Origin of the sequence: Gorillibacterium massiliense (assembly GCF_000455485.1) — a bacterium.
Lineage (GTDB): Bacteria > Bacillota > Bacilli > Paenibacillales > NBRC-103111 > Gorillibacterium > Gorillibacterium massiliense.
In genome coordinates, this window is the sequence record NZ_CBQR020000101.1 from 1 (window position 1) to 57,671 (window position 57,671).

Here is a 57,671-nt window from a genome sequence, read left to right on the forward strand (position 1 = left end):
TCTTTTTGGGCGGAGCAAACTACTGCTTCGCCCCCCATGAAGGAGTGAGTATACCATTCAACGCCTCAGCTCGATGGTCATCCCCTTCTCCGCCATCGCCGTTTGCGCCGGCAGCGGGTAATCTGCCCGGATGTCCACTCCATGAGACATGTGCGTGTACAGCGTCCGCCCCGGGCGGATTTCCGCGAGAAGCTCCGCGGCTTCCGTCATATCATAGACGGATCGGGTATGGAAGTCCGCCGCTTCATGATAGTAGCTCGTCCCGAGAATAAGCAGATCGAGCCCGCTCAAGAAAGCCTTCTCCTCCTGCTGGAGATTGATGGAGTCCGGGCAATAAGCCCAAACAAAATCCGGCTTCTCCAGGCGATAGGCGTAAGAAAAACCGTTTTTTCCATGACACATCTTGTGTTTGGTGATGCGCCATTCTCCAAAGACCCATTCGTCTCCGATGGCGTGATAATCGAGATTCCGCTCCAGCCACGGATACCGTTCCCGAACGGTATCGAGCACATCCTCCGGTGCGTACAAATTGCCCTTGCGGCCTGTCCAGCGGCAGGCGTCTGCCCATTCTGGAAGCCCGGCCATATGATCGAAGTGGGCGTGGGTAAGAAGCGCCTGCTCCATTTCCCGCTGTTCAGCCGCTTCCATCTGCTCGGCCCAATCCGGACCGCAATCGATCCATAGATACCCCGCCGCCGAAGTAAGCCGGACCGCCGAACGGAGCCTGCGATTGCTTCCACCCGTCCGCGCCTCATCGCATATTTCGCACTCGCAATATACCCGGGGGACCCCCATGGAATCCCCTGTTCCCAAGATTAGCAACTGATCGGTCATCCTGCTCCACAGCCTTTCCCCGCGCTTCAAATATTGCGCCTTATGTCTTTCAAGGAAGATAGTCCATATTCAACCTCTGTGACCTATGTTATAATGAATCCCACATATTGAAAAGTTTTCTTGATTCGTGCATGGAGGAAGAAGCCCTATGACTCCACAGGATTCTGTCAATGGCAAAACCGCTGCCGACGAATTCCCGCCCTCGGATTTGCGTATTCTTGTGGCGGAAGATAATGAAATCAACCGCAAGGTCATTCAAATTGTTTTGGAGCGCATGGGCCATCCCGCCGATTATGTCGAAACAGGACAAGAAGTGCTCGAAGCCCTTAAATACAATCACTACGACCTTATTTTAATGGACATGCTTATGCCGGTTATGGACGGAATCGAAGCAACCCGGCAGATTCATCGCGATTTTGCGGACGGCGGCCGACCCATCATCATTGCCATGACCGCCAGTGCCATGCCCGAGGACGAGCGTAAATGTCTGGAAGCCGGGATGGACGATTACATCAGCAAGCCCTTCAAAATCGAAACCGTCCAAAGCAAAATCGAGGGTTTTTTCCCCGGCTTTGCTCGGCCAACCGAATAATCAAAAAGCGCAACTCCGCATCGAAGCGGGCTTGCGCTTTTTTTCTACGTTAGACACGGTTAGCACGCCCTTACACCCGCTTATTATAAACCCTCATCGCAAAGAGATAAGCCACGATCAATATCCCGACACACCATGCAAGAGCGACCCATATATCGTTGCCTACCGGCTGGCTTGACAGCAGCGCGCGGATGGCTTCCACGATGGAGGTCACCGGCTGGTTTTCGGCAAAGACGCGAACGGCAGTCGGCATCGACTCCGTCGGCACAAACGCCGAGCTGATAAACGGCAGGAAAATAAGCGGATAAGAAAACGCGCTTGCCCCTTCCACCGAATTTGCGGACAATCCGGCAATCGTCGCAACCCAAGTCAAAGCCAGAGTAAACAGTAGGAGTATTCCGGCTACGGCAAGCCATGGCAGCACCCCCGCCGACGAACGGAAGCCCATAATGAGCGCTACAAGAATGATGACGAGAATAGAAATGAAGTTGGATACGACTGAGGTCAGCACATGCCCCCACAGCACGGCGGAACGCGCAATCGGCATGGAGTGAAACCGCTCAATGATGCCCCGTTGCTTATCCAGAAACAGGCGGTAAGCCGTATAGGATATACCACTTGCAATCGCAATCAGTAGGATACCGGGCAACAGGTAGTTCACATAGTTATCTGAACCGGCCTGAATAGAGCCACCGAGCACATAGACGAACAACAGCATCATGGCAATCGGAGTGATGCAAACCGTGATGATCGTGTCCATGCTGCGGAAAATATGGCGCATGGAACGTCCAAGCATAACGGTCATGTCGCTGAAAAAATAGGTGCTCATGGTTACATCTCCTCCTTTTTACCGATGATTGCGAGGAAGATCTCTTCCAATGTCGGTTGTTTTTCCACATACTCTACCTTTGCGGGTGGAAACAGCTTTTTCAGTTCCTCAAGCGTGCCACTCGCAATAATCCTACCCTCATGCAAAATGGCAATTTGATCGGCAAGCTGTTCGGCCTCATCCAAATACTGAGTGGTCAGGAATACCGTCGTTCCACCATCGGCAAGCTCCTTGACAGTCTTCCAAGTCTCAATGCGCGCCTCAGGGTCAAGTCCGGTGGTCGGCTCGTCGAGAAAAATGAGCTGCGGTTTTCCGATCAGGCTCATGGCGATGTCAAGCCTGCGGCGCATACCACCCGAATAAGAAGATGCCTTACGGTCGGCGGCGTCCGTTAAGCCGAAGCGTTTCAACAAATCGTCCGCAACTTGACTCGGATGAGGAAGATGCCGCAGTTTGGCAATCATGATCAGATTTTCCCGGCCGGTCAACATTTCATCCACGGCGGCAAACTGCCCCGTCAGGCTAATCGACTGCCGTACAGAGTCCGGCTTTGACGAAACATCGAATCCGCCTACGGTGGCGATTCCGCCGTCATGCTTGAGCAGCGTAGAGAGAATTTTGACAATTGTCGTCTTGCCTGCGCCGTTGGAACCCAGCAGGGCGAAAATCTCACCTCGCTTCACTTCAAAATCTACGCCCTTTAAGACTTCTGTGTCCTTAAAAGACTTACGCAGACCTTTCACTTCAATTGCTTTTTCCATCCCGTCCCCCCTTTTTACTTAGTTTTATCCGTAACCTTTTTCATGGCCTTGTTTACTTTTTGGTCAATGGATTCTTGATAGATGTCCGCATACGTTTTTGAATCTTTGATTAGATCGTCACAGAAAGCCGCTACGTCACTGCCCGTCACTTCGAGCACGCCTTTCCCCAAAACCGCGCCTTCTTCAAAAAGATCGATAATCCCCGAAAGCAGTTCCGTCCCTTCCGTTAGCTCAACAGGGCCCACCTTAAAGAGATATTTTTGAATCTCTTTATAGACAATCTGATAATCCCTCGGGAGCGATTTTACACGCGCCACATGCGCTCGCCACTCTTTTTTGCCTTCGATGATATCTCGTATTTTCATTTTATCCTCCTAGTTACCTAATTTTTTAGCAACATTATGATTAAGCTGCTCGCGCCACTTATCGCGATAATTCTTTGCCCCTTCTTCGCCGGCCAGCGCTGAACAGAAGCCTATAATATCGTCGCCCAAAACCTCTTGGACACTCTGGCCGTCCGCCGCCGTCTCTTCGAGCAGGCCGAGCACGCCGTCAAGAATGGGCATAAGGTTTCGACCGGTGAAATCAGAGTGCGGCCAAAGATTGGCTTTAATGTTCTCCCATGCCGCTTGATAATCATCCGGCAGCTTTTTGGCTCGCGCTTCAAAAGTTTTCAATTCTTTCGTCATGTCATTTCCCGTGATTTTATCCCAAAAATTCATTTCTTTTCTCCTTTAACTCGTTTATTTTTGATGATACGAACTCCCATTTTCCCCAGAACCTCCGCAGTTCCTCACGCCCCGCTTCGTTGAGCGCAAAAAACTTTCTTGGCGGCCCCATGTCCGAGGGCTTTTTGGTGATCTCTACCAGCTTGCTTTTTTCGAGCCGAATCAGAATGGTGTACACCGTTCCCTCCACAACCTCCGTGAATCCGAGGGCGTTCAGCTGCCGCGTGATTTCGTAGCCGTAGGTTTCTTTGCGGCTTATAATTTCAAGAACGCAGCCCTCAAGCACGCCTTTGAGCATTTCCGTCAAGTTATCCATTTCAAACAACTCCTCTAATTAGCAACACAGATATGCAGTAATACTTACTACTGCTATATAGTATCACGGAATAGTGGATTCGTATATAGGGGAATGGAAAAAATCCGCAGCAGTTCCGATCATGCCCGTAGGCTGTTTCTTTTTCTTGCCAAACCGCCTTGGCATCCCTTATAATCAGCTTGTAAAAGTTAAAGCGGTTAAACTTTTTTGTTCGACAATTTCTGTTCCATTCATAGAAATCAACCTACTACTCGAAACCTTAAGATAAGGGGGTACTCGCACTCAAAAGTTAAAGCGTTTATACTTTCATTGATTTTCATGCAACTTCATCAAGGATATCCCGAGCAAGGGGTGGTTGACCTGAAACTCACCAGAGGAGAACGCAGCGAGAGCCGGCATTTTTATTTGTTTACGGCGCCGTGGATTATCGGGTTTGTGGTGTTTGCCTTATTTCCGGTGCTGGCATCTTTTTATCTTGGCTTTACGGATTACGATATCATCAACTCTCCCGTCTTCGTTGGTCTGGCCAACTTTCGGGAGTTGTTCCATGACGAGCACTTCTGGAATTCCATCGTCGTCACGCTCAAGTATTGTTTGTTCAGCGTTCCTTTGACCCTGGTGCTCTCTCTTATGTTCGCGCTTTTGATCAACCAGAAGGTGCCCTTCCGCGGCTTCTTCCGGATGGCGATGTATTTTCCCAGCATGATTTCCGGCGTGGCCATGTCGCTCATGTGGTTCTGGGTGTTCAATCCCCAAGCGGGCCTGCTCAATTACGCCCTCTCCTTGTTCGGCATCGAGCCCATTCACTGGTTGCTGGACGAACGCTACGCGCTTTGGGCGCTGATCATCATGTCTTTTTGGGGCATGGGCGCGGGGATGCTGATCTTTCTTGCTGGACTGCAAGGCGTGCCCACTAGCCTGCTGGAGGCGGCCCGGCTGGATGGGGCTGGCCGGTGGAAAAGCTTCTGGAATGTAACGTTCCCCATGATCTCTCCCGTTTTCCTGTTCCAGCTGATCATCGGGGTGATCGACTCGTTTCAAGTGTTCACCCAGGCGTATGCCATCACCCAGGGTGGCCCGAATTACACCACCTGGTTCTACGTCTACAACATTTACGTCAACGCCTTCAAAAACTTCCGCTACGGCTACGCTTCGGCCATGGCCTGGCTGCTGCTGGCGGCGGTTATGGTCGTCACATACCTGATCATGAAGCTGTCCAACCGATTCGTTTATTACGAAGGGGGGCGGGAGCAATGACCATGGCAAGATCCGTTCAACCGAACAAGCGAAATACCCGCCTGGCGTGGAAAAACCGGCTGTTCCCCATCATCGGCTTCCTCGTGCTGGCCGTCGTTACCATCATCATGCTGTCGCCATTATGGTTTATGCTTACCACGTCCCTGAAGACGACCAAGGAAATGCTGCATTTTCCGCCGACGTTTATTCCGAAAACCTTTGCTTTCAACAACTTTTCCAACCTGTTCACCAACAGCGATATCAAATTCGGCCAACAGTATAAGAACAGCGTCATCGTCGCCGTTTTCAACGTCATCGGTACGGTGCTTTCCTCCTCCTTCGTCGCCTTCGGCTTCGCCCGCTACCGGGCGCCGGGGAAAGATCTGCTGTTCATGCTGCTGCTCAGCACCTTGATGCTGCCGTATCCGGCCATCATGATCCCACAGTTTCTCTTTTTCACTAAGCTGGGGATACACGACTCCTTGCTGCCGCTGATCTTGCCGGCGTTTTTCGGTTCAGCTTATATGATCTTCTTGATGCGGCAGTTTTTCTCGACGCTGCCCGGTGAACTATTCGACGCCGGACGCATCGACGGCTGCAGCGAATTCCGCCTCTACTGGAAAATCGCTCTGCCGCTCTCTGGGGCGGTAATCGCCACCGTATCCATTTTTACCTTCATATGGACCTGGAACGACCTGCTCGGTCCCGTCATTTACTTGGACTCCCAGGAAAAATTCACATTGCCCATCGGCATGGCCTCCATGCTCTCCTCCAAGTTCCGCATCGCCCCCTGGAACCTGCTGATGGCCGCATCGATCCTGTCCGTTTTGCCCATCGTCACGCTGTTCGCTTTTGCCCAGAAGCGGTTCGTAGAAGGCATCGTCTTGACCGGACTGAAGGGATGACCGCTTGAAAGGATGTTCCATTCGATTGTTAGGGAGATGACAAACCGATGAAAAAAGGAAAGTCACGGGCTCGCGTTACAGCCAGCCTCACCTTGATTCCGATCCTCGCCTTGATGGCAACAGCCTGTTCCAGCGGCTCCGGGGACGGCAAGAAAGTCACCATCACCCATTACACCATCGATTCCCCCGACCGCACGTTTGTGGAGAAACTGGTGCCGGATTTCGAGAAAAGCCATCCGAACATCAAGATCAAAATCACGAAAGCTCCTTACGAACAGTTCGACTCCAAGCTGCAGTCCTCCATCGCCGCGAAAAACTCCCCCGACGTCACCTCACATTGGGGCTACGGCGGGTTCATGGAATATTACACTAAAGGCATGTTGATGGACCTCACCCCTTATCTCGGAGATTTCAAAGCGTCGGACTACAACATTCCGGAAGACGTCATGAACATTTATAAGGTGGGCGGCAAAACCTACGGCATTCCCATCAACAGTTATGTCACGGTCATGTTGTATAATAAGGACATGTTTGATCAAGCCAAACTGGACTATCCTCCAACCGATTACGAAGATAAGAGCTGGACCTTCGACAAGATGGTAGAGAAAGCCGCGAAGATGACTGTAGACTCCCAAGACATCAACAAAGCTCAGTACGGCGTGGATTTTGGCTGGGGCGAGCGGGATCAGCGGCCGCAATATTTTAACGGCAACGTGTATTCCGATGATACCTGGACGAACGGCGGCAAGCCATCTTCCATCAATCTCGACAAACCGGAAGTCATCAATGCTTACAAAACGATCTACGGCCTCATCTGGGACAAAAAAGTATCTCCGCCTCCGGCCTTCTCCAAATCCGTTTCCGGCCAATTCGGCGATCCGTTCCTTTCCGGCAAAATCGGCATGTCCGTCGTCGGTTCCTGGAGCCTCGCCTCTGCCAAGGACTTCAGCTTCCGCGTCGGCGTCGCCGCCGTACCCCAGGGTCCCAACCCGAAGGTGAGAAGCGTGCTGTACGTTGATCCGCTGTTCGTCTTGAAGGATTCCAAACACCCCAAAGAGGCGCTGGAGTGGATCAAGTATCTGATTACGACGGAAGTTCAAGAGAAGTCCATCGAGCTGAGCGGAGGCAACCCGCCTGTTAACCAGAAAGCCGCGGAAAAATACTACGCTAACTTCGAGGGCATCGATCCGGCCCAGATCAAGCAAGTGTACGAAGGAGCGTATAAATACGGCTTCGAATCCTACAATCACTTAATCTCCAACTATTCGCAGATCAACGAGCTGTTTATCAACGAGCTGGCCAGCGTCGAGAACGGACAGAAGAAAGTCGAGGACGTCCTTCCCGGCATCAACTCCAAACTCAAGGAGCTTTTGGATCGCGTGAACAAATAATTTCTTGCAGGAGCTGTCCCTACATGAAAGCAAGTATCTTTGACGTGGCAAAAAAATCCGGGTTGTCGGTGGTCACCGTCTCCCGCGTCATTAACAACTCCGGTACCGTCCGGGAAAAAAACCGGCTGAAGGTGCTGGAGGCGATGAAAGAGCTGGACTATTACCCTAATGCGGCGGCGCGCAGCCTCGCCCGGGGCAAGACCGGCATCATCGGTCTGACGCTGACCACCTTGCACGACTCCTTTCTCGACGCCGTCGTCAAGGAGATCAACGACCGGCTGACGGAGAGCGGTTATTTTCTCGCCCTCTCCATCATCACCGGCGCAGACCAGCCGATTTATCCGACGATTTTTCAGGAGGATCGGGTGGACGGACTGATCCTGCTCTGTCCGATCAATGAAGACCAGTACGCCATGGAGCTGAAGAAGAAGAAAATCCCCTTCATCATGCTCGATAATCAGCAGAAAAACCCGTCCGTGTCCTCGGTGATGGTCGACAATTTCAAAGGTGGCTATGATGCGGCCCGGCATTTGATCGACCTCGGTCACAAGGATATCGCCCACATCAGCGGGCCATCGTCCTACTTGAGCAGCCGGGAACGGGAGCGCGGCTTCCTAGCTGCCATGGAGGAGGCTGATCTGACACCAAGCCGCGTGGAGCAGGGCGATTTCTCCATCACCTCCGGGTATGAGATCGCCTCCAGCTGGCTCGCGTCGGGGCATCTGCCCACCGCCATATTCGCGGCGGACGATTTACTCGCCATGGGCGTCATGGACGCACTCAAAAATTCCGGGGTGCTCATTCCCGAGGACGTTTCTATCGTCGGCTTCGACGATCACATCTACGCCGCGGAGTTTCGCCCGCGGCTGACGACGGTGCGCCAACCGGCGGATAAAATCGGCCGACTCGGTGTAGACATCCTGCTGAAATTAATCCACGATCCAACGAAACGGAACACGACACAAGTTCTGGCCCCTGAACTGATCGTACGAGAATCGACATGCAGATACAAAGAACGAGGTACAGACTACAGGAGTGAGTGAGATGCGTTACTATCTTGGAGTAGATGGCGGCGGCAGCAAGACCCATGCGCTCATCACCGATGAGAACGGGCGGATCGCGGGTAAAGGCCAAAGCGGAAACGGCAATCACCAAACCGGCTACAATACGGCGAAGGCCAATCTTCACGCTGCAGTGGAAGCTGCTTTGCAGCAAGCGGGGCTTGGGGTTTGCGACATCGCATCGGCAGTCTTCGGGTTGGCCGGGGCCGACCGGCCCGCCGATTACCGCATTCTGACGCCGCTGATCGCTGAATTCGGCCTGCCCCATACCCGCATCGTATGCGACACGATGATCGCCCTGCGGGCCGGAACGACCCGCCCATACGGCGTCGTGCTGATCTGCGGCACGGGGACGAACAGCGCAGGCATGGGCCTTGGCGGCGAAGAGTTCCAATGCGGCGGATTCAACTATACCTTCGGCGATTTCGGCGGGGGAAGCGGGCTTGCGGTAGAGGCCTTCCGCACCGTAATCCGCGCCTGGGACGGGCGGGAAAGCCCGACCCTGCTGACGGAGATGGTGCTCAAGGCACTCGGCCACAACACCGTCGACGAACTGTTCGACGAGTACTTGGATACGGGCAAGCCCATCCCGCCGGATTTGGCGAAGTTGCTGTTTCAAGCCGCCGCTCAGGGCGACCATGCCGCCCTTGAGATTTTGCACAAGCAAGGCGGCGAACTGGGGAAATCCGCCTGCGCTGTGATCCGCCGCCTGCACCTGGAGGCGGAAACCTTCGACGTCGTACTAGCGGGCAGCGTGTTAACCCGGGGCAACAGCCCGTTTATCACCTCCCGCATTAAAGAGGCGGTGAATGCCGCCGCTCCTAAAGCGTCGGTTGTCACCCTCACCGTCGAGCCTGTGGTCGGCGCGGTGTGGATGGCGATGGAAATGAAAACGCCATCGCAAAACGCCACCGCCGGTGCAATGCCAACCGTATCCCCCGAAGCTTATGAAAACCTCCGCGATTTAGCGGATTTCAATCTCATCGAATGCAGACAAGGAGTGTAGAGAAAGATGAAAAACGGACTGAAAATCGCGGTAATCGGCGGCGGCTCCTCCTATACGCCAGAGATTGTAGAAGGTTTTTTGAAACGGTATGACTCCTTCCCTGTCCGGGAAATTTGGCTGGTGGATATCGAAGCCGGACAGCGCAAGCTGGAGATCGTCGGCGGACTGGCCAAACGGATGGTGGTAGAGTCCGGGCTGCCCATCGAGGTGCACCTGACGCTGAACCGCCGGGAAGCCATCGAAGGAGCCGACTTCATCACCACCCAGCTGCGGGTCGGACTTTTGGAAGCCCGCAAGTGGGATGAACACATTCCCAACAGCCACGGCATCATTGGCCAGGAAACCACCGGCCCGGGGGGTATGATGAAAGCATTGCGCACCATCCCGGTATTACTGGATATCTGCAAAGACATTGAGGAGTTAAGCCCGAACGCCTGGCTGCTGAACTTCACCAACCCGGCCGGCATGGTGACGGAAGCCATCACCCGGTACACCAAGGTCAAAAGCATCGGGCTCTGCAACGCCCCCATCGGCTTGCAGAAGTCCCTCGTGAGCAAGTACGGCGCCGCTCCCGAACACATCTACACCGAATTTGTCGGACTCAACCATCTCCACTGGGTAACCCGAATTGAAGTGGGTGGCGAAGACAAGCTCGACGAGGTTATGGCGGAAAACGCCTATTCCGCAGCCAACGTGACAGCCGGCGAATGGGACCCCGACTTTTTGCGCTCCCTCGGGGCACTGCCCTCTTATTACTTGAAGTATTTTTACATGACGGATGAGATGCTCAAAGAGCAGGTTGAAGCGTTCCACCATAACGGAACCCGGGCTGAAGTGGTCAAGCGAGTTGAGGACGAATTGTTCGAGTTGTATAAGGACCCCAACCTGAAGGTAAAGCCGCCACAGTTGGAAAAGCGAGGCGGGGCCTATTATTCGGAGGCAGCCGTCAACCTGATGGACTCCCTATACAATGACAAGCGGGATGTGCAAACCCTCAACGTGCGGAACGGCAAGATTCTCGACTTTCTGCCGGAGGACACCTGCATAGAGGTCAATTGCCTGGTGACGGGCGCAGGCCCGATCCCGCTGCCGCTGACGCGAGTGCCGGAGCAAGTGAAGGGCTTGATCGGCGCCGTCAAAACCTACGAGCGCCTCGCCATCGACGCCGCCGTCACGGGCAGCCACGATCTGGCGCTGCAAGCGATGGTGCACCACCCCCTCGTCCCTTCGGTGCAGATGGCCAAAACGCTTCTCTCCGAAATGCTGGAGAAAAACAAACTTTATTTGCCGAAATTCTTTGGCTAACACAAAAAACGCCTTTCCGGTTTACACCGGAAGGCGTTTTTTCAATATCAACCGTACTATTTTTCAAAATAGACGAACGTTATTCCGGAGATCGCTTTTTCCTTGAACGTCTTGTAGCCCAGCTTTTCGTAGAAAGCAATGTTCGATTCGCTTTTGCTTCCCGTGAACAATTCATAGCGTGAATGCGGAAAAGAACCTTCTATAGCGCTCATCAGCATCTTGCCTATTCCTTTATTCTGATGATCCGGATGCACCATGAGCTTGCCGATAAAGCATGTCCCATCCTGATCGTATGCCCGTACGGAACCCACGATCGATTCGTGGAGCACCACTTTAAGAACGACATGATTTTCAAACTGTTTTTGCAGCTGTTCTATAGTTTGCACAAGCGGATCAATGCCAAAGTCGTTATAGCGTTCCGCTTCTCTCCGGTACGCAAGTTTCTGCAGCCGCAAAATCTCTTCGGCGTCGCCAAAGCTCGCTCTTTCTATTTTCATGCGCCCCACTCATCCTCTCCGGCTCGGACGGATCTCGTTACTCTGCAGATCCCAGCATCTCCGCGTAAAAAGACTTGATGCGGGCTTCGGCTTTTTTGCCGTACATGCAGTAATGGGTATCCGTTGCCGCAGTTTCCCGGGGATACAACCGGACGGGCCAATCCCACAGCATGTAGCCCTGCATCCAGTCCCGTTTGCGGCAAGCGGTGAACATCGCCTCATAAAAACGGTCTTGCTCATCTTCGCTCGGCGCGCCCTGCAGCGACCAGTCATTGGGCATGGCGGCGGAACCGAGGCGGCTGGGACAGCCGGTTTCCATGAAGAAAAAGGGCTTGCCGTGACGCTTCACAACAGCTTCGATCCGGTCAAGCTGCTCTTCCCAACTGTCTTCGGGATAATAGCCGCTGGAGGAGATGACATCCACCGCATCCCACCATTTCAGCCGGTCTTCCTGATACTTGTCGCAATTATAGGTGATTGGGCCGTTATAGATTTCCCGCACCATGCGGATCGTTTCCCGCCACTCCTGTTCCCGTTTGTCCGTCTGCACCATCTCGCACCCGATACAGATGAGCTCACACTCTTCCTCTTGGGCAATCCGTGCATAGTGGGTCATGAATTCCTGGTAGTTGGCAAACCACTCACGCCAAGAGGGCTCTCCCGGCACTTCCTCATCAAAAAAGTTGATATGCGCCCGCCATGTCCCGTTTTTGCAGTTGACCACCGGTTTGAGGCACACTTTCAGACCCCAGCTCTTGGCCCGGCGAATCGCCCCGCGCACTTCCTCATCACTTACGGTAGGCTCCTCGCGAAAGCGGATCTCCGTCGCTTGAGGGTGATCTTGGAGTGCCCCAAAGGCCAAAGTAACCCAATTGATGCCGATCTCCCGCATTTTATCCATGGATTCCTCAGCCTGGGAGCTGGCCCACAATCCGCACTTCCCGTCCCACCCCCAGGTCATGCCGGCAATCCGCTCACGCAAACTAAACATCGAATTCTCTCCTCGCAAGATGAATGACCCCTTTTACAGCTTGAACTTTAGCAGCATCGCTTGCAGCCCGTCCGCATTGCCAGCCAAGGATTGAGCCGCCGTTGCGATCTCCACCATGACCGCCAGTTGTTCCTGACAGGTAGCCGCCACTTGCTGCGTGGCGTCGACACCCATTTCCGCGGTTGCTTTGACTCGTACCATCCGTTCCGAAATGGCGGTGCCGCCTGCCTGCAGTCTGCTTAGCGATGCGGAAACTTCCTTCATCTTATCCTTCACGATATCGAAGGATACCTGGATACCCGTAAACGTCGTGTTCACCCGATCCGCTACCACAACACCGGTGGACACCGCTTCTTTATCCGCCTCGATGGCTTTTGCCGCCTGATCCGTGATGTTCAAAATACTCTCGACCAGTTCGCGCACCTTCGCTGCAGCCACCGACGACTGTTCCGCCAGCTTGCGGATTTCCCCGGCAACTACGGCAAACCCACGGCCGCTCTCGCCTGCCCGGGACGCTTCGATGGAGGCGTTAAGCGCAAGCAGGTTAGTCTGCTTGGACAGGTTCGCCATGGTCGCCGCGATACCGCCAATTTCCTGTGAACGTTCCTCCAGTTTGCCAATGGCTTCAAAAGTAGTTTCTGTCGTATTCTGGATTTCTCGCATTTGCTCCAATACTTTTTTCCCTTGCAGATAACCGTTCTCCGTCAAATCTTTCGCTTCATCCATCTTGCCGTTCACATCGCCCGACAGCTTGGTAATGCGGCCAAACCGGGCCTGCATCTCTTCGACGGTTGTGCCGGTTTCTTTTACAACCCCAAGCTGCTCTTCCGCATTCCCCGCGAGCCGCTCCGTCAACGTGCTGACATATTCCGTAGACGCGTTGGATTCCTCGGTGCTGGCGGACAACTCCTCCGAAGACGCCGCCATCTGAAGGGACGCTTCATGAATACTGAGCACCATGCTCTTCAAGTCCTTGCTCATCGTATTGATTGAGACGGCTAGCAGATCAATCTCGTCACGGCCCTTGGTCGGCAGCGGCTCCGCCGTCAAATCTCCTTCGGCGATGCGGCCCAGCACCAGTTGCGCGCGGGTAAGGCGGCGGGAAATCCCACCGGCAAATAGCATTGTCAGCAGTAAGGTAATGACCATGATGGCGGCGCTGATCAGCACTGCTTCCCGAACCGATTTCCGGATCGTGTCATCGATCTGCCCCTGGGCTTTAGGATCGCCGATGTAGATCATGCCGATGGTTTTGCCCTCTTTATCCTTAATCGGCTCATAAGCAGAATAAACGACGGTATCGGCTACATTCGCAGCGCCAACAAACGCTATCCCTTTATTTAAAACCTTCTCCACAACTGGGCCCGAAGCTTTGGTATTCACCTTCCGTTTGCCGGATTCATCCTTGACTGAAGTCGCAACGCGGGTGTCTCCCAGAAAGAGCGTGGACAAATTGCCGTTGGTCGAGTTAAAAACAATATCCACCACTTCGTTGTTGTCGTTCATCAATTGTTCGCCCTTATAGAGCTTACCGTCTTTGACTGCCCAGTCCCCCGGGTAAATCTTGTCGTAGAGCGCTTTTTGCATATTCAATTGGGCCTGAATACTATGTTTCGCGTCTTCATTTATTGAAGAAATATGTGCCGTCGTTCCAAATATGCCCACAGCTGATACTGCCAAAATGACAAGGAAAATGGAATGTATAAACAACCTTTGGCCCAATTTCCAAAACCAATTGATTACCTTCATTTCTCCGCCTCACCCTTACCCATCTTCGTAATCTTCATCCGACGCAAGATTCATCTATTTATTCGACATTTTTCTAGTTTATCCCTTTCTTTTTTCATCCCCTATTCAAAAAAAACCGGACCCGGCGCTCCTCTGGAGTCCCGTATCCGGTTCGTTATCCTATCATTAGCCCCGCAGCTTCGGATTGAGCGGATTTGCATGGTCGCCGCATCCGCAACTGCTCGTTTTTTCCAGCGCGCAGCCTGCACACTTGCCTTTCTTGCTCTTCTGAATATGCCGATAGATCGTCCAGCCCGCGTAGCCAAAAATCAATATGCCGGCAACAATCGAAAATACCATTTTACATCACCTTCCCTTTTGATTATCCGAGACCGAGAAGCTTCCCGCCTTGATAGATCACAATCGCGATGATATAAGCGACGACAAGAGAGTAGCAAACCGCAAACCAGGTCCATTTGGCGGACATCGTTTCCTTGCGGATTGCCCCGACGGTTGCGAGACACGGAACGTACAACAAAACAAAAGCCATGAAGCTGTACGCTTGAAGCGGAGTGAAATACTGGGACAGAAGCCCGGTCAGGCCCGACTCCGGCGCGGCATAAATGATGCTCATGGAAGAGACCACCACTTCCTTCGCCAGGAAGCCGGTAACGAGAGAAGCCCCTGCCTGCCAAGTACCAAATCCGATAGGAGCCAAAATGTATTTGAAAAGTCCGCCGATCATCGCCAGAAAGCTCTCATCCATCGGCACGTCGAAGCCCTTCGGTCCGGCGTAGCTCAGAAGCCAGATCAGCACGGAGCCGCCGAAAATGAAGGTCCCGGCCTTACGGATGAAGCCTTTGCCTTTTTCCCAAGTGCTGCGGGAGAGGCTCTGCCATTGAGGCACTCGGTAAGGCGGCAGCTCGACAAGAAAGAAGCTTTGCTCCTTCTTCAAAATCGTTATGGAGAAAATCTTGGCAACAATCAGAGCGACGACAACCCCGAGCACATAGAGGGACAGGACGACGATCGCCTGACTCCGAACGAAAAATGCTCCTACAAACAAGCTGTACACCGGCAGCCGCGCCGAGCAGGACATAAGCGGGTTCAACAGCGTGGTCAGCAGGCGTTCCTTCGGCTGCTCGATGGAGCGAGCCGCCATGACCCCTGGCACGTTGCAGCCGAAGCCGATAATCATCGGGATGATGGCTTTTCCGTTCAACCCCATCTTTTCCATCACTTTATCCATAACCGTGGCGATTCGCGCCATATAACCGGAATCTTCAATAAAGGAAATGATCAAGAACAGGATGAAAATCTGCGGCACAAACACGAGCACGCCGCCCACCCCGGAGATGATGCCGTCCAGCACCAGATCATACATGAATTTCGACGCGTTTCCCGCATCCAGGAGGGCAGTAAACCAATTGGTCAAAGGCCCGGAGAAAAAGCTGTCCAAGAGATCGGAAATCGGTCCACCCACCCACTCAAAGGTGAGCTTGAAGGTCAGATACATGAAGGCGAGAAAGATTACGACGCCGAAAACCCGATGGGTGACGATCCGGTCGATTTTGTCCGAGAAGGACATTCCCGCTTTGCTGTCCGTGGTCACGCATTTGGCCAGGACATCTTGGATATAGGCGCTTCTCTTTTGGCGAATAAGCAGAGAGAGCAGATTGGTCTGGCCTTTTTTCACAACTGCCGCTTCCGTCTTTTGGTACAAATCCTTGAGATACTGGGGATCCACATGCTGTTCTAGGTAATCCCGCACGACTTCGTTGCCTTCAAAAAACTGCACCGCTAACCAGCGCTTGTTGTGAGTGACCTTGGCAGGCAGCTTGTGCACCAAGAGGTCGATGGAATTTTCCAGCGGGTAGCCGTAGTTGATATGCAATGGAGCAGCCTCGGCGCTTTGAACCGACATGACCGCGTCCAGGAGCGCGTCGATGCCTTTACCTGAACGGGCAACAACCGGAATAACCGGTGTATGGAGCATGGCTGAGAGTTTTTCGGTATCGATCTCCATCCCCCGCTGCCGGGCTACGTCCACCATGTTCAAGCTGATGACCATCGGCCGGCCGAACTCCAAGAGCTGCAGCGTCAGATTCAAATTCCGCTCCAGTTGGGAAGCGTCCACCACGTTCATGATGAGCGAAAACTCTTCCGTCAAAAGAAAGCGAGCCGTTACTCCCTCGTCCCTGGAAAGCGGATTGACCGAATAAATGCCGGGAAGGTCGATGAGATAACCTTTTTTGTTTTTCAGAAGGCCGACTTTCTTCTCGATGGTGACACCGGTCCAGTTGCCCACGTATTCATAGGAACCGGTAAGAATGTTGAAAAGCGAGCTTTTTCCTGTATTGGGGTTGCCTGCGAGAGCTACATTTAGCATACCGGCTTCACCAGAATTCGTTGAACCTGTTTTGCCATAGGGTATCGACCTCTTTAACTATGAATGAATGGCTGCCCGAATTAACGGGCGTGTGCTTAGTTCGTTGAAAATTGTAAATGATAATCGTTATCAACGTGAACATTATACTGGATTTACCTGAGCATTTATACGTTTTTCCCATGAATATTACGATGGATTTGTTACAAATATTTGAAAAAACCGTGTCGATCCTTCGGAGAATCTTTTCTTTTCCAAAAAAAACGGTTTCAACAGAGGGATTTTGGGGTAAGAATTGGAGCACGTTTCATTTTGAGGAGGTTTGATAGCTTTGAAGATGGACAACAAAGAGAATGGATTGTTGCGTCGGAGGCAGGATCAAACGGACTTAGGACTTCGAGCTTATGTCAATGACGTTGCAGGCAACTGGGCTTCTACCAGCCGGGACATGCATCCAAACAAAACCCGCATCGTTGACGAACAGAACAAAATGATCGACAAAATGAACTTGCGAAAGTAACCCCTCGACTCTTGGAAAAATGAACATGAGGGGCCGCTCATTGCGGTCCCCCTCATGAATGATTTTATAAAATGGAAAAATGCCAGTCGACTTCAAACCACTCAAGCGGAAATATATCGGTGGGCATTGGTTTGGTTGACACAATCGTAAAGAAACTTCATCGTGTTCTTGATGTAATCGGCTTTATGGTATTTATAGAGCATTTCATGACGGCCGTCGGGAATCAGCCAGAGACGGGATAAATCGTTGCCCTTTTGTTTGGAAAAAAAGTTGACCGTGTTCTCGTAAGATGCGACTTTGTCCTTTTCCCCATGAATCATGAACAGCGGAATCGTGTACGTGGTCGATTGGACTTTTTTGTAGGGAACTTGCGACAAACTGTGTCCGCTGATGAACGGCGAAAGCATGTTGACCATGAAAACGGACGTGCTGCGCGGCAGTCTAGCATCTTTCTGCTTTAAGTTGTAGTACATCGTATCGGGATCGAGTAAAAATGTGCTATCCAGAATCATCCCGTCGATGTCGTGGTTCGCATCCACCATAGCGGTCTGCAGCGCCGTACCAGCTCCCATAGAGAAACCCCAAACATAAACCTGGTCATCGCCTAATTCTTTGACGAAGTTGATGGCTCCTTTCAGTTCTTGGGATTCCTGAATGCCTCCCGTTACCTTCCCTTCGGGATGAACAAAACCGTAGTCGAACATCAGCACATTGAAACGGTTCTTGTGCAGTTCTTCGGCGATTTGATAGAGCGAGACCCAAATCTCTTCCCGATTGCCACCATAGCCATGGGACAAAACCACTGTATTGCGCGAGCTCCCCGGCACGTACCACCCTTCCAACTCCGTCAAGCCGTTTGCGGCGGGGAACGTGACATCCGAGTACGCCAGCCCCATCGCTTTCATCGGGTTGGAGGTCAAAGCCGGAATCGGCGGGCTCATCATTTTATAGGTAATATAAGAATAGACCGCGACCAATGCTATAGCTGCCAGAAGAGCAAAGGCGAGAATGACCGCAAGCAGCGGTTTCAGCCAGCGCATCATCCGCCGCTTAATTCCGCTTTGCCTAAATTTGTAAACGCTTTCAGGTATGGGGGACGAAAAAGGCGTTGCAAGAGGTTCAAGGGTACTCATATTCATCTTCCTTCCTGAAGCGATCGATCCCGAAGCGAATCTCTATGAATTTTTAGAAAATTCGAACTAATACTAGTTTAACACGAGTTGAGCCCGTTATGGTTAACGGGCCATTTACATTTCCATTACAAAATCATTACACCGGTTCAGTAAATAGATCGGGAAAGTACGATGGATGTGTGGGTGAGCCTTCTTGTGATGCGTGGAAGCAGAAGAAGTTGCCGAATGCGTGTGAGACAGGATGGGCAAGTTAATAACGGAGGTGATCGACAATGACCGGTCGCAATTCCCGCCCGGAGGATGACGGACAGGCTGCCGAGCCTTCACGGCTCGATCAATTCGGCCAAAAGCTCTCGGCGAAGGCTGGAGACCGCGAGGCCAGCAAGAAAATCCAATCAAAGGGAAGCCGCCCCCGCTGCGAATAATCCGCTGGGGCGACACCGCAGAGTAGAAAACACAGCAAATAAAAAGGCGTCCATAACTGGACGCCCTTTTTGCGTATGCAGCGGGGACTTATAAATCGTCGAACAGATCAAGCTGGCGAGGCTCATTTGGCGATTGTTTCTTCTCAAATTCAGACCGGTTAATATCCCTCTTCAAGCGGATATTCTTCCATGTACTTCAAAAGCTCATCCACTGTTGTAAAGGCGAGACCCGTCACCGTGTCGGCGCAGCCATAGTAGATCGCGATTCGTCCAGTGGAGGAATCCGTCAAAGCGGCGCAAGGAAAAGTCACGTTTGGCACGTCGCCAACGCATTCGTATAGCATTTCTGGGCCGAGAATGTAATTGCGGGAACGAGCTTTTACCTTCCACGGCTCATCAAGATCGAGAAGCGCGCAGCCCATGCGATACACGAAGCCGTTGCAAGTATTGATGACGCCGTGATAGATCAAGAGCCAGCCCCTATCCGTCTCGATTGGCACCGGTCCCGGTCCGATCTTTTTGGACTGCCAAGCGGAGGCGTCGCCGCCCACTGTTCCCATCACATAGCGATGCTTGCCCCAGAAGGTGAGGTCTGGGCTGATGCTGTAGAAAATATCGCCGAAAGGCGTATGTCCCGTATCACTGGGGCGGCTGAGCATAGCAAAGTGACCGCCGATCTTACGGGGAAATAGGACGCCGTTGCGGTTGTAGGGAAGAAAAGCATTTTCCAGCTGGTGGAACGTTTGAAAATCGTAGGTATAGGCGATGCCTATGGTCGGTCCGTGGTAGCCGTTACACCAAGTGATATAATAGCGGTCGCCGATTTGGCATACCCGGGGATCGTAGCGGTATTCCCGACGGATGACATCCTCTTCGCCTTCAAAGGCGATCGGGTCGTGGTTAATCGCCCAGTTCACACCGTCGTCGCTGAATCCGGCGAAAATATCCATGCTGACCGAGCGGGAGTCGCAGCGGAAAACCCCGGCGAAACCATCTTTGTACGGAATGACGGCGGAATTGAAGACGCTGTTGGAGTTGGGGATGGCGTTGCGGTTTATGATCGGGTTGTTCGAATAGCGCCAAACCGGCGCATGAGTCCCTTGCGGCTTTTCCTGCCAAGGAATGCTCGGCAGCTCCGTTCCGATAATCCGGGTCATCTTGAATGCTCCTTTATCTCAGCTTGATCGTCTTGATTTCAAACGGGGCAAAATGCAGCTCGTAACGCCCCTCATCTTCCGCCAGTAGCTCCAGTTCTTCTTCAAGCGCGTTGGAAACAAAGCCCGATCCGTTTCCGTTCCAGCAGATTTCCACCGTTTCGCGCCCGCCCGCAGACTCGTACAGCCGCAGGATAACACCTTCGCCATCCTCGGCAGGCTTAACCGTGTCTAGCACGACATGACAGCCCGTGAACGGAATAAGCGAACCGGATGCCGGAAGCCTGCGGTTCATGGCGGTGCCATGATCGGCAATGGAGATAGTGGCAGATTCCCCTGCGCTGTAAAATCCCGGTGCAATTACGGGAGGTGTCGAGTTCAGTTCAGCAGCGCGGCGCAACGTGTGAGCCATCTTCCAGTCGCCGCGATGCGGATACAGAGAATAAGTAAAGACATGGCGCCCCAGATCCGCCGTCAAATCCGGCCATTTTGGTGCACGCAGCAATGACAGGCGAATCGTACTACCCTGCACGTCATAGCCGTATTTGCTGTCGTTCAGAAGGCTGACACCGTAACCGTGTTCCGCTACGTCGACGAAGCGGTGGCCGCATACTTCGTATTGCGCCTGCTCCCAGCTCGTGTTGCGGTGTGTCGGCCGCTCCAGTGCGCCGAATGGAATTTCGTATGTCGCTTTGGTCGTCTGCACGTCAATCGGGAATCCAACTTTCAGCAGCTTATGGCTCTCGTTCCAGTCCACCTCGGTACGGAAGTCGATGCGCCGGTCATGGCGGTACAGTACCATTTGCTGACGGATTTCCGAACTGCCAATTTTCCAACGGAATCCGAACACGTCATGAATTGGATTTGATTCCTGCAGCCAGCTTTCAAGAAGATCAACATCTCCTGCCGGCTGCTGCTCATAGCGGCTGTCGATGTCCCATGCATCCCAAAGTGTCGGACGGTCGTGGAAGAAATAGAAACGGTTGGCCGTTCTACCCGTGGAAACGACCTCTCGCCCCACTTCCTTGTCATACAGGCTTGCGATTTCGCCGCGCTCGTTGAACAACAATTTGTAGAACGGCGTTTCCCATTCTGTCGGCACGGATATTCCTGAAGATGCTGTAGCTCCTTCTGTATCCTTAATCGTTTCTCTACTTGCAGAAGACGCATGAATAGGGTTCTGCGTATCGACTTCTTTGGCCGGCATCTCGCCCTCGCGGACCCAGACGGTACGGTAGCCGAACGCCGGAACCCCAGGCACGAGGATGCGCATCACGCGGCTTGCAGTCGACTCTGTTGCGTCAGAATTTTGCGGTGTGAATACGTATTCCCCGTCCACCAACGGTACAGAGCCGTTTGCTTCCGCTGCCTCAAGGAGGGTGCCGTCTTCGCTGTAAACGGTAGGATTAGTCTTATCCAACCACAGCTCGGCGACGATATCACGCGCCCAGCCAAGGCCATTAAAGATGATGTAAGGCGTTCCTGCAACCGCCGACGTGTCGATTTGCTCCGCCAATACCGCAAGTCCACTGTTTAGTACATCCTTGCCCAGTTCAAAAATCGAAACGTACTCCTTCTTCGAAGTCGCATATGCTTCGGTAATGGCCGACCCCGGGATGATGTCATGGAACTGGTTCAGCAGGATCAGCTTCCAGCCCTTGTGCAACTTGGCCAACGCTTCCTGAAAGCTGCTGTTTTGAGCTGTCATGCCCATTGTGCTGTTGCCGTGAAGGCCCGCCGCAAGTGTCTGCCATAGCTCCGCTTCGCGATACAACAGTTCCGCTTTCCGGTTAGCCCGCTTGTTGCGGCCATGCGTCGTGTACGTGCCGCGGTGCAGCTCGAGATAAAGATCGCCGTACCAGGACGGGAGCACATCCCGCACAGTTTCCGTGCTGGAGAAGAATTCGGCAGCCGTGCTGTTTTTCGATACCGGCTGGCCTACCATCAGATCACTACGCTTGATAGACTCCAGCATCTCACGTGTAACGCCTCCTCCTCCGTCCCCATGTCCGTACAGGAGCATCTGCTCGTTGAGGATATTTTTCTCACGGAAGGATTGGTAATGGTCGTGCACGTCCTTCGGCAACGTATTTTCATTGACGCCATGGTTCAGGTAAGACAATATCGCCGTGCCGTCAATACCGATCCAGTGGAACAGATTGTAAGGGAACACATTCGTGTCGTTCCAGCCGAGCTTTGTCGTCATGAAGTAGCGGATGCCGCCATGCCGTAAAATTTGCGGCAGCGACGCACAATAGCCAAATGTGTCCGGCAGCCATTCAATCGTGGAAACACGGTTAAATTCCTCCATATAAAAGCGTTGACCGTACAGCATCTGCCGCATCAGCGACTCTCCGCTTGGAATGTTCAGATCCGGCTCCACCCACATGCCTCCAACCAATTCAATCCGGCCTTCAGTGATGCGGCGTTTTATTTTTTTGTACAACATGGGATCATGGTCTTTTAGATAAGCAAACAACTGCGGCTGACTTTGGGTGTAAAGGTAGCCCGGATATTCCTCCATCAGCGCGTTTACCGTCGAAAACGTCCGGCTCGCCTTGCGCACCGTCTCGCGTGCCGGCCATAGCCAGGCTATGTCTATATGTGATTGGCCAACCATGTGAATGATGCCTTCGGCATTACATCCGATAACGTGGACCCGCTCGGCAAGCACACGCTCAATGGCGACAACTGCGGAGCCTTCGCTCACCTGCGGCGTATCAAGCAGCAGATAATCGTCCATGGCGGCGTGCAGCGCTTCGGTAAGGCGGGCGCGCCGCTGATCCGTCTCCGCCAGTAACTTCAACGAATCACGTACCACGATGGCCGTATACATCAACGCCTGTACAGCACGGTTGGCCAACACCAGCTCGCTGCGGATCATACGGATCGGAGGCTGAATCACGGCCTGCTGGTTCAGCGGGTCAACCGGCTCCGGGATCGGGTCGTACAGCTCGATCTCCAGCTGCAGTTTGTGGCTAGTGACAGCCGGATCAAGTGTAACGAACGTGTGATTGCGGTCTAGCCCCTGCCAGGACTCACCGTTCACACGCAGCAACCCCTCTCCTCCTGACTCAAATACGAGTCCGATGAGCGGGCCACCAGCATGTTGGGAGTTATCGAAATCAACTGCCCATTCACGCGGAATGTCCACCTGCTGGCGGAAGAAATAAGTCGTTCCCTGCACACTCGGGAACAACGCAAACGCCTCACTGCCTTGAAACGGCACGGGCTCGCTGTAATCTCCGGGCAGACGGTATTCCGTCGCCGTTACGCTCCAGTCTATTAGCGGGCGGCGTTCCAGCCACTGCAATTCAGACAATTCGCGGATAAATCGATTAATCCGTTCCATTGATATCGGCTCCTCCTTAGCCCAACACGGTCAGTGGTGCATCCACCGTACTAGTGGAGCTGCTGCCAACACGGATAACGAAATCGCCCGGCTCCACCACCGACACGTAATTGTGACCGATGAACTGCAAGTGCTCCGTCCCGACGGTGAAGGTCACCGTGCGCATTTCGCCTGGCTCCAACTTTACTTTACAGAAGCCTTTCAATTGGCGCTCAGGACGGGTGACGGAACTACTGACGTCAGTGATGTACAGCTGCACCACTTCCGCGCCTTCTGTCGCACCGGTATTTTTGACGTCTACCGTCACCGTCGCCTGTCCGTCAACCCAAATGGTCGTCGGCTCCACTTTCAGGTTGGAGTAAGCGAATGTCGTGTAACTGAGGCCATAGCCGAACGGATACTGTGGCTTGGAGTCGGCCTCCAGGTACCGTTTACCACGCGAACGCTTGCCGAGGTAATGGACGGGCAACTGCCCGACCGTCTTCGGCACGGATACCGTCAGCTTGCCGGACGGGTTGACGTCGCCGAACAGCACGTCAACGATGGCATGCCCGCCCTCCTGGCCGGGATACCATGCCTCTAGCAACGCGTCCGCATTCTCGTCAATCCACGGCTCTGCTACAGGGCGGCCGTTGATGTAAACGACAATCAGCGGTTTGCCCAGCTTCGCCAACTCCTGCGCCAGTTCCAACTGCACGCCCGACAGACTCAGCGATAGCCGGTCGATGCCTTCGCCGCAATCCATATCGCTGCAAGAGCTATCCGTCACCTTCGAGGCGCCGGTCTTCAGGTCAATGCTGCCTTCGCCAAAATCGCGCGCGCTCGAGCCGCCCAGCACCAGTAAAACAGTGTCCGCTTTGGCGGCCACTTCCAGCGCCAGCGGGAAACCTTCGCGTGAGTCGTCCTTGATCCGGCAGCCTGGCGCATACAGCACCCGCCCCGACTCCGCGCCGAGTTTCGCGCGTACGCCATCCAGTACCGTCACCACGTTTGCGCGCGGCTGCGGCGAGGTGTAATCACCGAGCTGATTATAGTGCGCGTCCGCATTCGGGCCGATCACGGCAACAGTACCGCAGCTTTCGGTGTTCAGTGGCAGCGCGCTGTCGTTCTTCAGCAGCACGATGCCTTCCCCGGCGATGCGCCGTGCCAACTCGCGGTGCTTTTCCGAGCCGATGACAGCTTCCGCGCGGTTTGGGTCAACATAAGGCCGCTCGAACAGGCCTAACCGGAATTTTAGCATCAGCAAGCGGCGCACAGCCTGGTCCAGCTGCGCTTCGCTCAAGCGTCCCGAGCGGACGGCATTCACCAGATGCTTACCGAACATTACGCCGGACATTTCCATATCTACGCCAGCGGCCAGCGCCTGAGCCACCGCTTCTTCGCCATCTACAGCCGTGTCATGCCCCATGGCGAGTATGTCAATAGCGCCGCAATCCGTAATGACCATGCCGTTGAAGCCCCATTTGCCGCGTAGAATATCCTCCAGCAGCTCACGGTTTGAGGTGCACGGCACGCCGTCGATCTCGTTGTACGCCGTCATTATCGAGGCAGCGCCCGCCTCCACCGCCTTGCGGAATGGGTACAGGTCCACTTCCAGCAGCTCGCGCCAGCCCATATGCACAGGACCCGCGTTGCGTCCGCCTTCCGAAGCGCCGTAAGCGACGAAATGCTTCAGTGTAGCCGCAACACTGTCCGGGTGGTCTAAGCCTTTGCCCTGTAAGCCTCGAACCGATGCTTCGGCAAACGCTCCGATCAGGTACGGATCTTCGCCGAAGCACTCTTCCGTTCTTCCCCAGCGAGGGTCGCGCACGACGTCCAATACGGGCGAATAAGTGACCGCGCCACCCTGGGCACGCGTTTCCAACGCCACAGCCCGGCACATTTCGCTGTACAAGTCCGTATTCCACGTGCTGCCAAGCGAGAGCGGCACCGGAAAAACGGTGGCGCCAATCGCCATGTGACCGTGCGAGCATTCCTCGCCGATCAGCAGCGGAATGCCGAGACGTGATTCTTCGATAGCGTAACGCTGTATTTCATTTACGGCTTCCGCGCCTTCCCGTGAAGACAGGCCTGTATCCAGCGTAACGCCTGTCCACGGATCGGCGCGCAGCGTGCCATATAACGAGCCGATGCCTCCCCGCCGTATTTGCTCCTTGAAGGACTCAGTCAGATCGGCCTTGCCGTCTTTATTCTCGTAAGATTGCCAACCGAAAAGCTGTACGAGCTGGCCAACCTTCTCATCTAGCGTCATTAACCCCAGCAGATGCTCTGTCCGTTCATGAACGGATTTCGTCGGGTCTTTGTAGCTCAAGGCGTATTTCCTCCGCTTCCATAAACTAAAAAGCCTATATGATAATGATTCAAAATGGTGGCCACTTTTGTATGTCTCAGCAAATGCATCTTAGCTTGCGCTTTATCCTTTTACGCTGCCAAGCACCAAGCCTTTAACAAAGTATCGCTGCAGAAACGGATAGACTAACAGAATCGGCAATGCCGTTAAAAAGATTTGTGCAGCCCTACCCGTACGATCCGAAACAAACTTCAATGTATCAGGATCTTGCATTTGCAGGTTTTTAAGTGAGTTTGCATCAATCGTCACTGCTTGCAAGTACGTAGCAAGTGGGTAGTTTCCAGGATTCTTGATGAACATCAAGCCATCAAACCACGAATTCCAATGAAATACCATCGTGAGTAACAATACGGTTGCCAATGAAGGCATTGAAATGGGTACGAAGATCCGCCACAAGACAGTCATATGATTCGCACCGTCAATATGGGCCGATTCCTCTAATTCCTTTGGCAATCCCCTGAAAAAGTTGAGAATTAAAATGATATTGAACACATTAACGGCACTTGGCAACACTAACGCCCAGAGTGTATCAATAATTCCGGTCTGTCGCACAGATAAGTACCAAGGGATCAATCCACCGCTAAATAGAATAGTGATGACAAACAGCCAGGAATAAATCGTTCGCCAAGGAAAACGATCGTTCTCTTTAGATAGTGGATAGGCAGTCAAAACGCAAAGAACCATGCTGATCAATGTACCGAGTAAGAGCCGTTCGATAGATACGAAAAATGAATTCATGAACGTACCATGCTTCATCACAACCGAATAGGACTCCATATTCCAATCAATTGGCCAAAAAGTCACTTTGCCTGCACTAACTGCCCCAGCCGAACTGAATGAGACCGCAAGAACATTCAACATCGGAAGTAAACAAACAATGGAAAGGGCAATGAGAAACGTATAATTGAAAAACGTAAATATTTTTCGGGATAAGGATCGGTTTCGCATATTGAAGATCCTTTCTATTTAGAAGATTCTATAGTTAGCTAGGCGGTATGCCAAAAAGTATGACGTTGAAATTAATACAAACGATATCGCCGACTTAAAGAGCCCTAATGCCGTTGAAATGCTGTATTGTGCATTCACAACACCAATCCGATAGATAAACGTATCCATGACGTCACCAGAGTCGTAAGTGGCAGAACTATAAAGGTTAAAGATTTGATCAAACCCTGCATTCAATACATTGCCTAGACTCAAGGTAGCCAGCAAAATAATAATCGGAGCAATTCCAGGCAATGTAACGTGAAGCGTTTGCTTCCATCTAGAGGCCCCATCAATGAGTGCAGCTTCATAAAGAGCCGGATTTATTGCCGTCAACGCAGCCAAATAGACAATTGTATTAAAACCGAATTCCTTCCATACATCCGTGCCTACTAGCACGAAGGGAAACCAATGATTATCCCCGAGAAAGAACACGGGATCAATTCCAAAAAATGATAAAGCTTGGTTTACTATGCCGGACGATGGCGATAGCACATCTTTCAAAATCCCAGCGAGAATAACCCATGACAAGAAGTGAGGCAGGTAGATGAGTGTTTGAATACCCCGTTTGACTAGATTGCTCATGACTTCATTAAGGAGCAAAGCAATGACTAGTGGCACCGTCAGATTTCCGATGATTTTCATAATGGCAATAATCAATGTGTTCCTTATTACGACCGGGAATTCAGGCATCTTAAAAATGTATTCAAAGTTAGCAAAGCCAACCCACTCTGATTTAAACATGCCTTTAAAGGCAGAGAATTTCTCAAATGCAATAACAGCGCCAAACATTGGATAGTAGCTATAAACCAGAACCAGAACAACGGCAGGAAGCAGCATCAAATGCAATAACGAGTGCTCTTTAAAACTCTTTTAGTAAGCGCATACCCATTGTCCACCCCATTTTCATTTCCGAATAAGAGAGAGGGGGATTTTTTCCCCCTCCCGCCTTTTAGCTCAATTTTTTAGTGCCCGGCTTTCCATTCGTTCACTTCTTTCGTGATTGCTTCTCCACCCAGCTTATTCCAATCGCTCACGAATTTATCAAAGTCATCTCCGGTGCCTTTACCCATAATGATCTTCGTAAACGTTTCTTGTTCAAGTTTATCGAGCGACGCTTTCAATGTGATCATAGTTGGAGTAGGCGCTCCGTAGAACTCCGAGTACAACTGAGTAGATAGGTTATCTTTCTTAATAATTTCGAATGCATCGAATTGCCGTTTGTTACCGAAACCTTTAACAATATCGCCGTCATTAAAGGCCTTGATCGTGTCGAATGCACCCATCTGTTCCGAATTCAATTTTGACGTATCCCCAGTTGAAAATGCATTGTTGACAGCGTCGAGGTTATCCGGAATGTCTTTCGTCATCGGCCAGGATTGTACAAGCGGATATTTTGAGTAGGTAATCGATGGGGTTACGTTTTTGTTTTCGCCAAACTTCGCACTATCCGATGTTTCGCCCCACATTTTTTCTTGGAATTCGTTCAGCAATTTCACAATGGCTTCTGGATGCTCAAATCCCTTTTTTACAACCGTGAACTGCGCAACAGAAGGATTCACCATCTGAACAACCGGCTGTGCACCATACGCGGAGACGAGCGAATATGGCTTAAGGTTTACAAGATCTTTGTTACTGGTAATGTTTACCGGCCAGTAGCTATTCCAGTTCGCGCCATACCACATGCCCAATTTGTTATTCGCGATATCCTCGCCGATTTTTCCGCCGTCTTTGACAATCCACTCTTTATCGATCAATCCTTTTTTGTACATGTCTTGTAGCTTAAGCAGTGCATCTTTAACGCCTGGCTGGATCCCTCCATAAACCACTTTCCCGGATTCATCTTTGACCCACATGCCAGGATGTACATTGTAAGCGGAGAAGAATCCACCAAGATCAGCCGCATCACCAGGAGTCAGAGAGGGGCCTGTTGCCAAACCAAGGCCCTGAGTATCTTTCTTACCATTGCCGTCTGGATCCTTATTGACAAATGCATCTGCGATTGCAACCAAATCATCAATCGATTTAGGCTCAGGCAATCCTACTTTTTTGAGCCAATCAGCTCTCAACCAGAGCACGTCATTTGCAGTAATCGTACCCGCCAAATTGGGGATCGCGACAAGCTTACCATCGAACGTAGCAGAACTAAGCCCGATACCACCATCCGTGCTCATTAACTTTTTCGTTAATGGAGAAGCAAACTTATTAAACACTTCTGTTAAGTCTGCAAGCTGGCCAGCCTCAGCCAGTTGCTGAAGTTGAGTAGCATCTACTTGAAACATGTCCGGCAATTTGTCGCCAGAACCAATCATAACGTTCAGTTTGTTCGTGTAGTCTTCTAACTTAGCAGCCGTCCAATCGAATTTAAAGTTAATACCAAGCGTTTCGGTAAAGTGCCTTGTCCATACGTTATTATTAAGATCATCCCCTGAATCATATACCCAGGTCGACTCAGCGAGTTGAGCAGCTGTAATGGTAATCGGAGGATCATATTTTGCGTTCAAGTCATTGGCGGAAACACCTGCTGATGCGGAAGCGCTTACAGACGGAGACTCAGAACCGGATGCGCTAGTAGATGGCGATGCATTTCCGTTGTTGTTACCGGAACAAGCAGAAAACATAGTTGCTAAGGCTGTAACAGAGATAAGGCTCAGAATACGAATTTTATTTTTGTGCCTAATCATTTCTATTCCCCCCAGTTAGTTTAAAAGAAGACTGCTCTTCTTTGATTCTGACTATATCACAGCTATTTTTACGCCCTCTACTGAACGATTTGCACTTTCACTGTCTTATTTGAAGTTTAGGTAAGTCGCGGTATTCGCTTGGTGTCAAACCCACTGACTTCTTAAAAAAACGATAAAAATAGCCTTCAGACACAAAGCCTACGGCTTTCGAAACTTCTTGAATTTTAAGATCCGTTTCTCGAAGCAGTTGTTTTGCTTTATCCATCCGGACATCTGTTATATATTCGAGCAATCCCTCTTTGGTAATTTGTTTATACATACGTGAGAGATAATACGGGTGATGTCCAAAAACGGCACCCAGTTTTGTCATGGAAAGGTCATCATCCAGATGATTAGTAACATAGGTTTGAATCTTTTCAACGATATCGTTTTCCTGATCAACCCGTTTGGACATTCGAAGTAAGAATAAGGCTTCTGCTAAATGATTAAAGAAATCAACATACTCTTTCCACTCCCGTCCTGTGTCCACTCGATACAGTAAGTCTAGATTAATTTGCTTGCCAACTTCTTGATGCAATTGCCACTTATTAATCGCGGATAAGAATACCCCCCCAAGCGATAAAACAATTTCCAGCTTCAGTTCGAATTCGCTATTCTTCGCAGGGAGTAATAGAGCATTAGTCAATAGTTCAAAGAAGTCCGTTTTATCTCCGACCTCCAAATAGTTCTGTAATTTTTGAATCATATATGAAATGGATTGAGCGATGTTTTCCGTTTTATTTTCCTCGGAATCTCTCCTATCCGGATTATGCAGTAAAATGGCTTCTTCGGACGTGCCAAGTCCCATATTCAGCAATAACTTTAATGCTTCGAATTGCTCTTGAAGGTGATTCCATCCCAAGAACGAACTACCAATCGCAAAAGACATTTTCATGTTTAACAAATCACGACACGTGGATTGAATGTCTTGTATCGAATGCTGTACAAAAAGCAAGCATCGCTTTTGAATTTCAGTATGCTCCAATTCACTTGGCATAGGTTTGGGTTGAATGATCCATACAATTCGAGAAGCTTCATACACAAAAGAGTAGTGTTGCAAAAAAGGAGTAAGATACTCATCCGCAATATTTTGGATAGAATATGTCAATAACGCTCGATCTGAAGGGGTAGATATCCCTCTCCAGTTGTCGATACGGCCTATCACTAGCAACGATTTTTCCTTATCGCTTAAAGAAAATTGAAGTTGTGTAATTTGCTTCGAAAGATGCTGATCTGAAGATGGATCGCCTAATAAAATACCCTGCATGAACTCTTTTCTCATCAACGGCAGAGATGCCATTAGTTGTTGTCTCGACTCAGCGAACAGCTTTTCAAAATCGGCAGTTTCGCGTTGTACTTTCAAAGCATTATTTACAGCTTCTGCAATCACTTCATAACCTTCCGTTTTTAAAATATAGTTGCTTGCTCCATTTCGAATCGCTTTCTGTACGAATTCAAATTGATCATATCCTGATAAGAAAACAAGCTTACACCTTGGCCACCTTCTTACAACCTCATCTTGTAATTCCAGTCCGCTCATTCCAGGCATTTTTATGTCAGAAAGCACAACATCAAATTTACCTCTTTCAAGAAGCTCAATCGCTTCCTTACCTGAATAGGCTCCGTACACTTCCAATCCTTCGATCTTTAAATCAATAAAATATCCAACCAGCCCATCTACAATGACTTTCTCATTATCAACAATCAATAAGTTAGCCAAGATGTCTCTCCTCCATATTCAAAGGAATTCTAAAAGTCGCCTTCAAGCCGCCTAACTGACCCACTCCAAGCTTAAGCCCAAACATTTTTCCGTATCTGAGCTGCAATCTTCTATGCACATTAATAATTCCCGTCGTCTCTTCTGATTGATCCCCTTGATCTAATCTCTTATTAAGATGATTTAGCTTGTCTTCTGTAAGTTGATTACCGTTATCCTCAACGCTAACTTCAAGCACATTCCCCACATCCAAAACTTCTATCCGAAGAATCCCCTTGCCGTCCAGTTCTTCTAGTCCGTGTAAATATGCATTTTCAACTAAGGGTTGTAGAATTAATCGTGGAATTCTGATCGTTCTGAATGACTCAGGAATATCGTCAAAGTGGATTTGAATATCGGGAAATCGGACTGACTGTATCCCCGCATAGGCTTGGGCATGCTTAAATTCTTTTTCTATTTCAACCTCATCCTCGCCATTTCGAGATATATGACGGAAATAATTGCCCATATGGATAACTAATCTCTCCGCGCTGTTAAGATTCTCCTGTTTAATTAATGAAAGCAACACAAACAAGCTGTTGTACAAAAAATGGGGATTAATTTGGGATTGCAGCTGCTTGAGTTCTGATCGTTGCGATCTTGATTGTTGTTCAGATACTTCCCCAATAAGTTTATTAATCTGAGAAACCATTGTATTAAATTGAAGATACACATCTTGGAATTCATCGTTGTGTTTATGGTGTAACTTTATGCTTAAATTTCCTTTGCCCACTTGATACAAGGAATTAACCAACCGCCTCATTGGCTTATGAATAACAAGAAAAATGCCATAGGAAAAAATAAAAACAAAGATTAATGATGCGAACACGAAGAGTCCGTACCAGGTTTGATATTGATTAAGTACTCCCATCGCTTCCGCTTCGGGAACATAATGTACGAGGGTCAGCCCAAGCGACTCCGAACGTTCGTAATAAAGCAAATACATCTTTTTACCTATCTCAATTCGTTTGTTTCCGTAAAGCATCCCTTCATCGGCCTGCTTAACTAAAAAAGACCGGATTTCCGAGTCAATGTACTCTTGCTCTTTATCACTCACATGCCAATGTTTAGACTCGTTTAGTAGCAAAGATCCTGAATTTTGTTTGTTTGACATTTGAGCAAGCGATTCACGGAGAAGGGGTATGGATAATTCCACTTCCATCGTAAATAACATTTCATTGCCTAACGAAGGATATACCATACCTAAAACCATTCTATTATCGATAAAAGTAAACGGAGAAATAGATGTTCCCTCAGCATGTCGAATTGCATTCGTTTCATCGCTTGGAATTGTTTCGCTAATCGTAGTCGTCCAAATTGTTCTTCCAAGTCTAGGAAAATATATTTTAATATCTTTAATATAAGGACTTGAACTTTTTAAAATGGAGAGTTTGTTCTCTATACGGAGTATTGTTATTCCCCTCTCATAATCATCCATTGATTCAGGAATAACTCCAAGCTTACGAAAATCATCATCGCTGCTGATATATTCTCTTTCTAATCTAACAATTCGGTTGATTTCCGTTTCAAGTGAACTTAAATAGAAGTGAACATTTGAAGCACTTGACTGCAATATTTCTTGACGAACCGTCTTTACGCCATATTGATTCATCAAGAAGTTCAAAATATCCATTGGAACAATAATGACAAGCATAGCAATTATTATTTTCGGGAAAATCGTAAGCCTATGTCCAAAAAGCTTTAAAACAAGTCGGGATAAATATCTCATATCCAAATCTCCTGTTCGCTTCTGCTTAGTATGGTAATCCATTCATAACGCAAGATTAACACTTGAATTATTGGAACTGGAGTGGACTAATTATATTTTTTATGACTTTTTTAACCATTTAAAAATAACGGGGTTGACCCCAAAAAAGGGCAACCCCGGAAAGCTAAAAACTATCGTTTCATGTTTTTTATTGCCGTACATTTAATATTTGGTATGGATATCAACATGGACAACCCTTATAGATTTTTCAAAAGTTGTTTAATCAATCGCACCAAATCGGCATCTATTGAATGAGCAATAGACATGCCTATGCGTACTCCACGCCCCATATGGACTTCGGTTACTTTTGTCCGCTCGACGAAATCCGCAATATTATCTGCGGTTAATCCAGCAGCTGCGATTAATTTTATGGGAGTATTCTGGATCCTCATTTGCATTCTTGCTATTACATCATTTGCCTCAAATGCGTTCGACGCTCCACCAGAAGTTAGCAGCCTGTTAATTTGCGGAAAATCAAGCAAATCATCTAAAGCTTCTTCTAAGTTTCGTGTATAATCAAAAGCCCGATGAAATGTGATATTTAGTCTAGATGCCGCTTCCATCATAGTACAAAGTGCTTGCTTATCTATTCGACTTTCATGCGTCAGTGCGCCAACGACCACACCCGCTGCTCCACACTTTTTCGCCCATAGTATGCTTCGTAACATTTCTTGCAGATCGGATTCACTAAAAACAAATGTACGGTTGTGCGGTCGAATCATTACTTGAATGGGAATATCGCTGATTTCGATTGCCGACTTGATGAAGTTATCTGACGGGGTTAATCCTCCCTCATTCAAGTTAGAGCATAACTCGATTCGATCAGCACCACCACGATTTGCCTGAACTACATCTTCCATTGATGTTGCAATTACTTCAAGCAGCGTTTTTTCCTCAACTCCTTTATCTCCATTCTTGTAAATGTCACACATAAAGTTATGGCCCCTCTATTCCATTCAAGTTTCACGTTACTTTCCAATTCGAAAAACATGTGCGATCGGTGTATCTCCTTGACATTCATTTTCTGGAAGCCAAACCGTAACACCATTTGCTATTTTTTCGTACTTAATGGCCATGCGTAAGTATCAACGCATCTTCCTTCGTAAGCTTCAACAGTGAATCGTCTTCGGCATACCCCGCTCTGATCCATTTTGATTTAATCATAGCAATGAACTGAACAACTCTAAATTACGATTTCCGTTCGAGCACGAATTGAATTTGGTCGATAAGTTGCCCTGATTTCCCCTTGTTCATCAACGGCGAATAAAACACACCTTTCACTTTCCAAGTGAAAGGAATACTCCTTCTTCAGGATTTCATCCTTTATCTTAATCTCTGCATCTTCTGATGATTCTGATACAAATATATACAGAGCTCCCTGCTCAAATTGCAGCTTGCGCCCAAAAACTCCTGGTAATTCTTCATCGCACAGCCACTGCATTTCTCTCAAACATCCAGCTTCACTAACTGCATACTCATATAATGCCCGAACGGCTTCACCTCTTTCGCTTAACTCAAGGGGCAATGGACTCCAAAGCAGCCGCCCTTCGCCAAGCGAAACATCGATCACGCCGTTCGTTGAATTTGGAATGACTTCTTTGCTCAGTTCAGCGATCTTTCTTGCACCGTAAGAAACTTGATATTTCGTTCCGTTCAGTATCAACAGTTCTTCACGGCAAACATTCGCAATTGCACTTGACCCAATTAGACCTTTCATCCGCTCTCCGAAGAGCCAGTACTCATCAATATTGATCGGTCCTGTCCACAGCAATGTTGCTCCGGTTTCACGTACGATTGCAAGTAGTTCGTTGAGCGCAGTACTGCTAAAATTGTGCGGGCTCGGAACGATTATTATTTTCGCAGGGGTAATGCGCAATGAATCAAGATCATATTCAGATACACCACGAACCGGTACCTTAACTTCATACGCTAGAGTGCGAACCGACTTTGTCGTCGCTTCAAATGCAAGTTTGCGATTCGAAAAATCGTTTGAATAAGGAAAAACAATAGCAGCATCCTCAACCTTACGGCCAACTAACATATCACGAATGCTCATCATAAAGTGCCCAAAATCTCGGGAAACTTGCGATTCCGGCTTCTCTGTACCATCAGCCCGGAGTGCTCCTATATGGGATTCGTTCGCGTCATTCATGTAGAAGTTTGTATTCCAAACCCAATGAATGGCGCCAGCTCCGCCAGTCGCAAATGCGATAGCATATTTACGTTCCAAGATATTGCGAAGCTCCTCCTCACTTCGCTTCGCCTTACCATTAGGAGTTTCAACGTACATCATTCCTGTTTCTTGAGTAAGATTTGGTTTATCGGCAGTCTTTGAGAAAACTCCGTCCCAAACAAGATGATCATTAAACCACCATGAATGTACGGTCGTATAATCAACTTCATTCCCATACCAAAATGGCGAAGGACGTTGCGCGCCTAATGCCTCATCTTGGCCAACTGTAACGAGTTGATTCGGAGAATTTTCTTTAATTGCACCCACCATTTGCCTAGCCCATTCGTTATGCATGTCCATAGAAAATAGGACATAATCCAACCAACGTGTTCCCTTCTTAGGCTGTTGCATATCCTCGACATCAAAATTTATTTGGTCCGGACCAGGAATCTCTGCGGCTTCAAAACTTGGTAATTGTTCCTCCGTCATATTCCAAAGTTCCTGAAGTTTCTCAATCGTGTGGTGACGCTTTTTTAACCATTTTGAGAAAGCAGCTTGTTCGAATGGATCACGGCAAGAACGCGGTCCGTTGGAGAAAATATGTTCTGGAGCAAACATGGATGGCTCATTTATAAGATCCCAGTCCACATTCGTTGTTCCCTTGTGTCTTAAAACAATGGAACGAATGAACCGTTTTTGAGCTTCAATGCTGCGTGGATCTAAATAGGGATTGAGTCCTTCCCATGCTTCAGGGGTAAATGAAAAGAATGTGAACGTAACCTGCATCCGGTATTTACTCGCCGTTAATAGGAACGCATCAATGGAGCGGAGTACTTCCTCCGAAGCATGCCCATCTATTTGCATAACATTGCGATATGCTGTCCAAATGCCCGTACGTATCCAATTAATCCCTGAGCGCTGCATCTTCTGCATATCGCTATCCCACACTTGAGGATTAGGGAGAAATAAAAACTTACGCGCTACATCAGAAGCCATATAGGTCATACCGATTACCGGGAGAGGAAGGTCTTCTTGATAAAAATAATCCCGACCCGCAAATATCTTACTGTTACTCGCTAACAACTGGGAATCATAGCCCCAAAATCCTTGCCTAAGGACGCGAACTTCGCCACTTTCCGACTCGAGAACGCAAATAACTTTATAGAGACCTTCCTTCACTGTAATATCCACTGGTATTGTAAGATAGTCTTGTTCTAAACCAACTACTACTCCAGTTGTATACGTCCAATCGGCAACCTCTTCGCCATCGCGATACATTTCGATGGAAACTTTCCACTTCTCTTTTTTCTTCTCAATAACAGACCTGATTTTTTGCGTCTGAAGGGTTAACATCGGACGCTCCCCCGCAAAGTAAGAAGCATATCCCGGCTTTAGCCACATCTCCGTAACGCCATTACTACACCAGCGTGCCCATTTGCTAAGAGCAAGTTCCCCATATCCATCAAGAAACCGTTGATCGAGAGTTTGATTTATGAAAATCCATCGCCCCCCAGCAAAAGGGCCTGAGATATGTTCCCATAGCACAACTGGCGCAGAGACTTCCCGATTATCTTGAGTAATTCCCTTAACCAACGGATAGACTCTCGTATCCATTGACCCGCTCGAACCCGATTCATGGGGTAAATCACTGTTTTTGGTTACATGGGGAACGAGATTCCACGTATTTTCAATCGCAAATAGACTTTCATCAGACATAAACAAAGGGATATCCGGGTTTGAAACAAGCTGAATGACATCTGATGATCGAACACCTAGTGTCTCATGAATATGGAGGCTTTGATGATAGGCCGTTTGCTCAACCTCGACCTTCCACTTATCCTCATATCGTAATACCGGAATTTTAAAAGGGGCTCCACCGATACTAACTAATCCGCCTCCACGACGAAGAAATCCTACTATCCCGTTCCAAGCCTTTTTTGGAAAATACGGTGCATGCAGGTTCACAAAGACGCGCGTCTCCGCATGCTGCAACTCCTGTTCCAGCGTCTCTGCAGTAACAATACGGATATGCGCATTTGTCGCAAGCTTATTCACTGTGTGTTCAGCAACTTCCTGACGAATTGCGCCCGGAAAGCTAGCGTCAAAAAATACGACGATCGGCCTCATACTATGCCCTCCTCCATTGCTGAATAAATCAACTGAGAGAACAAGCTATTCGACCATACAAACCAGTCTCTGGTATACTCGCTCGGATCATCTACGTGGAAACCTTCGTGCATATATCCAGTATCTCCGTCCGTTGCTTCCAACCTGTCGATGATACCGCGCTTCTCTTCTACGTTCAGTGCAGTTAAGCCCTGCATGGACAATGCCATATGCCATACATAATTGGGAGGTGTATGTGGACTCCCGATGCCTTTAGCGTATTTGCCTTCGTAATAATAAGGGTTAGCTTTACTTAAAGCGAACCGCCTTGTATTCAAATAAATGGGATCATCAGCCTTCACATAACCAATATACGGGATTGAAAGCAAGCCTGGCGTACCTGCATCATCCATCAGGCAATAGTTTCCAAAGCCATCCGTTTCATAAGCATAGATTGTCCCGAATTCGGGATGGCGATAGAGTCCATACAGCTCAATACCGTGCCTTACTTCTAGTTCTAGTTGTTTTAAATTCTGCACAAGACTTTTATCGCGATAAACCCATTCTGCTATCTCACTCATTTGAAGAAGAGATACTGCTGCAAACATATTAGCCGGAACATTGTAGTGAAACTCGCAGGCATCATCACTCGAACGAAAACCAGACCAGATCATCCCTGTGTAATTAACGGGCATCCCCAAGCCGTTATTCAATAGTGTATCCGTTAAATATCCACTATTTCTTGTAAACCGATAAGGGGATAATTCTGTGTGTCGCTGCTCAGTACGCCACAATTTCTCAACCGTATGCAGCATCTCTTTAAACTCCGTATTGAAAATATCGTAGAGCCCCGTCGTTTTCCAATATGCGTATGCTAATCTGATGGTGAAGCAAATCGAATCTAATTCAAATTTACGTTCCCAAACCCATGGCCCCATTTCAGTCTCATCGTCGGCATTCCAGTGCCAATCATTTGGAGCTTCGTTAAATGCATTCGCATATGGATCAATGAGAATACAAGAAACATGCCGCTTAATCAGCCCTGCAATGATTCGCTGCAACTCTGGATCATGCTTAGCTAAAGGCATATAATGAATGACTTGTTCGACTGAATCTCTAAGCCACATCGCTGGTATATCACCAGTTAAAATAAATGTTGTTCCATCGTTCATCACTTTTGTTGCCGTCTCAAGTGTATTCGGAAAACAATTTTTAAATTGCCTCAATAATTTGGGCCGATGTGCCAACTTCGTTTCCGCACGATAAAGGGTATCTCTAACTGATTCTGAAAGCTCAATTGGAATAAGAGGTATTCGTGGCAACTTGAACTGTTCCATGACGCTTGCTCCCCCCGCATTCATAAGATGTACATAACATAACAAAACACTACCAATTGATAGTGTTTTGTTGTAGTGCGATTTTTGTATTTTACATGACTCAATTAGAGTAAATTAACATCTATTAATGATTAAATCTTGTTGAATTACTGGAAGTGTATGACTTGGTTTGCAACCGACTAGCAAATGATTCATTGGATCTTGTATCTAACGTTGTCCAAGTGGTCCCATCGTTTGAACCTTCGAGGGACCAATTTTTCGATCCCGAGTTGCATCATCAATTTGCTGATGTAATTGTGTACGCCACCGAACTTCCTGTTCCTCCACCTGCACTTCCACGAACGTATACAGGAGTTGAAAGATTTCCTGCGTAATCCTCCATAACAACATATACTTTGGTCGCCGTCGAGGTAAAACTTAAACTAGCCTTCGTCGAACGGCCGCGGATGATTCTCGGTTTATTACCACTGCTGTACGTTGTCGCGAATGATTTAGCTGTTCCACCTTCATAAACATACATGTAACGCCAGTCTCTCGTATTTGGCATTGGCAAACTCAACGTATTGCCGCTCCACGACCAGGCCTCTGCATAAGGGGCAACTGTGGTATCAATGAAATTGCCACTAATCGAAACTGGCAGGCCGCTTCCTTTGGTAATCGTTACGAGGTAGTCGTCTCCGTTTGTTGGCATGCCTGTAAATGATGCGGAGGTTGCACCTGCAGCAACTATCGTCTGCGTACTCACTGGAGATGGCGTTGTAATCCAATTCAAAGATTTAATAGCCACAGTTGTTGTGTCCGTACTGCCAGTCGGATTTGTCCAACTTACATTCACTTGCCCACTAGCATCAGAGGTAACATTTATACCGCTAACGCCAGTGCTCAAATCGAATGCGAGCGTCGCTGGCGAACCTTCTAGACCGTTCGCTCCCACAGGAACAACCTTAATTGTTCCAGCTCTGGCCAGGAGTTTTTTAATGTAGAAATTATCATCATATTTTCCGCCAATGAACACATCGTTTACATAGACATTGTATTGCTTGACTTGACTGTAGTTTGTGCTCATATTCCACTTTACATTTAATTCATCCGAGTTAGTAAACGCCTCGGTTATCGCAAGTCCCGTTGGTGCTGTTGGTGCAACGGCGGAGCCGTCATAGACACGTAATTGCCCAATATTCATCTGGTAGTTGCTGATCGTACCGGAACCGTTATTAAATACCAAACCAAATGCAGCAATCGTTTTGCCGGCGTATGCACTTAAGTCTAACTCCTGAGTTATCCAATTCGTAGACTTGACGCCAGAGTTCGGTACTGCAACTTTGACAACAGTGCTTGGGTTATCGGCGAAAACAAGGCCAATCGACATGGTAGATGCATCGGTAGCAGAAGGCTTTTGATACGAAATTGACAGTTTGGAGTTGGCATTAACGTTTAGATTAGACTTATAGAGGCGAAGGAAGTTTTCAGCGTTCAAATTGCCATTTACAACAAGTGAACTGCCCCCATTATAGCCACCGATCTGTTGATAACTATAGCGACTAGTCGAAGCAATATTGTATTCGCTGCCATAGTCGAAATCAACCACGAGTCGGTTACCCGTCGTGTCTTGCCACCATTGCCACGTTGGCGAAATATCTTGAAGACTCATATTGGACCATTCATCGCTATTAGATACAGTACCATTTACATAGTAGTTCAGACCATGACCGGTATTAAAATTAGTATAGAAGTTTGTACCGCCAATAACCGAACGCTCAGCAATTACAGAAGCAATTCCTTTCCAATAGCGGTTATCCGCATAAACATCGGATGCTGTATTCGTTGTCGAGACAGTCGTGTTTTTCGGATTAATGTTAGGACCCGACCACCATAGTTGATCTCGAACGTTTGTCATCCATTGGTATGCATTATCCACACGGTGGTTACTCGGATAACTCAATCCCATATCTTCATCAAGTCCAGCATGTACAAAGTCTGCACCGAGTGTCACGAGGCTGATATTTAACAAATTACTGGTCGATTTATTGCTTAATTGCGTTCCATTAACCGAAGTAAATCGATCGCGACCAGCTTCAATGCCTGCAAATCCTTGTTTAAAGATGTTATAGCTTGTGCCATACGTGCTGTTCATCGTGTTCAAATAACTGATTGCGCTAGTAATCAACGAATTAGTCATCCCATAGTCAAAGAAGAAAGAGTCAGACAGTTGACCGAGCGAACTATCGTGTAGCATGGAGGCATTTGTGGAGTTAAACGTCCTTGCAAAAGCATTTGCGCCGGTAGTGGTATTCAAGGAGTCGTCCCAAAATACATACAACCCTGCACTCTTAAGCGTTTTCAAAAACCCTTTGTAAGCAGGAATGTCCGTAGTTGCAACGTTGGGTGACAGTTCTTCCTGGTTGAAAAAATAGCCATCATAACCAAAGTATTGCGCCATTTCAACCAACTTCTGAGCGACTGGATAATTTCCACTCGCGTCTTTAACGATCATCTGCTTATACGTCTGCTGTCCGCGATCGTTATCCGAGAAGAAGATTCCCGCCAGAGACTTCACACCATTCTTGTGCGCTGCATCCGTATACGCAGGGTTCGGAATGTTTAAAATACCAAACTCAAACCACTTTTGCGTATAATCCTGCTGTGCCGTCGCATCGTAATACGACGGAGGTGTGTAGGCAGTCGCAGTTCCATGCCAGAACGTGTAATAATCTAGATACTGCCAGAAATTGAAATGATATTGCGCAAACTTGTTTGTATACGCTGCATTCTCTATGAATGCGTTTCCATAATCCCCCGCAACCGTGTTCATTTGAATGTTAGGGTTAATGCTTGGGTTTGCTTGCGTTGCAGTAAAAGCAGCATTCCTCGATTGCAAAGGAACTTTAGAGCGCAGACTCGCTGCGTCAGGGTCGGTTGAAGGACTCCAATTCAGAATTTGCCCACTTGTGTACCCATGAATGTTTGGTTGATTAACACCAGGTGCACTGTTACCAGTAAATGGCCATGTGTCACCTGCACTTACCGTGCCGGCTACTAGGAGTGATAGAATCAATAATGCTGGCATGGATGTAAGCTTCTTGATACTCATCAAAATTCCTCCTCGAATTAATTAAACTGCTCGGTGAAAATATAGCATAGTCTAAATCACCACTCCTAGTGAACAAATTATACTTAAACTATCCAATTTACAGTTTGTTCTATAAAATTTGCCTACCAACAAAAATCAGATTGCTACAAGCAATCTGACTAAACCATTTTGGAGGGCAAACTCTCTTATGAAATTAAAATAAGCCGACCGCCCCTTCCATGCAAGCACGGAGGAGCGATCGGCTTTGTAATTACAGTTTATGAGGGAACCGTTCCCGTGGGCACGCTTTCTTGCGTATCCAAATGGGCATCATCCAGTTGATCATTCAGTACGCCGCCTCCGTGCTGAAGAAATTCCAGCAGCAGCAGAGCTTTTTGCAGCTCTTCCAGACGATTACTGATACGGTCCAGTTCGTTTCTCATCCCTACGCAACTTTCCCGGATTTCAAATGCCCCGTTGTGTTTGTTCAAGTTCAACATCGTCGTAATTCCCCCCGGCGCTTTGCAAATGATTTCCTATAAAAAGTGATTCGCAGGTTATTTTCATTTTATGGGGGTACCCGAAATTTGACAATCTAGTCTTGCAGGGTATAGTAAGAATGATGCTGCATCTTGAACCAATTATGAACACAGACGGGAGATTTCCCAAACGATATTCTACCATGGAGGTTTCAATCTTGGACAACTTCGATCGCAATCTGGAAAATTATGCGGAGCTCGCCGTAAAGATCGGTGTGAACATTAAAAAAGGCCAAACTCTGGTCATCAACTCCCCCATTGAAGCGGCGCCTTTCGTCCGTCTTGCCGCGAAAAAAGCATACGAAGCCGGGGCACTTAACGTTCACGTCGAATGGAGCGATGATCAAACCGCGCTGATGAAATACCGCTACGCCCCGGACGAAGCGTTTACGCTTTTCCCCACATGGAGAGTGAAGGGCTTTGTGGAGCTGGCTAAACAGGACGCGGCTTTTCTCTACGTAAAAGTGACGGATCCCGATCTCCTGCAAGGCATCGATCCGGAGCGGATCCGCGTCGCCAACAAAACCTCGTTGGAAGCCAACGCTGAGTTCCAGCCCTTTACCCGGGAGAACCACAATGCCTGGACCATCGTCGCCGTTCCGACTCCCGCTTGGGCGGCCAAGATTTTCCCTGGAAAAGCGCCGGATGATGCGGTTGAGCTTTTGTGGGAGCAAATTTTCAAGCTGACCCGCTCCGATAAAGCTGATCCTATCGCCGCCTGGAAAGAGCACCTGGGCACGCTCCAAAGTAAACAAACACTCTTGAACGAGAAGCACTATACCAAGCTCCATTACAAAGGGCCAGGGACGGATTTGACCCTTGAGCTGCCCGAACTGCACCAATGGGTGTGCGCCGGGGAAGAAACCCAAAAGGGCAGAGCCTTCGTCGCCAACATTCCCACGGAAGAAGTCTTCACCAGCCCTCACCGGAATGGTACCAACGGATACGTCACCAGCACCAAACCGCTTAACTACGGAGGCAATTTGATCAACAATTTCACGCTGACCTTCAAGGATGGCGCCGTTGTCGATGTGAAAGCCGAGCAAGGCGAAGAAGTGCTGCGCAACATGCTGAAAACCGATGAAGGCGCGTCCCGACTGGGTGAAGTGGCCCTTGTGCCGCATCAATCGCCGATTTCCAATTCCAATCTGGTGTTCTACAGCACTTTGTACGACGAAAACGCCTCCTGCCATCTGGCCGTGGGATCGGCCTTTCCTTTCTGCATGAAGGGCGGAGCCTCCATGTCCGAGGAAGAGCGCAAGCAAAACGGGCTGAACAAGAGCATGACCCATGTCGATTTCATGATCGGCTCGGCCGATCTGGATATCGATGGGGAACTCTCCGACGGCACTCGCGAAGCCATTTTCCGCAAGGGAAATTGGGTCATTTAAGGAAATGTTGGGTTTTATGAGTCATTTGGCGACTAACGCAAAAACGGATCAGCATAAAGGCTGATCCGTTTTTCCATATAGGCGAAGCTGCCGCCTTATTTATAGATAATTAAATCAGACGCTTCCTTGCGGACCCGGGAAGGCGGAGTCGCTCCCGCTTTGGCATAACCTAGAGGAGTAAACGCGATAACCTCCAACTTCTCTTCTACCGATAGCACCCTGCGGGCTATTTCATGATCAAAAGCCGCTACCCAGCAGGTGCCTAATCCTTCCGCCGTTGCCGCCAGCACGAGGTGGTCCATGATGATCGCCGCATCGACGTCGCTGTAATTTTTGCCATCCTTGCGGACCCAGGCAATATCCGGCAGCGCACAAACAGCCAGTAAGTAAGGTGCCTCCGTAAACCAAGCCCGCTGATAGATTGTCCCAAGCTCGGCCTCCCGCCCTTCCGTCGGAATCACCAGCACCCGAAAGGGCTGGCGGTTTGCCGCCGTCGGCGCGAGCACCGCTGCCTCCAACACCCGTTCCAGCTTCTCCGGTTCCACCTGAACGGACCGGTCATAAGCCCGCACGCTGTACCGTTTTTCAAGAAGATCCCGCCACTGCATCCCGTTCACAACCTCCCTATCCCTATTTCCAATTCGTTTTTTCAATATAAGATAGGGACTGGTCGGATACCATGAGGAAGCGCACAGTTAATCATGGCGGCGTGATCTTCCATCTTAGCAAAAAACGTCAAGAACATAAGTTCTCGTTTTGCTACAATCAAGATGAGAGGAGGTCGAAGATGCCAGGGTACGAGAAAGTCATTGGGCTCTGCGTCGACCACATCGAAGATAACCTGGCCGAGGAAATTACCTTGACCGAGCTTGCGGATCTTGCCGGTTTGTCCAGCTTCCATTTCCACCGGGTCTTTCACGCGATCGTGGGTGATACCGTGATGGAGTATGTCCGCAAACGCCGGCTGGCTTGTGCAGCTCACCGGGTAGCGAATTCCGATGACCGGCTGCTGGATATTGCGCTGGACTTGGGCTTCGGCTCGCAGGAGACCTTTATTCGCGCTTTTCGCAGGCTTTTCGGCACCACGCCGGGCGAATACCGGAAGCGGGCAATCGCTCCTCCCTTCTATCCTCGCGTTAACGTATTGGAACGGCGTTACAATCCCTATTTAGGAGGAATTCGCATGGACTTCAAACTCGTAGCCAAACCCGCAATTCAAGTATTAGGTTATTCCCTCCGCACCACCAGCGTGGACGGTCAAAACAACCGGGAGATCCCGGAATTCTGGCAACGTTACATCCATGGCGGATGGGGCGCGCGCCTGCAGGAGCATGCCATTACGAACGCGGAATACGGCATCTGCGGCGAGTTCGATATGGAGACAAGCCAGTTCTCCTACATCATCGGCATGGAGGTTCCAGAAGGAACAAAAGCGGAAGACGGCCTTGTCCTCTATACAATCCCGGCAGCAGAATATGCGGTGTTCACCACTCCTCTCGCTCCGCCAGCGGAATTTTCCAATTCCATTCAATCCACATGGGGCGGGATTTTCTCGGAATGGTTCCCCCACTCCGGGTATGAGCATGCCGGCACTCCCGAGTTCGAATACTACGATGATCGCTGCATGAACGGCCAGGAGCAAGTACAAATGGATATCTACATTCCTGTGAAGAAAAAAGAGGCGTAAGACCGACCGTACTACGGTAACGGCTGCAGCAAAACGGGACGATCCCTAAAGTCGAAAATCCGGCTAGGGATCGTCCCGTTTTCCGATTTTTCTTCACGTTGACAGTTTCTCATAATCCCAAATGACCCTTTTTGCCATACATAAAGCGTATTAGATAGGGAGGTGAGAGCGAATCGTATGTTCCATTCCAAACTGGCCCTAGATGCAGAAATAAATTCCACGAAGTACGTAGGGGAGGTCATGTTCGAGCATTTAATAGCGAAGTATCAAAGTGAGCTGCTCCATCTGGCGATGTCTTACTTAAATGACTACCAGCTGGCGCAAGATTGTGTTCAGGAAATTTTTATAAAAGCTTACAAAAAAATCGATCCCGACAAGGATCAGGCCGCTCTGCGCAAATGGCTCAAAATATGTACAGTCAACCGCTGTAAGAGCATACTCAGGTCTGCTTTTTGGCGCAGAATGGTATTTTGGGAGCACGATCGAATAAAATCGGTATCTGCAGCAACCAGAGATGAGTACCCCAAGTTGGATGACACCGGAGTTCTGGATAAGGTGATGCGGCTGCCTATCAAATACCGCGAGGTGATAGTGCTTCATTACTATCAGGATATGACTCTCCAGGACATTTCCGTTGTGCTGAAAATAAGCCATGAAGCAGCCAAATCGCGTCTCCGTCGGGCAAAGGAACAATTGAAGGTCATGCTGGAAGGGGATAATTGGAATGAGTAGCCAGCTTGATGAGCTCTTGAAACAAAGCGCGCACAGATTGAACCGGCACAAGCTCGTGTTGGAGGTAGAGCCGAGAACTCTTGCGCCTGTTGCGAGGCGTATCCGACAACGGATTGTCGTAACCTGTATGATTTTATTCCTTTCTATTGCTGCCTTGATGATCCCTTTTTCATCCAAAGTATTGGCGTATGTAGCCAACTTGATACAAATAGAAGGGTTTCAGCAGGTCGTGGATAAGGGCTTTGTTACCCCAGTGGGTCAAAAATCGCTTCAGCATGGCATCGAACTCAGTGTGGAAAATCTATATGTGGACCAAGGCGAACTTCTTTTCGATATGGTCCAGTCGTATGGCAAAGAAGCAGTTTCGAGACTCGTGTTGAACACGAACGACGTCCAATTGTTCATTGATGGTAAAAAACTGGCCAACCACACAGGTGGCGAGTTTCGCGATCTGCAAGATGGCCGGTACGGGGGGATGATTTACTATACCAGAAACTATGGCTATGAAGAGGGTCCGTGTAGAGCGCTGCCCGAGCAATTTCGGTTAACAATTCAGGTGAATCGGATTGGTGACGTTCAAGGAAATTGGTCCATCGAAATTCCGGTATCCCGTGAACTTTCGGATCAGGCTACCCGTACCTTTGAACCTAGGATCTCTCACGAGGTAAACGGGATTACCATTAACGTAGAACGAGTGCTGATGACACCACTCAGCACATCAATCGACTTCGAGATGACCGTGCCTGAGAATTACTCGTTGACCGATCCGTCTGCTATCAGCAGCATTCAAGTGAAGGATGACAAGGGCTATATTATGGGGTCGGGCTATATTACCGGTGAAGGTGAACCCGTTGAGGGCGCCCGGATGAAATACCGGTTTACGAGCGATAATCTGCACACGCCTAAGGAAACGCCGAAGGAACTCGTAATAATCCCGCAGCGCAGTGTAATGGATAAACAGGATGAATGGGCTACTTATTTTCATGAAGAAGCGTTTGAACCCTATGTGTTTTATGTTCCCTTGCAAAAATGAAGCAACCCTGGATTTGTCAGGACTAATGTGAGGCTACGGCAAAAAAACACTCCTCGGGCTCGCGATCGCCGAAATGGGATCGAGCGCCTAAGGAGTGTTTCTCATCTTGAGCCGAATCCCCGTATTCAATCGCCGGCGCCCTCCGTTTGGATGCCGATGGCAAAAGCCGCCGGCTCCGAGAGGATGAACCCCAGAGCACGACGGCTTATGAATAGATTATTTAACAACAAAGGAACTCTTCAGCGACACGATGCGGTTGATGACCAGGCGTTCGTCCGTCGTATCCTTCGGGTCCACATTGAAGTATCCGTGACGGAAAAATTGATACTTGTCAAAAGGCTTCGCATCCTTCATGCCCGGTTCCACGAAGCCGTGGAGCACGGTGAGCGAGTTAGCGTTCAGCTTCGCCAAGAACGAGGTGTCCACCTTCGGTGCAGCAACGGCGCTTACCGCTGCGCTGGCGGCATCTCCGCCGGCATTAGCGGCAGCTCCAGCTGCGTCAGCCGCTGCCGGGATTTCCGCAACAACGGTTTCCTCCAACTCGGCCATTTCGTCTTCTGCACCGGTATCGCCGCTTTCGTCCAGCAAAATCGGCTCATACAGCCGGAATTCGGCGGGAACGGCATGGGCGGCTTCCACCCAGTGGATGGTCCCCTTCACTTTGCGGCCAGTAAAGCCGCTGCCGCTCTTCGTTTCCGGATCGTAGGTGCAGCGCAGCTCCACCACGTTGCCCGCCTCATCCTTGATCACTTCCTCGCACTTGATGAAGTAGGCGTGCTTCAAACGAACTTCGTTGCCAGGGAACAGACGGAAGTATTTAGGCGGCGGAACTTCCATGAAGTCGTCCCGCTCAATGTAAATTTCCCGGGAGAACGGAATTTGCCGTTCGCCCATCTCTTCGTTTTCCGAGTTGTTTTCAGCAGGCAGCCATTCGGTTTCACCTTCTGGGTAGTTGGTGATAACGACCTTCAGCGGGTCCAGCACAGCCATGGTACGAGGCGCCTTCAGCTTCAAATCCTCGCGGATGAAGTGCTCCAAAAGCTGCTCGTCCACCGTGCTGTTGCTCCGCGCCACGCCGATTTCCCGGCAGAAGGTGCGGATCGCTTCCGGCGTGAAGCCTTTGCGGCGCAGTCCCGCCAAGGTAGGCATCCGCGGATCGTCCCAACCGTCGACGGCTCCGGCATCCACCAAGGTTTTCAGCTTCCGCTTGCTCATGACCGTATTGGTCATGCCCAGACGGGCAAATTCATATTGCCGCGGCGTATTTTCCGTTTCACACTCTTCCACTACCCAATCGTACAGCGGACGGTGATCCGAATACTCCAAACTGCACAGGGAGTGAGTTACGCCTTCGATAGCGTCTCCCAGCGGATGCGAGTAGTCGTACATCGGATAGATGCACCATTTGTCGCCGGTTTGGTGATGATGCGCGTGCTTGATGCGGTAGATAACCGGGTCTCTCAAGTTGATGTTGGGAGAAGCCATGTCGATTTTGGCCCGCAGCACCTTTTCGCCGTCCTTAAACTCACCGTCCCGCATCCGCCGGAACAAATCGAGATTTTCCTCCACGGAACGGTTGCGGTAAGGGCTCTCTACCCCAGGACGGGTCAACGTTCCGCGGGTTTTACGGATGTCCTCGGCGCTTTGATCGTCCACGTAGGCTTTGCCCTTTTGGATCAGCTTGACCGCCAAATTGAAGTTCTCCTCGAAATAGTCCGAGGCAAAATGCAGTTCCTCCCACTCAAAGCCCAGCCACTTGATATCATTCAGGATGCCATCCACATATTCCATATCTTCTTTTACTGGATTCGTGTCGTCGAAGCGCAGATTGGTACGTCCGCCAAACTCGTCAGCCAGCTCGAAGTTGAGACAAATGGCCTTGGCATGCCCGATATGCAGGTAACCGTTCGGTTCCGGTGGAAAACGAGTGACGATGCTCTTCGTTTTGCCCGATTCGAGATCGCTTTGCACGATATTCCGTATAAAATGAGATGAATTCACTTTATTTTCCATTCTTTCAACCCCTCTATGCACCTATATCATCTTATAGTACACAATTTTACCGAGAAATATAATGGTTTTCATGCATTTTTCACGAAAAAAGCTCCAGCCGTCCAACCGGCCGAAGCTATCTCATAGACTTACTTATGCGATTCCGCCTGCCAACCGGCAATCAGTGGGACGCCGCCGCACTGTTATGCCGTTTCACAATCTGGTGCATCCCGAGGATGACACAAACCAATTCGTAGCTGTCCAACTGATCGGAGTGATTGTTCAAGGCAAAAGCGCCGGAATCGAACCAGCCGCTTATTTTACTGAAGTCCGCCACCAGAACCCCTGCTTCCGAACGGATCTCATATTCCTTGGAAAAAGCAGGAGACGTAATTTCATAGATTCCCCTACCGCCCGCATCGTACTCGTACCGTTTGGACATGAAGGACATCCGGTAGCGGAGATTGCCTACTTCTATCTCGTTTCGATCCGAAACCACCCATTTATTCGAGAAAAAGGGGAACTTGCCGCTGTACACCAAACTTCCGTTCCGGTCGTAAACATCAGCAGCGGAGCTGAAGGCGCTTTTCAAATCCAGCTCTCCTGCCCGTTCCCCTGCCTCATCGACAATCTCTGTCACGCCTGAGCTGAAAAAATTATCGCGAAAAACTAGCATCATCCGCCTATCGCTCCTTTTCCTGATCTTGCTAATTAATACGCAACCGGCAGCGATTCGTCTCCGGGTTTTTCCGGGACATGCGCCTTATTTTTCTGCACCATTCGAGGCAGGGCGATGAGGTAGTAGACGAAGGCAGCGAACATGAAGATCGCTAACGCGATATAGATGAAGTCGAGGCTCATAAGCTTCGGATAAAAGAGCGAAATGAACCCAAGGGAAACGGATTGCCCCAGCATGAGGATCGGATCGGTCCAGGCGTTGACCCGGCCCATTTTATCCGGCTCGACGATTTCCGGCAGCCAGCCGCCGATGACGATGTTGACCGGTGCCAACACGAGACCCGTAACAAGGACCAGCGATAAGAACACCCACGGATTCGCCACTTGGCTCATGACCAAGGTCAAGATGGTCGTACACAAAAGTCCGCCGATCAGCACCCGATGTGATTTGAGCGCTTTGATCAAGGTACCGCCGATGGCGCTGCCGCCGAGAAACCCGATCCCGAGGAAGATGGAAAACATCGAGACGAAATATTTGTAATTGTTAGGTGCGAGATGATATTTCATGGTGTACATAGGGAGAACGGCAAAGCCGCCATTGATGAAACCGAACAATAAAAATCCGCCAATGAGGGAAAGCAGCAGCTTGTTACGCAGCACGTAAAGCATCCCTTCGCGAAAATCACGGTAGGTTGATTTCACGTTAAGCTCGCGCCAATGGGCCGGCCCCGAAGGCTGGCGGACTTCCAAGGAAATGCGGCAGGAGCGGATGAGCGTCGCCGAAAGCAAAAAGCCGCAAAAATCCAAGATCATGGCGCCGATGACACCGATGTGCGTATAAGCAACTGCACCGAGACTTGCGCCGAAAAGCATGAACACGCCGAAAACAGTCTGGTTAAGTCCGGAAGCCAAGACATACTGCTCTTTGCCGAGAACGCCCTGCACCAATCCCATCTCCGCCGGACCAAAGAATTTAGAAACGGCGCTGCGCAAAAACAATATCGCGAACGTCAGGGGCAGGAACTTCAACAGAACCGAGCCTATGAGAAGGATGGTCAAGCCGGAGCGAATCCAGCCGGTGTATTCGGCAATGTGCTGCCGGTCGAAGCGGTCGGCTACAACACCGACGATGAAGAAGACGGCCAAGGTCGGCAAGGAATACATCATTTCCGCAAGGGACGTTAAGCCGGGTTGGCTCGAAAAGTGATCCAGTAAATAGAAAGCGAAGGCCATGTTGCCGATGATCGTGCCCATCTGGGAGCCAAAGGAGGCAATGAACATGCGCACGAAAACGGGATTGCGAAACAAATCTTTCATTTGGTTTCTCTCCTTTTTGTTATCTCTAGCTTTTTACTTGCAGGAGATGCCGCATTGACGTCAGCATCGTCTCCATTTGCCTATCCGCTTGAACCGTTTCATGCCCGAATTGAATGGAATCCATGAGCAAACCGTCACTAAAGCTGATCATCATGCCGACAATTCCGTCAATCGGCACAATCGGATGGAACTCGCCCCGGTCAACGCCGGTCTCAATCAAACTGCGAAACGCGCCGATGCTTGTGGCATACCGGTCATCCATAAGCGATGTCCACTTGCCGCTGCGCCAGTTGATGATGAAAAACTCCAACATAACGGGTATCATGGATCCTTGGGCGGTTTTTGCTTCCTCGATGATGTGCCGAGACATCATCTCGATCGTCTTCCAAACGGGCTCATCAGAGTTCTCGGGTCGGGTTAATCCTGAATCGTTATCCTGCTCCTTCTGACTGAGAAGGTCCAGCATCAATTCCTCCGTGGAGCCGTAGTATAAATACACGCCACCGCGGCTTAAGCCTGATTCCTCCACGACATCTTTCATCGTTACCGCTTGATACCCCTTGCGGATGAAGACCCGTTTTGCCGCCTCCAAAATCTCGATACGCTTGCTGTCTTTATATTCTTCCGTTACTTTCGGGGACATGAGTACACTCCTTATATAAAAATGACATCCATGTCGTTATTATAAACGACACGCGTGTCGCTGTAAATATCAGTATACCCAGTTTTTTCTTTCTTCTTCATTCTAAGCCACATTTATTTTGAAAAAACCGACTCCAGCCGGTTACTGCCGCTGGACTTTAGTCGAGCTTAGGCGGGCTGCTTTCTGGCGATTGGAGGTGTTAGTTGCTCCCTTCCTACGAGATATGACGCCAATCTCAGCACGTTGGGAGCTTCGGCTGGAGCGGAATTCGGATAACTTGGCTCCTTGCCCGCAGCTTTGGGTGTTGTAATAAGTACAGTCGTTTCCAGCGATTACCCTTTATCTAATGCCCTGTGATTGCATTTTCTGCAACAGAATTTCGGATCGACATGGCAAAAGGGGCTTCAAGCCGGATTCTCCTGCACTTTCTGCAATCAAATACACAAAATCCACTATAATATGGAAATTCACTTGTACATTATGCAACTGCCCTCAGGATCCAGCATCTTACTACTCCTCATAAGCGTAGTTGCTCTTACCGCGTTCTTACAGAACGAACGGCATTTACCGCGGCGGAAAAAGCCGATTTCCCGTATCCGCAACGAACAGAACAACTCATTATGAAATAAAAAACCTCATTTTCCACAGCTTGTGGAAAATGAGGTTTTCATTCTTGTTTTTTATAGGTTCAAAAATCCGAAGCTGACGCTTGGAAGGCCATGATGGCGCCCCCCCTTCACAATCGAACTTCAACAGGTACTCTCAGGTGAAGCTCATCAGGCGTGACATAGGCGTCATAGGCAAGGATGGCCACACCAGCGGCATGAGCTGCGGCGAGCGCGTTCGCAAAAATCGGGTCCATCTCCCGGTTTGGCGTGAAATAGTGGACGCCTTCCATCTGGATGAGGAACAGCAAATACCCCTCGTAGCCATGGTTCACGGCTTCGATCATCTCCAGAACGTGGCGGGCGCCCCTTGCCGTTGGCGCGTCCGGAAATTTCACCACTCCGTCCGCTTCCAACGTGACGCCTTTCACCTCAATGAACGCTTTGCGGCCAGCCGTCTCGGCGTATAAATCGAAACGGGAAGCGCCGAAAAAAACTTCCCGCCGCACTACGTCCGGGAGCCCCAGCGGCGACAAAAGACCAGCTGCCGCCGCTTCATAGACCGCCGCGTTCGGGGCCTGGGAGTCGATGTTGATCAGCCTCTCGCCTTTGCGGACAGCGATAAGCGAATAAGCCGTCCGCCGTGCCGGATTGTCCGACCGCTCCAAATAGACTTCGACTCCAGGCAGCAGCAGCTCCTTGCAGCGCCCGGTGTTTCTCACGTGCACCGTCGTCTCGACACCGTCCACCCATACCCGGGCGATAAACCGGTTCACCCGCTGGATGAAGATTGCGGGAACCACGTTGGAATAATGCATGGATCTTCTTCTCCCCGCAATCGTTACTCTTTTTCCAGCCGCGCGATAATGTCCCGATGGATCGCTTCCACGGTGCGGGGACGGTTCTCCTCATGGCAAACCAGCGTATCCCAACCGGCGCCGGCGGCCATAACGCGGTAAGCATCATATACCCGGTGTAGGTAGCTTTTATCCGCTTCGTGAATGTCCTTTTGCATATGGGTGTATTCCCGTGGAACCCGCTTGTCCACCAAGGAATCCGTCACCCCCGGCGGCATGTCCAGAAAAACCGTAAGCGCTGGCTTTGGCAGCCCGTAAACACCATACTCCAGTTCCTCTACCCAAACTTTGAAGTCCGCGAACTCCTCCTCGGGCAGTTTGGCCCCCTGATGGGCGATATTGGAAGTGACGTACCGGTCCAGCACGATGACGGTGCCTTTGGACAATTCCTTCAACAGGAACCCTTTTTTCTCGAAACGGTCTCCCGCATAAAGCAGCGAAGACAGCTTGGGATGGGTCTCGTCCACCCCGCCGAACTTCCCGTTCAAATAATTCGCCACTTCCTTGCCGAAAAACGTTTCTTGGTAGCGGGGAAATTTATAATACAAGGCCGGAACGCCTTTATCCGCAAAATAATCCGCAGCCATTTTCGCCTGCGTTGATTTACCACTGCCGTCGATGCCTTCCAGCACCATGATTTTGCCCTTCATGAAGATCTCCTTCGCCACACCGCACCTGCTTATCATAATCCATGCGGTGAATTCTCATTTTTCTCCCATTATACACAATGCAAAGGAATGACGGAATTTCCCTTTCCCCCGGTTTGCACGGTCTCACTCAGCATGTTACCAATAATGGACAAAATAAGGTATAATAAGATCAACTTTTCGTATAAAAGGGTGTGTCGAACATGACTGACCAGCAGAACCAACAACCGGAAGAGGAAGCCTCCGAACGGAAGAAAGTCAGCCTGCAGGATGCCATCAAACAAAAGCTCGCGGCGAAGAAGCAAGACCAAGCCGCAGGCAAATCCGGCGGCTTCGGCGCGGTTGCCAACCAGCAGAAGATGCAGAACCAAAACAACAAAAAGCCCAACAACCAGCGCAGACGCACCGGCGGCTCTTAAACCGGACGGTTTTGGGACAAGCAGAAGCAAAAGCAAGGACCGCCGCTCGCGCCATTTGGCGTGGGGACGGTCTTTTTTCACGATCGCAGCAACAGTATTCGTTTGTCCTAAGCCCCAGCGAGCCGCGCACCCCTACGGAAAGAACGCACCGTAACCGCCAGATCCGCCAGCATGAATAATACCGCCGGAAAGACTAAGTAGCTCCAGACCGAGGCAGCCCAGTCATACAGCCGTATAACCCCAGGTTGCAAAACAAGGAGACAGATCAGGGATAAGACACCCCAGATCGCCGTATAGATGAGGCAGATATGGCCGTTGATCTGAAGAGGGAGCCCGGTATAATCCCACCATCGCCTATGAAACAAATTGAAGAGCAGCGCGCCGCTTACATACTCTACCGCTGTTGGGACGATAAACAGCAGGGGAACAAGCCATGCCCACGACACTCCCGCATCCCGCAGGAAAATGATCACCATTGGCGCCAATCCGTACATCGGCTTGAATGGGCCTTTGAGGAAATCTTCTTTGCGATGCCCTTTCTCGATAAGACTAGCCCCGTTTTCCAGAAGCCACCCTCCAAAGGAATACACCATGAAATAAAAAAAATAAGCCTGCCACGAGGCCAGGCCATTTAACGCATCGTGGGCGAACAGATTCATCAGCAGATAACCTTCTCTCAGATGTGGAATCATCTGTTAGTATGGTTTTGATCTGCCGCGATCATTCGCCCGCCGCTTATTCGCATGTTACTTCTGTTCTAATGCCCGTAGTCCCAGCACGACTGCACCGGAAAGACCGGCGTTATCCTCAAGACCCGGCGGCACAATGTAAGTGTCCAACCCTTCGGAAATTTCCGCTTTTTGCACGTACCCGTTCAGAAGTTCCTTGACGTTTTGCCGGATCAGCGGGAACAGTTGACGCTGTTTCATGACTCCGCCGCCGAGGATAATCTTTTTCGGGGACAAGGTAAGAATGAAGGTCATGAGCGATTGGGCGATGTAATAAGCTTCCAGCTCCCACACCTTGCTCTCATGCTCCAACTCGTGTCCCTTACGACCCCAGCGCTTTTCCACAGCGGGACCGGCTACCATGCCTTCCAGGCAGTCGCCGTGATAAGGGCAAAAGCCTGCAAAAGAATCCTCAGGATGGCGCTTGACCAAAATGTGGCCCATCTCCGGATGCAGCATGCCGTGCAGCAGCTTACCTTCCACTACGGCTCCGGCTCCAACACCGGTTCCGATGGTGATGTACAGGCAACTGTCCAGTCCTTTCGCCGCGCCCCACTCCGCTTCGCCTAGAGCAGCCGCATTTACATCCGTATCAAAGCCCACCGGCACATCAAAATGTTTACGCACTGCACCTACCAGATCAAACTGGTTCCAATAGGGCTTTGGCGTCGTCGTCACATACCCATAAGTCGAGCTAGTACGGTCCAGGTCCACCGGTCCAAAAGAACCGATGCCCATGGCCGCAAAGCTTTTTCCACGGAAAAAAGCCTCCACCTGCGCCATCGTTTCCTCCGGCGTCGTTGTCGGGAAACTCACCCGCTCCAAGATCTCGCCTTTATCCGTTCCAATCCCGCACACAAACTTCGTACCGCCCGCTTCGATAGCCGCGATTTGCACCGTGTTTTCCCCCTCAAGTAAGCGTAATCACTTGGTAAAGTGTAACACAAAGCCGATGGAAGGTTAAGAGCTGTGCATGACAACTTTCGCCGCGAAGTATGGCATATATGAGGCGCGCTCTACAGTGAACAACGTGAACAGATAAAACGATAGAATAAATCCAATATTTTCATCTATCAGGATTGGCCACAAAAAAAAACAAACCGCCAACCCAAGTGGATTGGCGGTTATTTATTAGCTGTAAACCCAACTTTCTATTCTTACCCCGCAACGACTTCCGCCTCGGAAAACTGGCTGTTGTACAGGTCGGCATAGAAGCCGCCGTCGGCCAGAAGCTGTTTGTGGGTGCCCTGCTCGATGACGCTGCCTTCCTTCATGACAAGGATGAGGTCTGCGTCGCGAATGGTCGACAGCCGGTGGGCGATGACGAAGCTGGTGCGACCTTCCATGAGGGCGACCATCGCCTGCTGGATGTGCATCTCCGTCCGGGTATCGACGCTGCTCGTGGCTTCGTCGAGAATGAGGAAGCTGGGGTTAGCCAGAATCGCCCGGGCGATGGTCAGTAGCTGCTTCTGCCCTTGGGAGATGTTGGACGCTTCTTCATTCAAGATCGTGTTATAGCCATCCGGCAGGGTGCGGATGAAGTGGTCCGCGAAGGCTGCTTTGGAAGCGCGGATGATTTCTTGCTCCGTCGCGCCTTCTTTGCCGTAAGCGATGTTATCGCGGATGGTGCCGTTAAACAGCCAGGTATCCTGAAGCACCATGCCGAACTTCGTGCGCAGATCGCCTCGCTTCATGTCGCGGATGTCCACTCCGTTCACAGAGATGCGTCCATTACCGATCTCGTAGAAGCGCATAAGCAGGTTGACGAGTGTCGTTTTGCCGGCGCCTGTCGGACCGACGATGGCCACGGTCTGTCCAGGCTTGACGTCGATGTTCATGTCTTTGATCAGCGGCTTTTCCGGATCATAGCCGAACTGCACATGCTCGAAATGGACTTCGCCTGCATGTACCACCTCTTGCTCTTCATTAACCAGGCTCGCCACCACTTCTGGAATCTGTTCCTGCTCATCCAGAAGCTCGAATACCCGCTCGGCGGAAGCCACCGTCGATTGCAGGATGTTGGCGATATTCGCCGTTTGCACGATCGGCTGGGTAAACATCCGGGAATATTGGAAAAACGCCTGAATATCGCCGATGGTGATTCTGCCGTGAGTGACGAAAATGCCGCCGACCACGCAAATGGCCACATAACCGATGTTGTTGACGAAGCTTAAGAGCGGCATGATCAAGCCGGAAACGAATTGAGCTCTCCAACCGGACTCGTACAGCTTCTCATTCACTTCATTGAAATGGTCCAGGGACTCCTGCTCGCGGCCGAAGGCTTTCACGATCTTGTGGCCGGTGTACATTTCCTCTACGTGGCCGTTCAACTCGCCCAGCACCGTTTGCTGGCTTTTGAAATAGCCTTGGGATTTGGACGCCACGATCTTGGTGATAAAGGCGCTGCCCGGAATCGTCACGATGGCGATCAAAGTGAGCCAAGGGCTGATGGTGAGCATCATGACAATGACGCCGATCAACGTCACGATGGATGTAATAAGCTGCGTCAAACTTTGCTGCAGGGTGTTGCTGATATTATCGATATCGTTGGTGACCCGGCTCAAAATCTCGCCGTGGGTACGGCCATCGAAGTATTTTAACGGCAGCCGGTTCAGTTTGTCGTTGACTTCTTGACGCAGATCGTAAACCGTCCGCTGAGCGACTCCGGCCATGATGTACTGCATCAGGTAGCTAAACAATGCGCTCAGGATATATAACCCGATCAAAATCAGCATGATATTGCCGACGTAATCAAAGTCGACTTTCGCTCCCGGCACCTTCGATAACTTAGCCATCAGACCTTCAAACAGCCGGGTGGTCGCCTTGCCCATAATTTTCGGGCTATAGATAGAAAACACGGTACTGACAATCGCCAAAAGGAACACCGAAAACAAACGGTATTGATGGGGCTTCAAATAGCGGATCAGCCGCTTCATGGTTCCCTTGAAATCCTTCGCTTTCTCCGTCGGTCTCATCATGGGGCCGC

The 57,671-nt window shown here is 49.9% G+C and carries 50 protein-coding genes (1 of these 50 running past the window's edge); 15 read left to right on the plus strand and 35 right to left on the minus strand.

The features are described 5' to 3' along the window. Positions 1 to 57 precede the first annotated feature (57 nt). A complete protein-coding gene (locus TJ79_RS12520; RefSeq protein WP_040950660.1) occupies positions 58 to 834 on the minus strand; it encodes an MBL fold metallo-hydrolase in 777 nt (258 codons plus the stop codon). A gap of 148 nt (positions 835 to 982) precedes the next feature. Between TJ79_RS12520 and TJ79_RS12525 the strand changes: the two genes are divergently transcribed. Further along, entirely contained in the window at positions 983 to 1,426 is a 444-nt protein-coding gene (locus TJ79_RS12525) for a response regulator (RefSeq protein ID WP_040950661.1), read from the plus strand. A 70-nt stretch (positions 1,427 to 1,496) separates the two neighbouring features. On the opposite strand, the gene TJ79_RS12530 is transcribed toward TJ79_RS12525, so the two are convergent. The 5 genes from TJ79_RS12530 to TJ79_RS12550 are packed head-to-tail and all read right to left on the minus strand — an operon-like array spanning position 1,497 to position 4,042. Beyond that, entirely contained in the window at positions 1,497 to 2,255 is a 759-nt protein-coding gene (locus tag TJ79_RS12530; RefSeq protein ID WP_040950662.1) for an ABC transporter permease, read from the minus strand. Between the two features lie 2 nt (positions 2,256 to 2,257). Then, on the minus strand, positions 2,258 to 3,016 hold the full coding sequence (locus TJ79_RS12535; RefSeq protein ID WP_040950663.1) for an ABC transporter ATP-binding protein: 759 nt from the start codon (positions 3,014 to 3,016) through the stop codon (positions 2,258 to 2,260). 14 nt (positions 3,017 to 3,030) lie between these two features. After that, positions 3,031 to 3,381, minus strand: coding sequence for a DUF1048 domain-containing protein (locus tag TJ79_RS12540; protein WP_040950664.1), 351 nt, complete (start codon positions 3,379 to 3,381; stop codon positions 3,031 to 3,033). Positions 3,382 to 3,390: 9 nt separating this feature from the next. After that, positions 3,391 to 3,738, minus strand: a complete 348-nt coding sequence (locus TJ79_RS12545; RefSeq protein ID WP_040950665.1) for a DUF1048 domain-containing protein — start codon at positions 3,736 to 3,738, stop codon at positions 3,391 to 3,393. Then, positions 3,722 to 4,042 (minus strand): PadR family transcriptional regulator, encoded by a 321-nt coding sequence (locus TJ79_RS12550; RefSeq protein WP_272944748.1) that lies wholly within the window; start codon positions 4,040 to 4,042, stop codon positions 3,722 to 3,724. Before TJ79_RS12550 ends, TJ79_RS12545 begins: the two co-directional genes overlap by 17 nt. Before the next feature lie 336 nt (positions 4,043 to 4,378). Here TJ79_RS12550 and TJ79_RS12555 point away from each other — a divergent pair, with 336 nt between their 5' ends. The 6 genes from TJ79_RS12555 to TJ79_RS12580 are packed head-to-tail and all read left to right on the plus strand — an operon-like array spanning position 4,379 to position 10,964. Next, complete coding sequence (locus TJ79_RS12555; protein ID WP_052339564.1) at positions 4,379 to 5,317, plus strand: carbohydrate ABC transporter permease; 939 nt, start codon at positions 4,379 to 4,381, stop codon at positions 5,315 to 5,317. Beyond that, on the plus strand, positions 5,314 to 6,201 hold the full coding sequence (locus TJ79_RS12560; RefSeq protein WP_040950667.1) for a carbohydrate ABC transporter permease: 888 nt from the start codon (positions 5,314 to 5,316) through the stop codon (positions 6,199 to 6,201). Before TJ79_RS12555 ends, TJ79_RS12560 begins: the two co-directional genes overlap by 4 nt. A gap of 47 nt (positions 6,202 to 6,248) precedes the next feature. Beyond that, complete coding sequence (locus TJ79_RS12565; protein ID WP_040950668.1) at positions 6,249 to 7,592, plus strand: ABC transporter substrate-binding protein; 1,344 nt, start codon at positions 6,249 to 6,251, stop codon at positions 7,590 to 7,592. A 23-nt stretch (positions 7,593 to 7,615) separates the two neighbouring features. After that, complete coding sequence (locus TJ79_RS12570) at positions 7,616 to 8,635, plus strand: LacI family DNA-binding transcriptional regulator (protein WP_040950669.1); 1,020 nt, start codon at positions 7,616 to 7,618, stop codon at positions 8,633 to 8,635. 1 nt (position 8,636) lies between these two features. Then, positions 8,637 to 9,659, plus strand: a complete 1,023-nt coding sequence (locus TJ79_RS12575) for an N-acetylglucosamine kinase (protein ID WP_040950670.1) — start codon at positions 8,637 to 8,639, stop codon at positions 9,657 to 9,659. Positions 9,660 to 9,665: 6 nt separating this feature from the next. Further along, positions 9,666 to 10,964: a 6-phospho-beta-glucosidase gene (locus tag TJ79_RS12580; RefSeq protein ID WP_040950671.1), complete on the plus strand. Its 1,299-nt coding sequence runs from the start codon at positions 9,666 to 9,668 to the stop codon at positions 10,962 to 10,964. 56 nt (positions 10,965 to 11,020) lie between these two features. Here the strand turns inward: TJ79_RS12580 and TJ79_RS12585 are convergent, their stop codons facing one another. From TJ79_RS12585 to feoB, 5 genes are all read right to left on the minus strand, one after another. After that, positions 11,021 to 11,461 (minus strand): GNAT family N-acetyltransferase, encoded by a 441-nt coding sequence (locus tag TJ79_RS12585; protein ID WP_040950672.1) that lies wholly within the window; start codon positions 11,459 to 11,461, stop codon positions 11,021 to 11,023. A 37-nt stretch (positions 11,462 to 11,498) separates the two neighbouring features. Then, positions 11,499 to 12,452 carry a glycoside hydrolase family 113 gene (locus TJ79_RS12590; RefSeq protein WP_040950673.1) on the minus strand — a complete coding sequence of 318 codons (954 nt, stop codon included), beginning with the start codon at positions 12,450 to 12,452 and terminating at the stop codon, positions 11,499 to 11,501. Between the two features lie 33 nt (positions 12,453 to 12,485). After that, positions 12,486 to 14,132, minus strand: a complete 1,647-nt coding sequence (locus TJ79_RS12595) for a methyl-accepting chemotaxis protein (protein ID WP_238322991.1) — start codon at positions 14,130 to 14,132, stop codon at positions 12,486 to 12,488. Positions 14,133 to 14,366: 234 nt separating this feature from the next. Then, positions 14,367 to 14,540 (minus strand): FeoB-associated Cys-rich membrane protein, encoded by a 174-nt coding sequence (locus tag TJ79_RS26700; RefSeq protein ID WP_081756886.1) that lies wholly within the window; start codon positions 14,538 to 14,540, stop codon positions 14,367 to 14,369. A 22-nt stretch (positions 14,541 to 14,562) separates the two neighbouring features. Continuing rightward, complete coding sequence (gene feoB / locus TJ79_RS12600; protein WP_040950675.1) at positions 14,563 to 16,569, minus strand: ferrous iron transport protein B; 2,007 nt, start codon at positions 16,567 to 16,569, stop codon at positions 14,563 to 14,565. A gap of 328 nt (positions 16,570 to 16,897) precedes the next feature. Here feoB and TJ79_RS12610 point away from each other — a divergent pair, with 328 nt between their 5' ends. Continuing rightward, positions 16,898 to 17,086 carry a hypothetical protein gene (locus TJ79_RS12610; protein WP_040950677.1) on the plus strand — a complete coding sequence of 63 codons (189 nt, stop codon included), beginning with the start codon at positions 16,898 to 16,900 and terminating at the stop codon, positions 17,084 to 17,086. A 101-nt stretch (positions 17,087 to 17,187) separates the two neighbouring features. Here the strand turns inward: TJ79_RS12610 and TJ79_RS12615 are convergent, their stop codons facing one another. Continuing rightward, a complete protein-coding gene (locus TJ79_RS12615) occupies positions 17,188 to 18,219 on the minus strand; it encodes an alpha/beta hydrolase (RefSeq protein WP_040950678.1) in 1,032 nt (343 codons plus the stop codon). Positions 18,220 to 18,491: 272 nt separating this feature from the next. On the opposite strand from TJ79_RS12615, the gene TJ79_RS27745 reads away from it, so the two are divergent. Continuing rightward, positions 18,492 to 18,644 carry a hypothetical protein gene (locus TJ79_RS27745; RefSeq protein WP_202903321.1) on the plus strand — a complete coding sequence of 51 codons (153 nt, stop codon included), beginning with the start codon at positions 18,492 to 18,494 and terminating at the stop codon, positions 18,642 to 18,644. A gap of 158 nt (positions 18,645 to 18,802) precedes the next feature. Here the strand turns inward: TJ79_RS27745 and TJ79_RS12620 are convergent, their stop codons facing one another. The 13 genes from TJ79_RS12620 to TJ79_RS12680 form a co-directional block, all read right to left on the minus strand. Further along, the gene (locus TJ79_RS12620) at positions 18,803 to 19,801 is read right to left on the minus strand and encodes a glycoside hydrolase family 130 protein (protein WP_040950679.1); all 999 of its coding nucleotides are present in this window, start codon (positions 19,799 to 19,801) and stop codon (positions 18,803 to 18,805) included. 13 nt (positions 19,802 to 19,814) lie between these two features. Next, positions 19,815 to 23,150, minus strand: coding sequence for an alpha-mannosidase (locus TJ79_RS12625; RefSeq protein ID WP_040950680.1), 3,336 nt, complete (start codon positions 23,148 to 23,150; stop codon positions 19,815 to 19,817). A gap of 16 nt (positions 23,151 to 23,166) precedes the next feature. Then, the gene (locus tag TJ79_RS12630) at positions 23,167 to 25,461 is read right to left on the minus strand and encodes a glycoside hydrolase family 3 N-terminal domain-containing protein (RefSeq protein ID WP_040950681.1); all 2,295 of its coding nucleotides are present in this window, start codon (positions 25,459 to 25,461) and stop codon (positions 23,167 to 23,169) included. 102 nt (positions 25,462 to 25,563) lie between these two features. Further along, on the minus strand, positions 25,564 to 26,448 hold the full coding sequence (locus TJ79_RS12635; protein ID WP_040950682.1) for a carbohydrate ABC transporter permease: 885 nt from the start codon (positions 26,446 to 26,448) through the stop codon (positions 25,564 to 25,566). Between the two features lie 18 nt (positions 26,449 to 26,466). Then, positions 26,467 to 27,324 carry an ABC transporter permease gene (locus TJ79_RS12640; protein ID WP_052339566.1) on the minus strand — a complete coding sequence of 286 codons (858 nt, stop codon included), beginning with the start codon at positions 27,322 to 27,324 and terminating at the stop codon, positions 26,467 to 26,469. A 125-nt stretch (positions 27,325 to 27,449) separates the two neighbouring features. Further along, a complete protein-coding gene (locus TJ79_RS12645; protein ID WP_040950684.1) occupies positions 27,450 to 29,168 on the minus strand; it encodes an extracellular solute-binding protein in 1,719 nt (572 codons plus the stop codon). 97 nt (positions 29,169 to 29,265) lie between these two features. Next, positions 29,266 to 30,927 carry a response regulator gene (locus tag TJ79_RS12650; protein ID WP_040950685.1) on the minus strand — a complete coding sequence of 554 codons (1,662 nt, stop codon included), beginning with the start codon at positions 30,925 to 30,927 and terminating at the stop codon, positions 29,266 to 29,268. Further along, the gene (locus TJ79_RS12655) at positions 30,920 to 32,692 is read right to left on the minus strand and encodes a sensor histidine kinase (RefSeq protein WP_040950686.1); all 1,773 of its coding nucleotides are present in this window, start codon (positions 32,690 to 32,692) and stop codon (positions 30,920 to 30,922) included. The genes TJ79_RS12650 and TJ79_RS12655 overlap by 8 nt, the downstream gene beginning before the upstream one ends. A gap of 236 nt (positions 32,693 to 32,928) precedes the next feature. Beyond that, positions 32,929 to 33,663 (minus strand): copper homeostasis protein CutC, encoded by a 735-nt coding sequence (locus tag TJ79_RS12660; RefSeq protein WP_052339547.1) that lies wholly within the window; start codon positions 33,661 to 33,663, stop codon positions 32,929 to 32,931. 251 nt (positions 33,664 to 33,914) lie between these two features. After that, positions 33,915 to 37,031 carry a beta-galactosidase gene (locus tag TJ79_RS12665; protein ID WP_040950687.1) on the minus strand — a complete coding sequence of 1,039 codons (3,117 nt, stop codon included), beginning with the start codon at positions 37,029 to 37,031 and terminating at the stop codon, positions 33,915 to 33,917. Next, positions 37,028 to 38,347 carry a glycoside hydrolase family 125 protein gene (locus TJ79_RS12670; protein ID WP_040950688.1) on the minus strand — a complete coding sequence of 440 codons (1,320 nt, stop codon included), beginning with the start codon at positions 38,345 to 38,347 and terminating at the stop codon, positions 37,028 to 37,030. Before TJ79_RS12670 ends, TJ79_RS12665 begins: the two co-directional genes overlap by 4 nt. 277 nt (positions 38,348 to 38,624) lie before the next feature. Further along, positions 38,625 to 41,438 carry an endo-beta-N-acetylglucosaminidase gene (locus tag TJ79_RS12675; RefSeq protein WP_052339548.1) on the minus strand — a complete coding sequence of 938 codons (2,814 nt, stop codon included), beginning with the start codon at positions 41,436 to 41,438 and terminating at the stop codon, positions 38,625 to 38,627. 257 nt (positions 41,439 to 41,695) lie between these two features. Further along, entirely contained in the window at positions 41,696 to 41,917 is a 222-nt protein-coding gene (locus TJ79_RS12680; RefSeq protein WP_040950689.1) for a hypothetical protein, read from the minus strand. 197 nt (positions 41,918 to 42,114) lie between these two features. Between TJ79_RS12680 and TJ79_RS12685 the strand changes: the two genes are divergently transcribed. Beyond that, the gene (locus TJ79_RS12685) at positions 42,115 to 43,347 is read left to right on the plus strand and encodes an aminopeptidase (RefSeq protein ID WP_040950690.1); all 1,233 of its coding nucleotides are present in this window, start codon (positions 42,115 to 42,117) and stop codon (positions 43,345 to 43,347) included. Positions 43,348 to 43,442: 95 nt separating this feature from the next. On the opposite strand, the gene TJ79_RS12690 is transcribed toward TJ79_RS12685, so the two are convergent. Then, positions 43,443 to 43,955, minus strand: coding sequence for a nitroreductase family protein (locus tag TJ79_RS12690; protein WP_040950691.1), 513 nt, complete (start codon positions 43,953 to 43,955; stop codon positions 43,443 to 43,445). Positions 43,956 to 44,134: 179 nt separating this feature from the next. Here TJ79_RS12690 and TJ79_RS12695 point away from each other — a divergent pair, with 179 nt between their 5' ends. The 3 genes from TJ79_RS12695 (at position 44,135) to TJ79_RS12705 (ending at position 46,799) form a co-directional block, all read left to right on the plus strand. Continuing rightward, the gene (locus tag TJ79_RS12695; RefSeq protein ID WP_040950692.1) at positions 44,135 to 45,034 is read left to right on the plus strand and encodes an AraC family transcriptional regulator; all 900 of its coding nucleotides are present in this window, start codon (positions 44,135 to 44,137) and stop codon (positions 45,032 to 45,034) included. Between the two features lie 240 nt (positions 45,035 to 45,274). Then, on the plus strand, positions 45,275 to 45,766 hold the full coding sequence (locus tag TJ79_RS12700; RefSeq protein ID WP_162162952.1) for a sigma-70 family RNA polymerase sigma factor: 492 nt from the start codon (positions 45,275 to 45,277) through the stop codon (positions 45,764 to 45,766). Beyond that, positions 45,759 to 46,799 (plus strand): DUF5643 domain-containing protein, encoded by a 1,041-nt coding sequence (locus tag TJ79_RS12705; protein WP_040950694.1) that lies wholly within the window; start codon positions 45,759 to 45,761, stop codon positions 46,797 to 46,799. The genes TJ79_RS12700 and TJ79_RS12705 overlap by 8 nt, the downstream gene beginning before the upstream one ends. Before the next feature lie 216 nt (positions 46,800 to 47,015). On the opposite strand, the gene TJ79_RS12710 is transcribed toward TJ79_RS12705, so the two are convergent. The 4 genes from TJ79_RS12710 to TJ79_RS12725 all read right to left on the minus strand — a co-directional run bounded on the left by TJ79_RS12710 (position 47,016) and on the right by TJ79_RS12725 (position 51,429). Further along, entirely contained in the window at positions 47,016 to 48,812 is a 1,797-nt protein-coding gene (locus TJ79_RS12710; protein ID WP_040950695.1) for a glutamine--tRNA ligase/YqeY domain fusion protein, read from the minus strand. A 160-nt stretch (positions 48,813 to 48,972) separates the two neighbouring features. Next, on the minus strand, positions 48,973 to 49,470 hold the full coding sequence (locus TJ79_RS12715) for a hypothetical protein (RefSeq protein WP_040950696.1): 498 nt from the start codon (positions 49,468 to 49,470) through the stop codon (positions 48,973 to 48,975). Positions 49,471 to 49,502: 32 nt separating this feature from the next. Then, positions 49,503 to 50,786, minus strand: coding sequence for an MFS transporter (locus tag TJ79_RS12720; RefSeq protein ID WP_040950697.1), 1,284 nt, complete (start codon positions 50,784 to 50,786; stop codon positions 49,503 to 49,505). Positions 50,787 to 50,811: 25 nt separating this feature from the next. Continuing rightward, positions 50,812 to 51,429 carry a TetR/AcrR family transcriptional regulator gene (locus TJ79_RS12725; RefSeq protein ID WP_052339550.1) on the minus strand — a complete coding sequence of 206 codons (618 nt, stop codon included), beginning with the start codon at positions 51,427 to 51,429 and terminating at the stop codon, positions 50,812 to 50,814. Between the two features lie 118 nt (positions 51,430 to 51,547). On the opposite strand from TJ79_RS12725, the gene TJ79_RS28150 reads away from it, so the two are divergent. Then, positions 51,548 to 51,739, plus strand: coding sequence for a hypothetical protein (locus TJ79_RS28150; RefSeq protein ID WP_155987871.1), 192 nt, complete (start codon positions 51,548 to 51,550; stop codon positions 51,737 to 51,739). A 426-nt stretch (positions 51,740 to 52,165) separates the two neighbouring features. Here TJ79_RS28150 and sfsA read toward each other — a convergent pair whose 3' ends face one another. Together sfsA and TJ79_RS12735 are read right to left on the minus strand one after the other, a co-directional pair. Continuing rightward, complete coding sequence (sfsA, locus tag TJ79_RS12730; protein WP_040950698.1) at positions 52,166 to 52,852, minus strand: DNA/RNA nuclease SfsA; 687 nt, start codon at positions 52,850 to 52,852, stop codon at positions 52,166 to 52,168. Between the two features lie 23 nt (positions 52,853 to 52,875). After that, positions 52,876 to 53,559, minus strand: coding sequence for a dTMP kinase (locus tag TJ79_RS12735; RefSeq protein WP_162162953.1), 684 nt, complete (start codon positions 53,557 to 53,559; stop codon positions 52,876 to 52,878). 182 nt (positions 53,560 to 53,741) lie between these two features. Between TJ79_RS12735 and TJ79_RS12740 the strand changes: the two genes are divergently transcribed. Next, entirely contained in the window at positions 53,742 to 53,957 is a 216-nt protein-coding gene (locus tag TJ79_RS12740) for a hypothetical protein (RefSeq protein ID WP_040950700.1), read from the plus strand. A gap of 107 nt (positions 53,958 to 54,064) precedes the next feature. Here TJ79_RS12740 and TJ79_RS12745 read toward each other — a convergent pair whose 3' ends face one another. From TJ79_RS12745 to TJ79_RS12755, 3 genes are all read right to left on the minus strand, one after another. Next, the gene (locus tag TJ79_RS12745; protein ID WP_040950701.1) at positions 54,065 to 54,649 is read right to left on the minus strand and encodes a putative ABC transporter permease; all 585 of its coding nucleotides are present in this window, start codon (positions 54,647 to 54,649) and stop codon (positions 54,065 to 54,067) included. Positions 54,650 to 54,703: 54 nt separating this feature from the next. Further along, entirely contained in the window at positions 54,704 to 55,582 is an 879-nt protein-coding gene (locus tag TJ79_RS12750) for an ROK family protein (RefSeq protein WP_040950702.1), read from the minus strand. Between the two features lie 260 nt (positions 55,583 to 55,842). Then, on the minus strand, positions 55,843 to 57,671 hold the 3' portion of the coding sequence (locus TJ79_RS12755; protein ID WP_420319389.1) for an ABC transporter ATP-binding protein. It continues 88 nt past the right edge of the window; the window shows 1,829 of its 1,917 coding nt (coding positions 89–1,917); its start codon lies off the right edge, out of view — the gene reads right to left on this strand; its stop codon occupies positions 55,843 to 55,845.

Excerpts from the sequence above, each read along its gene's own strand:
- TJ79_RS12520 (WP_040950660.1), bottom strand. The coding sequence starts at position 834 with ATGACCGATCAGTTGCTAATCTTGGGAACAGGGGATTCCATGGGGGTC.
- TJ79_RS12525 (WP_040950661.1), top strand. The coding sequence starts at position 983 with ATGACTCCACAGGATTCTGTCAATGGCAAAACCGCTGCCGACGAATTC.
- TJ79_RS12530 (WP_040950662.1), bottom strand. The coding sequence starts at position 2,255 with ATGAGCACCTATTTTTTCAGCGACATGACCGTTATGCTTGGACGTTCC.
- TJ79_RS12535 (WP_040950663.1), bottom strand. The coding sequence starts at position 3,016 with ATGGAAAAAGCAATTGAAGTGAAAGGTCTGCGTAAGTCTTTTAAGGAC.
- TJ79_RS12540 (WP_040950664.1), bottom strand. The coding sequence starts at position 3,381 with ATGAAAATACGAGATATCATCGAAGGCAAAAAAGAGTGGCGAGCGCAT.
- TJ79_RS12545 (WP_040950665.1), bottom strand. The coding sequence starts at position 3,738 with ATGAATTTTTGGGATAAAATCACGGGAAATGACATGACGAAAGAATTG.
- TJ79_RS12550 (WP_272944748.1), bottom strand. The coding sequence starts at position 4,042 with ATGCTCAAAGGCGTGCTTGAGGGCTGCGTTCTTGAAATTATAAGCCGC.
- TJ79_RS12555 (WP_052339564.1), top strand. The coding sequence starts at position 4,379 with ATGCAACTTCATCAAGGATATCCCGAGCAAGGGGTGGTTGACCTGAAA.
- TJ79_RS12560 (WP_040950667.1), top strand. The coding sequence starts at position 5,314 with ATGACCATGGCAAGATCCGTTCAACCGAACAAGCGAAATACCCGCCTG.
- TJ79_RS12565 (WP_040950668.1), top strand. The coding sequence starts at position 6,249 with ATGAAAAAAGGAAAGTCACGGGCTCGCGTTACAGCCAGCCTCACCTTG.
- TJ79_RS12570 (WP_040950669.1), top strand. The coding sequence starts at position 7,616 with ATGAAAGCAAGTATCTTTGACGTGGCAAAAAAATCCGGGTTGTCGGTG.
- TJ79_RS12575 (WP_040950670.1), top strand. The coding sequence starts at position 8,637 with ATGCGTTACTATCTTGGAGTAGATGGCGGCGGCAGCAAGACCCATGCG.
- TJ79_RS12580 (WP_040950671.1), top strand. The coding sequence starts at position 9,666 with ATGAAAAACGGACTGAAAATCGCGGTAATCGGCGGCGGCTCCTCCTAT.
- TJ79_RS12585 (WP_040950672.1), bottom strand. The coding sequence starts at position 11,461 with ATGAAAATAGAAAGAGCGAGCTTTGGCGACGCCGAAGAGATTTTGCGG.
- TJ79_RS12590 (WP_040950673.1), bottom strand. The coding sequence starts at position 12,452 with ATGTTTAGTTTGCGTGAGCGGATTGCCGGCATGACCTGGGGGTGGGAC.
- TJ79_RS26700 (WP_081756886.1), bottom strand. The coding sequence starts at position 14,540 with ATGGTATTTTCGATTGTTGCCGGCATATTGATTTTTGGCTACGCGGGC.
- feoB (WP_040950675.1), bottom strand. The coding sequence starts at position 16,569 with ATGCTAAATGTAGCTCTCGCAGGCAACCCCAATACAGGAAAAAGCTCG.
- TJ79_RS12615 (WP_040950678.1), bottom strand. The coding sequence starts at position 18,219 with ATGAGTACCCTTGAACCTCTTGCAACGCCTTTTTCGTCCCCCATACCT.
- TJ79_RS27745 (WP_202903321.1), top strand. The coding sequence starts at position 18,492 with ATGACCGGTCGCAATTCCCGCCCGGAGGATGACGGACAGGCTGCCGAG.
- TJ79_RS12620 (WP_040950679.1), bottom strand. The coding sequence starts at position 19,801 with ATGACCCGGATTATCGGAACGGAGCTGCCGAGCATTCCTTGGCAGGAA.
- TJ79_RS12625 (WP_040950680.1), bottom strand. The coding sequence starts at position 23,150 with ATGGAACGGATTAATCGATTTATCCGCGAATTGTCTGAATTGCAGTGG.
- TJ79_RS12635 (WP_040950682.1), bottom strand. The coding sequence starts at position 26,448 with ATGCGAAACCGATCCTTATCCCGAAAAATATTTACGTTTTTCAATTAT.
- TJ79_RS12640 (WP_052339566.1), bottom strand. The coding sequence starts at position 27,324 with ATGCTGCTTCCTGCCGTTGTTCTGGTTCTGGTTTATAGCTACTATCCA.
- TJ79_RS12645 (WP_040950684.1), bottom strand. The coding sequence starts at position 29,168 with ATGATTAGGCACAAAAATAAAATTCGTATTCTGAGCCTTATCTCTGTT.
- TJ79_RS12655 (WP_040950686.1), bottom strand. The coding sequence starts at position 32,692 with ATGAGATATTTATCCCGACTTGTTTTAAAGCTTTTTGGACATAGGCTT.
- TJ79_RS12660 (WP_052339547.1), bottom strand. The coding sequence starts at position 33,663 with ATGTGTGACATTTACAAGAATGGAGATAAAGGAGTTGAGGAAAAAACG.
- TJ79_RS12665 (WP_040950687.1), bottom strand. The coding sequence starts at position 37,031 with ATGAGGCCGATCGTCGTATTTTTTGACGCTAGCTTTCCGGGCGCAATT.
- TJ79_RS12670 (WP_040950688.1), bottom strand. The coding sequence starts at position 38,347 with ATGGAACAGTTCAAGTTGCCACGAATACCTCTTATTCCAATTGAGCTT.
- TJ79_RS12675 (WP_052339548.1), bottom strand. The coding sequence starts at position 41,438 with ATGAGTATCAAGAAGCTTACATCCATGCCAGCATTATTGATTCTATCA.
- TJ79_RS12680 (WP_040950689.1), bottom strand. The coding sequence starts at position 41,917 with ATGTTGAACTTGAACAAACACAACGGGGCATTTGAAATCCGGGAAAGT.
- TJ79_RS12690 (WP_040950691.1), bottom strand. The coding sequence starts at position 43,955 with ATGCAGTGGCGGGATCTTCTTGAAAAACGGTACAGCGTGCGGGCTTAT.
- TJ79_RS12695 (WP_040950692.1), top strand. The coding sequence starts at position 44,135 with ATGCCAGGGTACGAGAAAGTCATTGGGCTCTGCGTCGACCACATCGAA.
- TJ79_RS12700 (WP_162162952.1), top strand. The coding sequence starts at position 45,275 with ATGTTCGAGCATTTAATAGCGAAGTATCAAAGTGAGCTGCTCCATCTG.
- TJ79_RS12705 (WP_040950694.1), top strand. The coding sequence starts at position 45,759 with ATGAGTAGCCAGCTTGATGAGCTCTTGAAACAAAGCGCGCACAGATTG.
- TJ79_RS12710 (WP_040950695.1), bottom strand. The coding sequence starts at position 48,812 with ATGGAAAATAAAGTGAATTCATCTCATTTTATACGGAATATCGTGCAA.
- TJ79_RS12715 (WP_040950696.1), bottom strand. The coding sequence starts at position 49,470 with ATGATGCTAGTTTTTCGCGATAATTTTTTCAGCTCAGGCGTGACAGAG.
- TJ79_RS12720 (WP_040950697.1), bottom strand. The coding sequence starts at position 50,786 with ATGAAAGATTTGTTTCGCAATCCCGTTTTCGTGCGCATGTTCATTGCC.
- TJ79_RS12725 (WP_052339550.1), bottom strand. The coding sequence starts at position 51,429 with ATGTCCCCGAAAGTAACGGAAGAATATAAAGACAGCAAGCGTATCGAG.
- sfsA (WP_040950698.1), bottom strand. The coding sequence starts at position 52,852 with ATGCATTATTCCAACGTGGTTCCCGCAATCTTCATCCAGCGGGTGAAC.
- TJ79_RS12740 (WP_040950700.1), top strand. The coding sequence starts at position 53,742 with ATGACTGACCAGCAGAACCAACAACCGGAAGAGGAAGCCTCCGAACGG.
- TJ79_RS12745 (WP_040950701.1), bottom strand. The coding sequence starts at position 54,649 with ATGATTCCACATCTGAGAGAAGGTTATCTGCTGATGAATCTGTTCGCC.